Source organism: Microbacterium sp. NPDC056057 (assembly GCF_042266945.1).
Lineage (GTDB): Bacteria > Actinomycetota > Actinomycetes > Actinomycetales > Microbacteriaceae > Microbacterium > Microbacterium trichothecenolyticum_C.
Window position 1 is genome coordinate 173,015 of record NZ_JBHJWS010000001.1, and the last position, 55,313, is coordinate 228,327.

The following is a 55,313-nucleotide window of genomic DNA, read 5'->3' on the forward strand; positions in this document are numbered from 1 at the left end:
GGTGTTCAACGCGACCTTGATCATCGCGGGCGGGGTCACCGCGCTGCTCGCGATGTACCTCTTGACGAGCCTGCAGGCGTGGGCGCGTACCGAATCTCGAGTGACCCGCACGCGGGCCGTCATCGTCTACTTCGTGTTCCTTGCGCTGGCGGCGTGCTTTCTCGGCGCCGCGCTCGTGCCGGTCACATTCAGTCAGGTCGGCCACAACATCTTCGCCATCGGGATGGCCATCGTCTTCGGAGCCTTCCTGCTCGGCCTGCGATGGGTGCTGCCGTGCCTGCGCTGGCCGATGATCGCGCTCGCGTACGCGGTCGCGGCGGGCATCTTCTTCTCGGCGAGTCTCTTCTGGATCGGGTACTACACCCTCGCCACGCACGAGATGGTCTGCGCCGGCCTCGTCGTCGGCTGGCTGCTTCTCTTCACGCGCACGCTCGCCACGGCGGAACGCGCGGATTCGGCGGCGGCGGACACGGATGCTGCCGCCTGACGACTGCGGGCCTGGACAGGCCGGCGCCAGAACCGGCAGCCGGCTCGCGGGTGCAGAGGAAGACGCTCCCCCGCCGCCCGGCGACGTGCCACCTGTGCGGTCGACGCGCTCCCTCGCCGGCTGGCTCGTCGACGTCGAAGATCGCGCGGGCGCGGCGGGGTAGGCTCCGGGTGCCGGCTGAGGACGAGGAGTCACCGATGAAACGCCGTCTCTGCGTCGGTTCGGTGATTATCGCCGCAACACTGACCGTCGCGGGGTGTTCGACCGTGCCCGATCCACCTGCCGCGGTCGGGGAGAATTTCCCCGGCACCTGCATGCCGGCCGAGTTCTCGTGGCCGACCGACTTCCTCGACGCCCTGCCGGGCGAATCGCCCGCGGTCGGCGGGACCATCGTCGGCCTGCGCCTCGAGTACGTCGATTCGGCGTGGGTGTGGCGCCTTCGGAGCGTCGACACGAAGCAGGATGGGTTCGGCGAGCGAGTGGACGACCCGAGCTACGGCAAGGAGTCGATCGTCGACGTCAGGACGATGCAAGTGGTCGCGTCCCACGAAACGGAGCTCACAGAGGCGGAACAACGGATGCTGGGCACCAGCGCCTTCGCGGCGGCTCAGCTCTCCGGCGAGCAGTGGCCGAGCCCGCTCATCATCGAGATGGCCCGTGTCATGGAGGACGGCACCCCGACGTGGCGGATCACGACGTGCGACACCGCCACCAACGAGCACTCCGTGATGACGGTGGACTGACGGCAGACGTCGGCGCCGCCGACGTCATCCGCGCTCAGGATCGCTTTCGCGCAAGCGCGCCGGCATCTTCGGGATGGCGCAGCCGACCCGCGAGCAGCAGCGCCGCCGCAGGGACGAGCAGGCAGACAGCGATCGCGAGCCGAAGTCCCGCCCACTCGGCGATCGCTCCCACGAGCAACGGCGAGGCGAGGAGACCGACCCGCATCACCGTCGCGGCGGCGGCGAGGCCGGTCCCGGGGTCGAGTCCGGGCGCGCGTTCGGAGGCGTCCATCGCCAGCGGAATCATCGGTGCGATTCCGAGCCCGAGCAGGCCGAGGCCGACGGCGACGACCCAGGTCTCGGGAGCGAACACCGCGGTGACGAGTCCGACGAAGGCCGCCACCGCGCCGACTCGGACCGTGCCCACGGCGCCGATCCGGTCGACGAGCGCGTCGGACGCGAACCTGCCCAGCGTGAGCGCGCCCATCAGCGCGGCGAACGGGATCGCTGCCTCGGCGACGCCGGCACCGGTCTCCGCGACCACATAGACCCCGCCCCACGTGGATCCGAGGTCTTCGAGGAAAGCGCCGATGGCAGCGATGGCGCACGCGGCGATGAGCATCGCGCTGAGCCGACCACGCCGATGGGAGTGCGGCTGCTCCGATCGCGGGGCGGGCTCGGTGCGCAGCCGCACGAGCGGGAGCGCGCCGAGGCTTCCCGCGATGATGGCGGCACCCATGACCGGCAGGTGGACGTAGATCGGGATCGCGAGCTGAAGGGCGAGCGCGCCGAGCAGGGCACCCGCGATCGCCCCGGCGCTCCACGCCCCGTGGAGGCCGTTGATGATCGACCGGCCCATCAGTCGCTGGATGGCGAGCCCGTGTGCGTTGTTTCCGACATCGCCCGTCGCGTCCCCGAACCCGATCGCGAACAGCACCACTGCGAGGACGACCGGCGTGCCGGCGAAGCCCGCCCCCACCAGCAGGACGCCGAGGATCGCCGATGACGTCACGGCGACGGGGACCGCGCCGAGGCGATTCACCAACCTCCCCGCGAGGAGGCTCCCGACGACGGACCCCACGGGCCCGCACGCGACCATCAGCCCGAACGCCAACTCGCCGAGGCCGAATCGATCCTTCAGCTCCGGGTAGCGGGTCACGATCGTCGCGAACACCAACGCGTTCGCGATGAAGAGCATCGAGACCCCGCGCCGCGCGGCCGATACTCGCGCAAGGGTGATCGGCGCGGTCATCCCTGGATTCTAGGGCGCTCCGTGTCGGTGAATCGCCCGATCTGCGCATCCCGCTGCGACGGCCCGCGAGAAACTTCGCGAGCGATGTAGAGATCGCGCATTCGGTTCCGTCTCCTATCTGAAGCGGCCAGAATGGGCCGCACCGGAACGGGAGGCTGTCATGGCCAAGTATCTGATGCTCAAGCACTACCGGGGCGGACGCCCCTCGGTGAACTCGGTCCCGATGGATCAGCTCACGCCGGACGAGTGGGCCGCGCACGTCAAGTACATGCAGGACATGGAAGAGCGCCTCATCGCCTCGGGCGAGCTGGTCTCGTCCGAGGGCCTCGCCTTCGAGGGAGCCTGGGTCCGCTTCGACGGGGAGGGCCGCCCGCCCGTCGTCGACGGCCCGTTCCCCGAGACCAAGGACCTCATCGCCGGCTGGATGATGATCGACGTCGACTCGTACCAGCGCGCGCTCGACCTCGCCTCCGAGCTGTCGGCGGCGCCGTGGGCCGGCGGCACGCCTCTCGGCGAATGGCTCGAGCTTCGTGAGGTGATGAGCGCGCCGCCCGCCGACGTCGGATGACCGAGACGGTCCCCACGCCCCCTCCAGATGCCGCTGGCGCGTCATCCGGAGCCTCGGGGCGCGTGCGCCCCGCTGCGGCCCTGCGCCGCGCGATCCCCGAGGTCGTCGGCATCCTCGTCCGGCGCGGCGCGGACTTCGCGTCGGCCGAGGACGCCGTGCAGACGGCTCTGGTGCGCGCACTCGAGCGACCGAGCCAAGACGGAGTCCGCGACATCCGTGCATGGCTCGTCACGGTCGCGTGGCGGGCGTTCCTGGATCAGGTGCGCAGCGATACCGCGCGCACCGCGCGCGAGGAACGGCTCGCGCAGGAGCCCGAGCCCGGCCCCGTCGCGCATCACGACGACACGCTCGGGCTCTACTTCCTCTGCACCCATCCGGTCCTCACCCCGACGTCGGCGATCGCACTCACGCTTCGGGCCGTCGCGGGCCTGACGACCCGGCAGATCGCTGATGCCTTCCTCGTGCCGGAGGCGACGATGGCGCAGCGGATCAGCCGGGCGAAACAGCGGCTCGTCGGCATCCCGCTGGATCAGCCGGGTGATCTGTCCCGCGTGATGCGTGTGCTCTACCTGCTCTTCAACGAGGGCTACTCGGGCGAGATCGACATCGCCGCCGAGGCGATCCGCGTGACCCGGCAGCTCGTCGTGCTGACGGACGAGCCCGAGGTGGACGGTCTTCTCGCACTCATGCTGCTGCACCATGCGCGGCAGCCGGCGCGTGTGCGGGGCGGGCGGCTCATCCCGCTCGCCGAGCAGGATCGCACCCTCTGGGACGTGGATGCGATCACGGAGGGAGTCGCCATCCTGCAGTCGGCCCTCGCCTGCGACCGGCTGGGTCAGTACCAGGCGCAGGCCGCGATCGCGGCGCTGCACGCCGATGCGCCGACGGCCGACCAGACCGACTGGGTGCAGATCGTGGAGTGGTACGACGAGCTGCTGGCGTTCGGGGATTCGCCCGTCATCCGCCTGAACCGGGCGGTCGCGGTCGGCGAGGCGGACGGGCCGCAAGCGGGCCTCGCCGCCCTCCACCCCGTGGGCGAGGATGTGCCGCGGTACCACGCCGCGCTCGCATACCTCCACGAACGGGCCGGCGAGACGGATGCCTCCGTCGGCGAATACGCGGAGGCCGCGCGCCGCGCGACCAGCGCCCTCGAGCAGCAGCACCTGCTGCGCGAGGCGGAGCGCTTGCGTCAGGCTCGGCGGTAGGCCCCGACCATCGGGCAGTCGAACGGGTCGCGCGCGGCGAGGCCGACGCGGTTGAGGTACGCGATGACGATGCCGTACGAACGCCACAGCGTCGTCTCGGTGTACGGCACGCCGAGATGGCGGCACTGATCCATCACGATCTCGCGGGCGCGGGCCAGGTGCGGGCGAGGCATGTTCGGGAACAGGTGGTGCTCGATCTGGTAGTTGAGACCTCCCATGAGCATCGTCGCCCACCAGCCGCCGCTGATGTTGCGCGAGGTGCGCACCTGCTTGGTGAAGAAGTCGAGCTTCGCGTCCTTGGCGATGATCGCCATGCCCTTGTGGTTCGGCGCGAACGAGGCGCCCATGTAGACGCCGAAGACGGCCAGCTGCACGCCGAGGAACGCGAACGCCATCCCCAGCGGAAGGAAGAGGAACACCGGCGTCCAGATCACCGCGAAGCGCGCGATGATGAGCGTGAGCTCGATCCAGCGGTCCTTGGCGCCATCGCGCGAGAACAGGTGCCGGAACGCGTGCGCGTGCAGGTTGATGCCTTCGAGCGTGAGCAGCGGGAAGAACAGCCACCCCTGCTTGCGCGTCACCAGAGCGCGCCAGCGACCGGCGGACGCAGCATCCGTCTCGAGAAATGAGATCGTGTCGATCTCGATGTCGGGGTCTTTGCCCACCCGGTTGGGGTTCGCGTGGTGGCGGTTGTGCTTGTTGTTCCACCAGGAGATGCTGATGCCCACGATGCCGGCGGCGAGGAAGCGGGCGAGCCGGTCGTTCGCGGGGCCCGAGGCGAGGATCTGCTTGTGCGCCGCCTCGTGGGCGAGGAACGCGACCTGCGTGAACAGGATGCCGAGGGCGCCGGCCATCAGGAGCTGATACCAGGTGTCGCCGAGCAGGATGAAGCCCGTGATGACGCCGCCGAAGCCCAGGAGCAGGCCGACGCCGACGAGAGCGTAGAACCATTCGGCACGGCGGAGGAGACCGGTCTCGCGCACGACCTGCGACACCTCGGTGTAGGCACGGGCCATCGGTGGGAACTCGGCGGTGCCTGCGTACGTCTGACGGACTGGACCGAGCCGGGACTCGAGAGCGGTGGAGGAGATGATGCACCAGTTCCGATGGGGACCGTTTGGGCCGTTGAAGCCAGAGGCGGTTGCCCATCGCTGACCTCAGGCTACGCGGGTCCACATGAGCCGATGGGAATACCTTCTGATTCGTGGGCGATGCCCAGGTGAACAACAGCGCCCGCCCAGGCCGAAGCCGGGGCGGGCGCCTGTGAACGCGGGAGCGTCAGAGCGGACGGATGTTCGCAGCCTGCATGCCCTTGGGGCCAGGCTCGGCGTCGAACTCCACCTTCTGGTCTTCGCGGAGCTCCTTGAAACCGCTGCCTGCGATCGCGCTGAAGTGTGCGAAGAGATCGGCCGAGCCGTCATCGGGTGCGATGAAGCCGTAGCCCTTCTCGGAGTTGAACCATTTCACGGTGCCAGTGGCCATCGTGTCTTTCCTATTCTTCGGGCCGCCGGAGCGACCGGGGGTGCCGCGCCGACGAATGCGGTGCGGACGGATGTGGACCGGTGCCGGTGTCGACAACGGAGAGGGAACAGATGCTGCGACCGCCGCACGTGCGTGATCCCGAGTCACATGGAGTCCGAGGTCTTCACCTCGGGGTCCGTGTGCGCGGAATCCGCGCGGCGTCGTGTCGATGAAGCCAGCGTATTCGTCTGAGCGCGTCGCGACATAGACGTCGTCGTCGGCCTGTCGCCAGGCGAGCGCCTGGAGGTGGGAGTGCATGGTGAGGATTTTCGTTCGTTGGCGCGAAGCGTTGAAGCTTCGCGACGGCGGCGTGCAGAAGCCGCGGGAAGGATGAGACGTTCAGATCCGCGTCTCTACGATGAGGCAGAGAGGTGAACGCGAGGTTCCCCGAAGGGAACTCGCAACTATAGCACGCTCGGCTCCCTGCGCCCAAAGCGGGTAGCCGGAGGCGCGCGTCAGGGGTACGGTCGCGGTGTCGTCCGATTCCGGTGGAAAGAGGCGGTGCCGCGATCTCCAGGCCCCGAGCCGCAGTCGCCCTGCCCAGTCCGCGCAGGGTGCAAGGCACGTACTACACGCTGATGCTCGGCAACACCCTCGCCGCGTCGCTCATCTGGGGCGTCAACACACTGTTCCTGCTCGACGCCGGACTCTCCAACCTCGAGGCATTCGCGGCGAATGCCTTCTTCAGTGCCGGGATGCTCATCTTCGAGATCCCCACGGGCGTCGTGGCCGACACGGTCGGGCGTCGAGCCTCGTACCTGCTCGGAACGGTCACGCTGGCGGTGACGACGATCCTGTATTGGATGCTGTGGGTCTGGCAATCGCCATTCTGGGCGTGGGCGCTCGTGTCGGTGCTGCTCGGTCTCGGCTTCACGTTCTTCTCGGGAGCTGTGGATGCGTGGCTCGTCGACGCGTTGAAGGCGACCAGCTACACGGGCAGCCTCGAGACCGTGTTCGGTCGGGCGCAGATCGTGGGCGGCGTCGCGATGCTGTCGGGATCGGTGCTGGGCGGTGTCATCGCCCAGGTGACGAACCTCGGCGTTCCCTTCCTGCTCCGCGGCGCCATCCTGTTGGTGATGTTCGTCGTCGCCGCGCTGCTGATGCGTGACCTGGGCTTCACCCCGGATCGGAGCGAGAGCCCGTTGCGCGCGACCCGCACCGTCCTGCGCGCCTCGATCCGCTACGGCCTCGGTGATCCACCCGTGCGCTGGCTGATGCTCGCGAGCCCGTTCACCGCAGGCGTCGGCATCTATGTGTTCTACGCACTGCAGCCCTACCTCCTGGAATTGTGGGGCGATGAGGAGGCGTACACCGTCGCCGGGCTCGCGGCGGCGCTGGTGTCGGGCACCGCCATCCTGGGCGGCACCCTCGCCCCCTGGGTGCGCAGGCTCTTCCGCCGGCGCACCTCGACGATCCTGCTCGCGACGATCACCAGCGCGCTGGTGCTGGTCGGCATCGGACTCGTGCGCAACTTCTGGGTCGCCGTCGTGCTCGTCGCGCTCTGGGGCATCGCGTCGGCGATCGACGACCCCGTGCATCGCGCCTACCTCAACGACATGATCCCGTCCAAGCAGCGCGCCACCGTCCTCTCATTCGATTCGCTCATGGGCTCCGCCGGCGGCGTCGCCGTCCAGCCGGTGCTGGGACGGGTGGCGGACGTCGGCGGCTACGGCGCCTCGCTGGTCTGGAGCGGCGTGATCTCCGCGGTGGCCGTCCCCTTCATCCTGTTGAGCCGTGCGCAGAAGCCGACCGCCGACACGGCCCGCGAGGTCACACCTCAGACGCCCCAGTAGGCCAGGACGGCCTCGCAGAAGTCGTCGTTCGTGCCCGTCGAACCGAAGATCTGCTCCGAGTCGATCACCTCGTCGGTCGCGGTGTCGATGGTCAGGCGCACGCGGATCTGCCCGGAGTTCTTTGCGAGGAGCTTGCCGTCGCTGCCGATGGTCCGCTCGCCGCCGGTGAGGAGCTGGGTGACGGTGAGCGTCCCGTCGCCGTTGTCGACGACCTTGTGGTCCTTGCCGAGGGTGTTGGGCTGGATGTCGGTGACGGTCATCCCGTTGTAGGTGAACGTGCGCACGACGGTGAGCTTCTCGTGGAACCAGAACAGCCCGTCCTTGCCCCGATTCATGACGAAGCCGGACCCGGTCTGGTCGTAGGTGAACGTGGGCTGCAGCCCGACGCCGCAGAAGTCGTCTGCGACGCCGCTGTCCGAGAAGTCGAGACTGTAGCGCTCGAGGACGGCGGCATTCGCCGGGGCGGCCGCGGCGATGACGAGTCCTCCGGCGAGGAGCGCGGCGGCGAGGGGAGTGAGCTTCCTGAACATGGTGGTGCCCTTCGGGTGAGCGGACATGCGGACGGAAGGTGTCCGCGCACGGTCACGCGCAGTTTCCCGAGAGGACCGGCTGCGTTGACGCCCTCCTTGCGCCAGAGGGTACTCCGGCGGTCGACGCGCCGACAGGTCGCCCGGGTGTCAGAGCTCGCGTGGGCGGCCGGGGTCGCGTGTGGGAATCAGCAGCACGATGCCGAGCAGCAGACTGACGCCGAGGGCGATCATCTCGCCGACCGCGTCGAGCATCGGCATGTGGCTCAGGTGAAGCGCGTGGTAGGCGAAGTGCAGGACGCCGAAGATCGTCCACGCGATCCCGAGGATCCGAAAAGCGAGTTCGCTACGCCAGATGAGGCTCCCGATGCTGGCTCCCGCGAGGGCGAGATACATCGCTCCGACGTCGCGGACGAGGTGCTCGTTGAACGGGCCGTCGACGGAGACCCACGATCCAAGAACCCCCGGGAAGGAGTCGTAGAAGGACTGGGGAAAGAAGTACGCCCACACCCCGACGAAGCAGGCGAGGAGTGCGGACAGCGCGGCGGCCGCGGCGTGTAGTCGTCTCACACACACTCCGACGACGCAGCTCGCCGGATTGTGTCATCGCGTCGCGGATTCACCACTCACGCGAGTCACCCGAGTTGTCGTGGCCCAAGCGCAGGAAGCCTGGCACACCGGGGCGGTGGTGGGTCCTCCCGCCGTCGACGGGGGCCGTCTCGTGCCCGGCCAACTGGTGGATCCACGGCGGCTGCTGCTCCATCGTCACCGACCCCGCCCCGGTCGTGAAGTACGCGGCGATGGGAGGGCTCGCGACGAACGCAGCGGCCACGACGACGCCATCGCGGATGCGCACCAGCGCATCGCGTGCCAGCAGATCGCGCATGAGCGTGGCGAACGCGCCGGGATCGACGGATGCTGCCACCCTCGGCGCGCCCGGCACCTCCGCACTCAGCTGGCCGAGGATCTCCTCGCGTTCCACGGCGGAGAGCCGGAAATACGCGGCGGCGTACGCCTTGTCAGCGACACTCGCCGGCACGTTCCCGAGGACGTACGCGTATCGCGCGATCTGCTCGTCCGGGGTGATCTGCTGCTGAGCATGCCGCCTCGTCACGGTGCCTCCCACATGATGAGCGCCAGAGTACGCTCACCGGCGACCACCGTCGACGGGCGCGCGGTCATGGTCAGGCGCCACCGCCGGTGGGAGACTCCCGGTATGACCACGCCGTTGGTGGATCTGCTGGGCACACACATCAAGTGGGGCACCGTCCTCGGCGCCGTCGCCGTGCTCGCCGTCGGCGACGACCCACTCGAAGCCGTCGCGGTCGGTCGCGCCGCGGTCGGCGGAGCGGAGATGCGCTCGGACGCGATCATGCGGATACAGTCCATGACGAAGGCGATCACCAGCGTCTCGGCACTGCGTCTTGTCGCGTCCGGCCGCCTGGACCTCGACGACAGCGTCGAACCCTGGCTGCCTGAACTCGCCGAACGCCGCGTGCTGGTCTCGCCGGACGCGATGCTCTCCGACACGGTGCCCGCGTCGCGGCCGATCACCGTGCGCGATCTTCTGACCAACACGAGCGGATACGGGATGATCCCCGTGTCCTCGCCGCTGCAGCAGGCGATGGCCGAGAACGGCACCGAGGCGGGCGCCGATCCTGTCGCGATCGGCGCCGACGAGTGGCTGGCGCGGCTGGCCGAACTGCCGCTCGCCTTCCAACCGGGACAGGGATGGCGCTATCACCACTCGTTCGCCATCCTGGGCATCCTCATCTCCCGCGTCACCGGTCGCCCGACCGGCGACCATCTCCGCGACGACCTGACCGGTCCGCTCGGAATGGTGGACACGGCGTTCTGGGTTCCGCTCGACCAGGCTCATCGATTGCCCGCCGCATACCGGCACACCGATGACGGACTGACCGAGACCGAACCGGCCGGAGGCGGGTTCTATGCCGGCGCCCCGCCCTTCGACGTCAGTCACGCCGAACTGGTCTCGACCGCCGACGACTACCTGGCATTCCTGCGGATGCTCGTGCACGGCGGAATCGCGCAGACCGGCGACGCCCGGGGCGAGCGCATGCTGCCCGCCGACCTCGCCGCCGCCATGATCCGCGACCAGACCCCGCCCGCCGCCAAAGCCCCGGACAGCTTCTTCTCCCCCACCTTCTGGGACGAGATGGGATGGGGGTTCGGGGTCGGCATCGAGGCGACCGGCCCGCACGCCGGGCGGTTCACCTGGTCCGGCGGACAAGGAACCAACTTCTACGTCGACCCCGACGGCACGATCGGGATCCTTCTCACCCAGGTCGAACTCGGCGATCCCGTCATCGAGCTGATCAGAGAGTTCCAGACGTTGCACGGATGACCCGAGGGCCTGGCCCGCACTCAGCGGCGCGGGATGAGACGAAGGGTGGATGCCGCGGCCTCGGCGGTCACCATGCTCCGGGCTGCGAGATCGCCGTACTTGCTGCGGTACGCGGCATCGACGGTCGCAGCATCCGTGTCACCGATCGCTTCGACGGTCACGTCGACGGTGGTGTCGCCGACACGCACCCGCGCCGCCCCCGACCGCACGGCCCCGCCGTACCAGCCGGTCTCGCGCCGATGCCACGTGCGAACGAAGACCTCGGCCCCGGCGACCACGACCCAGATCGTCGTCCAGCCGCCGAAGCCGCCATCGCCGCGCGACGCCGAGACCTCGATCTCGATCGCGTCCGAAAGGACGCGCAACTCCTCGGACGACCACTCTGGCAACGGCTTCGAGGTCATGTGGGTCATTCTCAACCGCCGGCGCCGCGCTCGCCACCGGCGACGTGGAGCCCCGGGAGTGCTTGCGAAAGGCAGAGGGGTGCGCGTGCTGCGCGTCTCGATCGGCGGGTGCCGGCGGTGCGTAGACAGCCCGCTCCGCCGGGGCCACGATGGTGCCATGTTCCGGGGGTGGTTGGGAAGATCGTGGCTCATCGTCGCGGTCGCCTCGGCGCTCGTCCTGTCGGGATGCGCGCAAGACCCGACAGCTGAGAAGCGGGCGGCGAGCACGGAGGTCTTCGAAGCGGTGGTTCCCGACGATACGCCGGGGTGTTCCGCCGCTGTCTCCATCGACGGGGACGTCGTGTGGGCGGAGGCGCGGGGGGTGGCAAACCTCGAGACCGGCGAGCAGTTGAAGACCTCGACAGCCATCCACATCGCCTCGGTCGGGAAGCAGTTCACTGCCGTGGCCGTGCTCATGCTTGCCGAGCAGGGCCTGTTGTCGTTGGATGATTCGCCCGCGGATCACCTGGACGGGATGCCGGCGTGGGTCGAGGATCTGACTATCAACGACCTCATGCACCACACCACGGGGATCGCAGAATTCCTCAGGTTGCCGTCGAGCAACTTCGGGGCACCCCCTTTGAACAACGACGACATCCTCGAGTTCGTGCGCACGAGCCCGATCGCTCAATCGGGCACGCCCGGCGCCTTCTCCTACTCGAACACGAACTACACGCTGCTCGCAGACATCGTCACCGAGGTCACCGGGGTCGAGTTCGCGGACTGGATGCAGGCCGAGGTGTTCGGACCGCTGGACCTGGAGGCGAGGATCGGGCCGCCGATGCCTTCCGACCCGGTCGGCTATGAAGCCGTCGTGGACGACTTCATGATCGCTGAGCCGTTCGCGTGGGAGGTCGTCGGACCGGGATTCGTCACGATGACAGCTTCGGAACTCGCACGCTGGGGCGACCAGCTTCGGGCGCCGTCGCTCGTGAGCGCGGAGACGCTCGACGACGCTCTGGCTGATGGCGCACCCGTTGACGAGGGGTGGACCTATGGTCCCGGCCTGCTGGTCGCCGACGACGGCACCTTGGGCCACGACGGAGCCGGGGCCGGCGACGAAACGAGCTTCGCTGTAAGTCCCGACCGGCACACCACGATCGCCATCTCGTGCAATCACGACGGGCTGCACCTTCCGACCGTGATGAACGACCTCGCGGCGGTGTGGGTCGACTAGCCGCCGGACAAGCCTGTCCGGTGCGGCTCTACGATGGAGCGGCGGTCGACGATGACCGGCGAGGACGGAGCTTGCATGGACATCTCGGCAGTGAACCCGGCACTGCGCGCCGCGACGGAGAAGGCACCCGCGGTGAACATCGAGAACGGCGCGACGCGCTGGCTCGCCGCCACCGCGTCGTCCCTCATCCCCGGCAAGCGCGTCGAAGGGGTCGAACGCCGCACGCTCCGCCATGACGGCGTCAAGCTGCGGGTCTACACCCCTGCACAGCCTTCCGGAGCGGGCCTGCTGTGGATCCACGGCGGCGGGCTCGTGCTGGGATCGGCCGCGATGGACGACGTGCACTGTGGTGAGACCGCACGCGACACCGGCGCGACGATCGTCTCGGTCGACTACCGCCTCGCGCCGAAGCATCCGTTCCCCGCCGCGATCGACGACTGCTTCACCGGGTGGCAATGGCTGCGCGCCGACGCGGAGGCACTCGGCCTCGACGGCGAGCGCCTCGCGATCGGCGGGCAGAGTGCGGGTGGCGGGCTCGCCGCCAGCCTGGTCCAGCGCGCGATCGACGCGGGCGACCCGGTCACGGCGCAGTGGCTGTTCTGCCCGATGCTCGATGACCGCACCGCCGCGGACCGCGGCCATGACGCTACCGATCACTTCATCTGGAGCAACCGCTCGAACCGCGTCGGCTGGTCGTCGTATCTCGGTTCGGCCGTCGGTGCCGAGTCACTGCCGCCCTACGCGGCGCCGGCACGCCGCGAGGACCTGCGGGGCATGCCGCCGACGTGGATGTACACCTCCGACATCGAGCTGTTCCATGACGAAGACGTCGACTACGCGAACCGGCTCCGGGCGGCGGGCACGGACGTCACGCTCGAGGTGGTCGACGGTGCGCCGCACGGATTCGAGGCGTGGGCGCCCGGCCACCCGATGGCGCGCCGGCTCTTCGCCACTGCCCGCGACTGGCTCGGGGCGACCCTCGCGCCCTGAGCGAGCACGGGTGATCAGCGAGGCAAGGGGTCGGGTCCCGTTGCCGTGACCAGACGTTGCGGGATCCACCCCTCCACATGATTGATGCCGTCGAATGCGCCGCCCTGCAGCTCCACGACCGCACGCAGCGACCGGCGGTGGAACTTCACGTGGGTGAAGTCCTCGAAGAGGATGTAGTACGGCTCGTTCCACTCGTTCTGGAACTGCTGCCCCGTCAGCACTGCTCGATGCTGCCGAGAGAAGGCGTCGACGTCGTCGCCGATGACCACGCCGAAGTGCTCCATCCCCATCTTGTACACGCGCTGGTGCACCGGAGGGATGAGCTCGATCAGCGGAATCTCCTTCCCCCCACCGACTCTCAGCGGTTCGGCGAGCAGGATCAGCGAGATCGGCCGCCCGTTCCACACGTTCTCGAAACTGGCCACCGCATGGCGTTCGAGGAGTGTGCGCTGGTGGACGTAGAGCTCCCACTCCGGGACCCGCACCGCGAGGTGGCCCAGCTCATACGCCGAAATGTCGATGCCCCGCTCGCGCAGGCGGGCTCCCTGCCGGGCGACGAAGCCCGCGTAGTCGCCGATCACGTCGGCCACAGGATCGACCATCACCGTCTCCTTCCACCCGCCGGGCGGCTCGGATGCGGCGAAAGTAGCAGGCTGCAGCTCGCCGAGCCAGTTCCCATCGCCGATCGTCAACCATGTAACGCATGTTACATTTGCACGCGTGACGGATCTGCACCTTCGGCGAGGAGCGCTGGCGCCGCTGTATCTCGCCGGGTTCACGACCGCGTTCGGTGCCCATGGCGTGGCCAGCGTCCTGGGGGCCGAGTCCGAAGACATCGGCCTCTCCCTCCTCGGGCTCGGAGCGGTGCTGGCCCTGTACGACGTCGCCGAGGTGTTCCTCAAGCCGATCTTCGGCGCTCTGAGCGACAGGATCGGTGCGAAGCCGGTCATCGTCGGCGGCCTCCTGGGGTTCGTCGCGGCGTCGCTGCTCGCGCTCATCAGCCCGGCCCCGCTCGTCCTCGCCGTGGCCCGGCTGGGGCAGGGCGCCGCCGCAGCCGCCTTCTCCCCGGCGTCCTCGGCCGCCGTCGCGCGGCTGGCGGGGAAGGAGCGGCTCGGCAAATACTTCGGCCGGTACGGTGCGTGGAAGAGCCTCGGCTACGTGCTGGGGCCGCTCATCGGCGTCGCTCTGGTCTACGCGCTCGGCATCCAGGCGCTCTACATCGCGCTCGGCGCCCTGGCCGCCGGCGCCGCGGTCTGGGTATTGCTCGCCATGCCCGCGCTCCCCGTCATGCCGCGGCCCCGCTACACGATCCTCGATCTCGTCCGGCAGACCACCGAGCGCAGCTTCCTCGTGCCCACCCTCCTGCTTGCCACCAGCACGGCCGTTCTGGGTGTGGCGGTCGGATTCCTGCCGCTGCTCGCGACGCGGCTCGGTCTGCACCCCCTGACCGGAGCGGCCGCGGTGGCCGTACTGGCCCTCGTCTCGACCGTCGCCCAGCCCGTCATCGGACGACTGCGGGACACCGGACGCCTCACCACCCGCTTCGGCGCGACGGCCGGCCTCGCGATCGCGGCCGCGGCGACGGTGCCCCTCGCGCTCGCCCCCTCGATCGTGACGCTGTTCGCGGCCGCCGTCGCATACGGCCTGATGGTGGGAACCGTCACGCCGCTCGCCTTCGCCCACCTCGCCGCGGCCACGCCGGAGGAGCGGATGGGGCGGACGATGGGCAACGCGGAGCTCGGTCGCGAGCTCGGCGACGCCGGCGGTCCTCTCCTCGTCGGTGCCGTGGCCACCGCGTGGACGCTCCCGGCCGCACTGCTCGTCCTCGCCGGCGTCACGGTCGGCGCCGGCACGATCGGCTGGACGACCCTCGGCGCACGAGCGAAGGACGCCGACACGGCGTGACCGTGGTGGCGACTCGCCGCCGCGCGTTGCCCGGCGGCGTATCGGTTGGTCACCGGCGCCCGGGATAATGCGGTGCATGACGGTGCGGGTGTGCCGTCATGAAGGGAGCTGACGGTGATGGATGGCGTGCCGGTCGAAGGTCTGCGGGAGTACATCGAGCATCTGCGTCAGGAGGGCTACTCGGTGCGCGACGGGCACACCGCGGATCCGGATCTGATCGACCCGCACGGGAACCCGGTCTACACCTGGCAGGAGGGCTACCCGTACGGCGACCTGATGGACCGCGACGCGTACGAGTTCGAGAAGTACCGGCTGCAGATCGAGCTGCTCAAGTTCCAGTACTGGCTGGAAGACAACGGCCGGCGGGCGATCATCCTGTTCGAAGGACGGGATGCCGCGGGCAAGGGCGGCACCATCAAGCGATTCACCGAGCACCTGAACCCCCGCACCGCGCGGGTCGTCGCGCTCAGCAAGCCGACCGAGCGGGAGCTCGGGCAGTGGTACTTCCAGCGCTACATCGAACACCTGCCGACGGCGGGTGAGATCGTGATGTTCGACCGCTCCTGGTACAACCGGGCGGGGGTGGAACGTGTGATGGGCTTCTGCACCGACGAGGAGTACCAGCAGTTCATGACGCAGGCGCCTCAATTCGAACGGATGCTGGTGGACTCCGGCATCCACGTCACCAAGTTCTGGTTCTCGGTGTCGCGCACCGAGCAGCGCACCCGGTTCGCGATCCGCCAACTCGACCCGGTGAGGCGCTGGAAGCTGTCGCCGATGGACCTGGCATCGCTGGACCGCTGGGAGGACTACACCCGCGCGAAGGAGGAGATGTTCCGTCGCACCGACAAGAAGCACGGCCCCTGGATCATCGTGCGCTCCAACGACAAGAAGCGCGCCCGCCTGAACGCGATGCGCTTCTTCCTCCGCCAGTTCGACTACGACGGACGCGACGACAAGGTCATCGGCACGCCTGACCCGCGCCTGGTGATGCGCGGCATCCGCGAGACCGCCGACGAATAGGTCGAGGCCCGCGCGACGAACCCTGTTGACCGCCCTCGAAGGTGGGTCCAGGATGGGGACCGTTCGGCGCCGTGAGGGGAAATCGCGCCGACCTCCCCGGGGATCTCCTCGGTCGGATACGTCAGCTACAAGGGAGTAGAGATGTTCCGTAAGGCTGCTGTCGCCACTGTGTCGGCTCTCGTTCTGACCGGGCTGGTTGCTGTTCCGAGCTACGCGAGTCCACCGACGCCGAGCGGCGACGACCGACTCGCGGTGTATTCGGGCACCGTCGATGCCGATGGCCTCGCCGCCATCGTCGAGCTCGGCGTCGACCGCAGCGAGCTCGTCATGACGCCCAGTGCGGACGGATCCGGGCTCGTCGACGTGCAGGTCATCCTGAGCGGCGGCCAGGTCGATGGCCTCGCCGCCGGGGGCACCGATCTGCAGGTACAGGCCGACCCGTCGCGTCAGCGTCGGTCTCTCCAGCAGACCGACGGCGTGTTCCGGATGTACAGCGGCGACGGAGGCATCCTCGACGAGCTCATGGCGCAGGCTGCCGCGCACCCCAAGATCGCCGAGTTCCGTGTCATCGGCGAGACCGCTCAGGGCCAGGAGATCGGCGCCGTGCGCGTGACCAAGAACGTGGCGAAGACCCAGGATGGCAAGAAGCCGGCCACGGTGTACGTCGGCGCCCAGCACGCCCGCGAGTGGATCACGCCCGAGATGGTGCGCCGGCTGCTCGACCTCTACCTGAGCCAGTACGGCACCGACGACCGCATCACCGATCTGGTGGACGACACCGAGGTGTGGTTCGTCCCCGTGGCGAACCCGGATGGGTACGACTTCACGTTCCAGGACGGCCAGCGGCTGTGGCGCAAGAACCTCCGCGACAACGATGGCAACGGCGAGATCACAGTCGGCGACGGTGTCGATCTGAACCGCAACTCGGCGACGCGGTGGGGCTACGACAACGAGGGCTCCTCGCCGAACCCGGCGAGCGACACCTACCGCGGGCCGTCGCCGGCTTCCGAGCCCGAGACGCAGGCGCTCGACGGACTGTTCGCCGACATCACGCCGCAGTTCATGATCAACTACCACTCCGCCGCCGAACTCCTGTTGCACGGCATCGGCTGGCAGGTGGCGACGCCCTCGCCGGATGACGTGATCTACGAGGCCATGGTGGGCGACGACGAGAATCCCGCGGTTCCCGGCTACGACCCCGACATCTCGGCGGAGCTCTACACGACGAACGGCGACCTCGACTCGCACATGCAGGAGGCGCACGGGACGCTGGGCTTCACTCCGGAGATGTCGACGTGCGAGGCGGCCGTGAACTCCGTCCCCGACGACGAATGGACCGAGGACGACTGCCAGTTCCTGGGCTTCGACTTCCCCGACGACGAGGCTCTCATCCAGGCCGAGTTCGAGAAGAACATCCCCTTCGCGCTGGCCGTGGCCGAATCGGCGATCGACCCTGACGACCCCGTCTCCGTCGTGGGTCGCGACGCGGAGGACTTCCGTGTCGACTCGTTCACGGTGTCGTACGGCGACCCGCAGACCGTGGCGGTCTGGGCGAAGAAGGCGCTGAAGGCCAAGAAGATGACCTACACGATCAACGGCGGACGGCCCCAGAAGGTGGACGTCACCGAGTGGGCCGGCGGCGAGCGCTACGGTTCCGAGAACGTGGACTACTACGCCGAGTACCGCGGCGTGGTGACGGGTGCGAAGCCGGGCGACAGCGTCGAGGTGTGGTTCACCGGCACCGCAACGGGCAAGGACATCCCGAAGGGCCAGCAGGGGGCAGGCCCGCGCGAGAGCGAGCACTTCACGTACACGGTCGCGCAGGACACCGGAAACTCCGTGCTGATCGTCGCGAACGAGGACTACACCGGCGTGAACCCGACCTATCCGGCGGGCACGAGTGCGCCGAAGTACGTCGGCGAGTACGTCGACGCCCTCGTCGCCAACGGCGCCACTCCCGACGTGTGGGATGTCGACGCGCAGGGCGTTCCCCACGACCTCGGCGTGCTGGGTCACTACGACGCGGTGCTCTGGTACCTCGGCGACAACAGGCTGACCCAGGATCCCGAAGATGAGCTCACGCAGTACGGGTCTGCGCAGATTCCCGACCTCGCGGTCGCCGAACGCCAGCAGTACCTGACGATCGCCATGAGGGACTATCTCAACGAGGGCGGCAAGGTCGCCTACACCGGTGAGACCACGGCCTACTACGGCATCGGCGCGAGCATGTTCGGCGGCATCTACTACGGTCTGGACGGCCACCCCGATCAGGACTGCGTGGTCACTGTCGATCCGTTCGCGGACTGCCTGCTGCTGGCCGACGACTTCACCCAGTACTGGATGGGTGCGTACGATCGGGCTCCACTGGCAGCCGAGGGCGTGACGGGTACCGCTGAGCCGCTCGACGGTTTCCAGGCTCTCTTCGGCGGACCGGCCACGGTCGACAATCCGATCGACGAGGTCGGTGCTTTCACGCCGACCAGCGAACGGCTGCCGGTCGCCGACTTCCCGCAGTTCGAGAGCTGGGCGGCGGCGGACTACACCGACGTCACGGGCAGGCTCGTCGCCGTGGAGGGGGCCCTGGCGGCCGCAGCCGCCCACGTCGACGACGGCTACCAGCGATTGGGCCGTACCTTCGACCTGACCGGCGTGACCGCCGCCGACGCCCCGACCTTCGAGGCGCAGATCGCCTACGACCTCGAAGAGGGCTACGACAACGTGATCGTCGAGGTGCGCCCCGCGGGATCGGATGACTGGACCACTCTCCCCGACCTCAACGGCAACACCTCCACCGCCGTACCGACGGAGTGCGAGGCAGGCTTCTACATGGGCGAGCACGCGCAGCTCGAGCACTACCTCACGCTCGGCGACCCCTGCCTGCCCACGGGCACGACGGGCCAATGGAACTCCTTCACCGGCGCGTCCGGCGGCTGGATTCCCGTGGCGTTCGATCTCAGCGCGTACGCGGGCAAGAACATCGAGGTGGTCGTGAGCTACGTCACCGACCCGTCCACCGGCGGCGCGGGCCTCATCGTCGACGACACCAGGCTCGTCGTCGCGGGAGCGCCGACGCAGGCCGAGGGCTTCGAAGCGGGCTTCGGTGCCTGGTCGGTGCTCGGCGCGCCCGACGGGAGCCCCGCGAACGCGAGCGACTTCGAGATCGCGGACGGCCTCGGAGACGTCGTCTCGGTCACGGCGACGCCCGACACCCTGCTCTTCGGCTTCGGCCTCGAGCAGCTCGAGTCGGATGCCGCTCGTGCCGACGTCGTCGCGAGGATGCTGGCGCACTTCGCCGGATAGCCGTCGGGTGACGGATGCTGCGGCACGGGGTTCGCCCTTCGCCGCAGCATCCGTCACCAGACGCCGGAGGCCGCGCCGCCCCTGAGGGGACGGCGCGGCCTCTGGTGCGGAGCGGCGTCAGAGCGTCGCGGCGAACGGATCGAAGTCCGCGGGCACCGACGGCACGGAGTCGACGGTGGTGCCGATCTCGATGGCCTGGCCGGACTCGACGGACTGCTCTGCGGAGAGCATGACGTCGAGGACGTGGAGTCCGAGCTGGCCGCTGGCGACGTGCGGGCGGTCCTCGGCGATGGCGCGCACCATGTCGAGGAGACCGAGGCCGCGCCCGACGACGGCGCCCTGCTGCGGGACGTCGATCCACTCCTGCTCGAACTTCGCACCGTCGCGCAGCACGCCGAGCGGCTTCACGTAGGCGATGCGGCCCTCGAACTGGTTGGGGTCGGGCAGCACGATCGTGCCTTCGGTGCCGTGCACCTCGAAGACGCCGTGGCGCTCGAGTGCCGAGTCGAAGCTCAGCAGGCTCTGCGCCTGCTGGCCCGCCTCGAACACCGTCGTCAGCTGCACCGTCGTCGGCACCTCCACGGTGAAGATGGTGCCGGCGATGGGGCCGAGGTGGACCGTGCGCTCGTCGCGCGCACGCAGGCCTGCCGCGAACACACGGGCCACCGGTCCGAGGAGGCTCACCAGACCGCTGATGTAGTACGGCCCCATGTCCAGCAGCGGGCCGGCGCCCGTGCTGAAGAGGAACGCGGGATCCGGATGCCACAGGTCGGGGCCCTGCGTCTGGAACGCGGTCTGCGCGAACAGGGGCTCGCCGATCACACCCTCCGCGATCGCGCGCTTGGCCGTCTGGAAGCCCGGTCCGAGGATCGTGTCGGGTGCCGAGCCTACGCGCAGCCCGGCGGCGTCCGCGGCCGCCAGGATGCGGGAGACGTCGGCGAGGTCGAGTCCGACCGGCTTCTCGGTCCACACGTGCTTGCCGGCGTTGATCGCAGCCTCGGAGACCTCGACGTGCGCCGCCGGGATGGTGAGGTTCACCACGACCTGGACGTCCGGGTGGTCGAGCACCGCAGAGGCATCGCCGTGCACCGGCACGCCGTACTCTTCGGCCTTGTTCTGCGCGCGGTCGGGCAGCAGGTCGCCGACGGCGAGGACCTCGACGTCCGGGAACGACGTGAGGTTCTTGAGATAGGTGTCGCTGATGACGCCGGCGCCGATGATGCCGACTCCGACGCGGGTCATCGGACGAAGCCGCCGTCCCGCAGGAATGCGTACGACGCTGCGATGTCTGCGAAGACGTCGCCGGGAGCGTTGTCGTACTCGATGACCGCGTACTTCACCGACGGGGCGGCGTTCAGCGCGTCGGAGAGCGCGACGACGCCCTCGCCGGGGTGGGTCTGCTGCAGGCTCTTCGAGGTGAAGGCCGGCGCGTCGGGAGCGAACGGGTTGCTGGCGGGCACCAGTCCGTCCTTGATGTGGAGCGCGACGAGGCGGTCGCCGATCGCACGGGTCAGCGCCGTGACGTCCTGTCCGCCGACGGCGGCCCAATACAGGTCGAGCTCGATGGCGACGCGGTCGTCGGTCAGCTCGAGGAAGCGCTCGAACGCGGTCTGGCCGTCGAACGAGGCCAGGAACTCCTGCGCGTGGTTGTGGTAGCCGACCGTGAGACCGAACCCGGCGGCGATGTCGACGAGGTCGTTGAGGCGGCGAGCGGTGTCGGCGACGCCTTCCTCGGTCAGCCAGCGGTCGGTCGGCACCATCGGGTCGATGACCGTGGTCGCGCCGATCGTCGCGGCGGCCTCGAAGACGACCTCCGGAGCGGGCGTGGGGATCGAGCCGTCGGGAGTCCACAGCTCGTCCGACAGCAGCGGGGCGTGACCGGTCGGCGACGCGAGGCCGGCCGCGTCCAGTGCCGCGCGGATCTCCTGCGGGCGGCGGACGAAGTCGAAGGCCTCGACGTTCTTCAGACCGATCGCGGCAAGCTTGTCCAGCGAGCCGGACATGTCGGCGGAGAAGGCGGCGGCCAGGGTGTAGAGCTGCACCGAGCTCTCGGGTCGAGTCACTTCGGACCCCTTTCGTACATCTTCGTGCGGATCGGCTGAACCGTGCGAAGGCAGATTAGCACAAAACCTCCACGTGGAGGTTTTGACTTCGCTTGTCCACCCGACCGTCATTGCGGTAAGACATGCCCATGGCGACGACAGGTGAAGGGCGTCCGACCCGGGTCCCGATCGTCGGCCAGCTCCGGTCGTATCAACGGGTGTGGCTGCGCGGGGATCTGATCGCCGGAGTCACCGTCGCCGCGCTCATCGTTCCGAAGAACCTCGGCTACGCCGGGATCGCCGGGGTGCCGCTGCAGAACGGCCTCTATGCGGCTGCCGCCGGTGCGATCCTCTATGCGATCTTCGGCACGAGCCGGCAGATCTCGATGGGTCCCAGCTCCGGCCTTGCCGCGGTCGCGGCCAGTGCCGTCCTCGCAGCGGGCATCGTCGGCGAGCAGGACGTCGCCTCGTTCGTCGCCGGCATCACGCTGGCCTCCGGCATCCTGTTCCTCCTCCTTGCCGTCTTCAGGATGGGCTGGATCTCGCAGTTCCTCTCGCGAGCGGTGGTCACCGGCTTCCTCTTCGGCGCGGCGATCGATGTCGTGATCGGGGAACTGCCCAAGCTCACCGGAACCGAGACCACGGGCGCGAACCCGATCCAGGAACTGTGGTCGTGGTTCGGGACGCTGAACGAGGTGCACGGGACCACGGCGCTCGTCGGGGCGATCTCGCTCGTTGTCGTGTTCGGACTCCGGGTGATCGCACCACGGGTCCCCGGTGCCCTCGTGCTCGTTGTGGGCGGACTGCTGGCGTCGGCGCTGTTCGATCTCGGGGCCAAGGGCGTGGCGGTGGTCGGGGACGTGCCTCGGGGCCTGCCCGCGCTGCAGGTTCCCGACGGCCAGCTGCTGTGGGATCACGCGGGCACCGTCGCCCTCGCCGCGGTGGCGCTGGTCATGATCGGCTTCTCACAGACCGCCGGCGACGCGCGCACCTTCGCGGCCAAGCATCGCTATCAGATCGACATCAACCAGGAATCCATCGCCCAGTCCTTCGCCAACATCGGTTCCGGACTGTTCCAGGGGATGCCGGTTTCCACCAGCCTGTCGGCGAGCTCGCTGAACGACCGCTCCGGCGCCAAGACCGGACTGGCCTCGTTGACCTCCGGCGTCACCGTGCTGCTGACCCTCCTCGTCCTGGCGCCGCTCTTCTCCGACCTGCCCAAGGCCGTCCTCGGTGCGCTGATCATCGAGGCCGTCGTCAGCGGCATGATGGACCTCCCGGAGATGCGGCGGCTCTTCCGGGTGAAGAAGGTCGATTTCTGGATCGCGGTCACCGCCCTCCTCGGAACGGTGATCTTCGGCGTGCTCGCGGGCGTGATCATCGGGATCGGCCTCTCGCTGGTCTGGCTGATCGCCGTGGCCACCCACCCGGACATGCCGACCCTCGGTCGCGAGCGCGGCACACAGGTGTTCCGCGAGGTCGACGCGAACCCCGGCGACGAGATCCTGCCGGGCGTGGCCGTGGTCCGGTTCGACGGCGGCCTGTTCTTCGCCACCGCCGACGCGCTGGAGGACCACTTGCGCGACGTCATCCAGGCGAACCCGGAACTGACCGGGATCGTCCTCGATTGCGGCGGGATCAACTTCATCGACTCCCAGGGCGCCGCCTCGATGGCGGACATCGTGACCCTCACCCGCGACGCGGGCGTCCAACTCCGCCTGACGCGGCTGAAGCCGGGTCCTCGGGCCGTCCTCGAGCGGGAAGGCGTGATCGAGCTCATCGGAGCCGACCACATCCACGGCAACATCCACCGAGCCGTCGCGGCGGAGCAGAGGGATGCCGAGAACCGACGCGACGACGTCGGCTAGGACCCGAGTGCCGCCGTCATCGTCAGGGCGCGTCGTTGTTGATCGCCTCTGCGCGCGCCTGGTTGCCTGCAGCGCGAGCGAACCTCGCTGCGAGGCGCTCGAACGCGACATTCAGCTCGTCACCCTCGATCACTTCGAGGTCGGCGCCGATCTGCGACAGCCGCAGCGCGAGCGCGTCGGCGTCGTCCGAACCGAGCTCGACGCGGCAGGTGGACTCATCGATCGCCTCGACGTCGACCGGGATCCGCAGCGCTGCGGCGACCTGGGCGGCGGGAGCGTGGACCACGACCAGGGCGCGGTAGGTCCAGCTCGCCTGGACGATGCGTCTGACCACGTGCTGGACGAGGTCGTCCTCGGCGATCACGCGCGGGCGGAATCGCACACCCGTCGGCGGGTGCGGAACGATGCGATCGACTCGGAAGACTCTCCAGTCGTCGCGGTCGAGGTCCCACGCGAACAGGTACCAGACCGGTCCCCAGCTCACGAGCCGTTGAGGCTCGGTGCGGCGCGTCCCTGTGCTGCCGCCGTGCGTCGTGTAGCCGAAGCGCAGTCGTTCGTGCCCGCGGATGGCGGCGGCGACCGCGCTCAGAGCTGCGAGGTCGGGTCGCGGCTCCGTCCCCGGAACGATGCTCGTCGCCTCCCTCACCTCGTCGACGCGTCGACGCAGCCGTGAGGGCATCACCTGCTCGAGCTTCGCGAGCGCGGTGAGCGAGGTCTCTTCGACCCCGAGCCGCCAACTCGCGACCGCTCCCAGGCCGACCGCGACCGCGACCGCCTCGTCGTCGTCGAGCAGGAGTGGCGGCATGGCTGTGCCGGCGACCAGCCGATACCCGCCCGCCACGCCGGGGCGAGCGTCCACCGGGTAGCCGAGCGATCGCAGCTTGCCGATGTCGGAACGAACCGTGCGCGTGCTCACCTCGAGCCGAGCGGCGAGTTCTGCGCTGGTCCAGTCGCGTGTGAGCTGGAGCAGAGACAGCAGCTCGAGCAGGCGGGCCGACGTCTCCAGCATGTCTTCGATCATTCCGGATATTGCGGAAGCTATCCTGCCGCATTGCTTGGAATCGTCGAGGTCATGAACAACTCCACCGCACTTTCGCCGTTCCGCATCGACATTCCGCAGCCCGACCTCGACGACTTGCACGATCGGCTCGCGCGCACCCGTTGGCCCATCCCCGCACCGGATCGTGGCGACCGCGGCGACTTCAGCCGCGGCATCCCATCGGCGTATCTGAAGGAGCTCACCTACTACTGGCGTGAGGGATTCGACTGGCGTGCGCAGGAGGCGAAGCTCAACGAGCACGCTCAGTTCACGACCATCGTCGGCGGCCAGACGTTCCACGTCGTGCACGTCCGATCAGCGAACACGGCAGCCACCCCGCTGATGCTCAACCACGGCTGGCCCGGCTCGTTCGTCGAGTACCAGCGGCTCATTCCGCTGCTGACCGACGACTTCCATGTGGTGATCCCGTCGATGCCCGGGTTCGGCTTCTCCACCCCGCTGTCGGCGAGCGGCTGGGAGCTGGGACGGACGACGGATGCCTATGCCGAGGTCATGACGCGGCTCGGCTACGAGCGGTTCGCGGTGCACGGCACCGACATCGGTTCCGGCATCGCCGGCCGACTCGCGGCCCTGTACCCGGAGCGCGTCATCGGCATGCACCTCGGCGTCGACCGCGCAGTGCTCGGCCTGGTCGGCGTCAAGTTCCCCGCTCCGGAGGGGCTGTCCGACGACGAGATCGGTCAGCTCGAGGCGCTGCAGGCCGAGAGCGCGGCCGAGCGCGGCTACCTCGAGATGCACAACCACCGCCCCGACACGATCGGTCCGGCGCTCACGGATTCGCCCGTCGGCCTGCTCGCCTGGATCGGCGAGAAGTTCAAGTCCAGGACCAGCGGCGGCCACCAGGCGCCGGTGGTCGACCGCGATCAGCTCCTCACCAACATCAGCCTCTACTGGTTCACCCGCAGCGGGTCGTCGAGCGCGCAGTTCTACTACGAGGCCGAGCACTCCGACCTCGGGATCGTCATGGCCGGCGGGGTGCCGTCCGCGTGGGTCGCGTTCGACAGCCACCCGCTCATCCGTCGCACCATGGATCCCTGGAACGCCGTCGACCGCTGGACCGACCATGCCGAAGGCGGCCATTTCCCCGCGATGGAAGAGCCGCAGCTGCTGGCGGACGATATCCGGGGCTTCTTCCGCGCGATGGCGTGATTCGCGAGAGGGCCGGCGGGCGGCCGACGCATGCACGTGAAAGCCCTCGCCCGGCAGAGGGATGATGGACTCATGCCGGCCGCCCACCGTCCCGGACTTCGCATCAACGCGCGGGTCACCATCCCGGAGTCCGAGTTGTCCTGGCGGTTCTCGCGTTCCTCGGGCCCGGGCGGGCAAGGCGTGAACACCGCCGACTCCCGTGCGGAACTCGTCTGGGATGCGGCAGCATCAGCCGCCCTCTCCCCTGTTCAGCGAGAGCGCCTCCTCACACACCTGCACGGCCGCTTGGTGGGCGGCGTGCTGACGATCGCGGCGTCCGAGCACCGCGAGCAATTGCGCAACCGAGATGCCGCACGCGCGCGGCTGGCAGCAGTCGTCGCCGACACGCTGCGGCCACCCCCACCGGCGCGACGACCCACCACGCCCAGTCGAGGAGCCACGGAGCGACGCCTGAAGGCGAAGAAGCAGCGAACGGACGTCAAGCGGCTCCGTCGGCCACCCGATGACTGACCACCGAGGCGGTGCTTCTCCCGCGGGGGCCTCAGTCGCGCGACGTCGCGTTCACGCTGCCGGAACGTTCCTGTCCGCTCAGGCGTGCGATCGCGGCCATCATGCGCTCGGTGATCTCGCGACGAGCCTTGCCGTCCGGCACGCCCTCGAGGTCCGCGAGGTCGAGCGGCTCTCCGAAGCGCACCTCCAGGCGCGGCTTCCCCGGCAGCAGGTGGCGGAGCGGCTTGACGCTGTCGGTTCCGATCAGCCCGACGGGCACGACCGCGGCGCCTGTCTCGCGGGCCATCCACGCCGCGCCACCGTGACCCTCGTGCAGCTTCCCGTCGCGGGAGCGGGTTCCCTCGGGGAACACCGCGAACACGCTGCCGGCCCGGAGGATGCTGCTGCCCGCGTCGAGCGCGGCGCGCGCATCGCGACCGGTCGCGCGATACACCGGGACACCGCCGATCGAGGTGAAGAACCAGCGCTTGACGCGGCCGAGCACCCCAGAGCCCGTGAAGTACGACGATTTGATGAGGAACTGCACCGGGCGGGCCGCGGATGTCGGGATGATGACCGTGTCGAGCGACGCGAGGTGGTTGCTCGCCAGCAGCACCGGCCCATGCTCAGGCACGTTCCCTCGACCGACGATGCGCGGGCGGTACATCAGCCAGAACAACGGCCGCAAGACCACCCGCCCGAGGAAGTAGATGGCGCCGGGTCGCGGTGCAGGGCCGGGGTTCGGAGGTACAGGCGCTGTCACCTCGCCACCCTATCCGTCATCGTCGGGTGCGATCCGCATGCGGGAGAGGGTGACCGTCAGTGCCTCCCGCCGCGCCGAACCTGTGCTTAGCGTGGGGACATGACCGTTCCGAACTTCACCCTGAACAACGGTGTCGACATCCCCGCCCTCGGCCTCGGGGTCTTCCAGACTCCGCCCGCGGAGACAGTGGACGCGGTGACTGCCGCACTCCGCACGGGATACCGCCACATCGACACCGCCGCGGCCTACGGCAACGAGCGCGAGGTCGGTCGAGGCATCCGTGAGTCGGGCGTGGCGCGTGAGGACATCTTCATCGAGACGAAGGTGTGGATCAGCGACTACGGATACGACCAGACGCTGCACGCGTTCGAGAAGAGCGCCGGAAAACTCGGCGTCGACCGGATCGACCTGTTCATCCTGCACCAGGCGCTGCCGTCCGCGTTCGAGACGACCATCGCCGCATACAAGGCGCTCGAGACGCTGCTGGCGGACGGGAAGGTGCGCGCGATCGGCGTGAGCAACTTCATGCCGGAGCACCTCACCGCGCTGCTCGATCAGACCGATGTGGTGCCCGCGGTGAATCAGATCGAGGTGCACCCGTACTTCCAGCAGCAGCAGCTGCAGGCGCTCGACCAAGAGCACGGAATCCTCACGCAGGCGTGGTCACCGATCGGCGGGATCACGTCCTACCGCGACTCCGCCCGACGCAGCTTCGACGAGCCGGTGCTCCTGGCCATCGGTGCGAAGTACGGCAAGTCCGCCGCGCAGGTCATGCTCCGCTGGCACATCCAAAAGGGCATCCAAGTCATCCCCAAGTCGACCCGGCCCGAGCGCATCGCCGAGAACTTCGACGTGTTCGACTTCGACCTGACCGGCGACGAAGTCGCCCAGATCGACGCCCTCGACACCGGCCAGCGCGGCGGCCCCGAACCCGAAGCGATCACCCTCGAGACCTTCGGCCGGGTCATCCCCGAGGCGTAGAGACCGGGGTGCAGACTCATTGCCGAGCGGACGCCCGAAGACCGGCCGGTCACCCGAAGGACTGCGGTTACGTCAGCATGTCTCGGGTCGTGAACCGCCAGACCGCGAGTGCCCCCGCGACGACGATCCAGACCGCTTGCAGCAGCGCGTTGTCGAGGAACGAGTCCCACGAGATCGGCGAGCGCAGCAGGTCGCCGAAGTCGAGCCAACGGTCGGTGAAGAGGTAGGGGTGAACCGCCGACAGCTGCGGGATCTGACCGACGATCTGCGCCGCGACAGCGAGGATCGCGGTGGCCGCCATGGCACCGACCGGCACCGTCGTGAGGGTCGAGAGCAGCACGCCGATCGCCGCGAGCCCCAGCATCGACACCGACACGTATGCGACGACGGCAAGACACCGGACCAGTCCCTCGGCGAGGCTCACCTGCGTCCCGCTGAGCAGGGTCAGCGGGCCGGCGCCGAAGAGGATCGCGCCGACGATCACACCCACCGCGACCACCGCGAAGGTCGCAATCACGCAGAAGACCGCGGCGGCGACGTACTTGACCGCGAGGAGCGCGACGCGCCCCGAAGGTGCGACCAGCAGGTAGCGAAGGGTGCCGAGGCTCGCCTCGCCGGCGATCGTGTCGCCGGCGACGACGCTGATGGTGAGGGGAAGGAAGAGCGGGGTCGCGATCGTCAGCGCGGCGAGGCCGACGAAGACGCCGTTGTCGGTGATCTGATCGAGGAACGCCGGCCCGCGGCCTGCACGGGTGCCGCCCGCGATCCGCACCGCGACGCCGAGGAGGATGGGGACGAGGCACAGCGCTCCGAGCATCATCCACGTGCGGAGGCGGCGGAAGAGCGTCGCCAGCTCGCTTCCGAGAAGACCTGGAACCCCGCTCCCGCGCGCCACGCTGCGCGACCCAGACGCCGTCGGAGCGGCGTCGGTCGGCCGAGACTCGGCATCACGCGACGACATCGAAGCCCTGCCCCGTCAGCTCGACGAATCTGTCCTCGAGGCTCGTCCGCTCGACCGTGATGCCGCGCACACGCACGTCGGCACGCACGAGGGCCGCGACGAGGTCTTCCGGCTCGGGTCCCTGCTCGCCGAGCGTGCCGACGAGCGTGAAGGGCGCAGCATCCGTCGTCTGAATCCCCGCGTTCGCGAGCACTTCTCTCGCGCGCGCGACGTCGGGGGTCTGCAGCTGCAGGCGACCCGTGCCGTCGCCGCGGCGCAGCTCGTCGAGCGTGCCCGAGGCGACGAGCCGCCCCGCGCTCATGATCCCGGCGTGCGTGCACACCTGCTCGACCTCGGCGAGCAGGTGGCTCGAGACGAACACGGTCGCCCCCTCGCCGGCGAGCGAGCGGATGAGTCCGCGCACCTCGCGCGTCCCCTGCGGGTCGAGCCCGTTCGTCGGCTCGTCCAGCACGAGCAGCGCGCGGGGAGTGAGGAGGGCGTTGGCGATGCCGAGGCGCTGCTTCATCCCGAGCGAGTAGGCGTGCACCTTCTTGTCGGCCGCCGTGGTCAGTCCGACGCGCTCGAGCGCCTCGTCCACGCGTCGACGACGGGAAGTGGATGCCGTGTGCCGGGCCGCCGCGTCGAACCGGTGCAGATTCTGCCTGCCGGTGAGGAACGGGGCGAACGCCGGACCCTCGACGAGTGCGCCGACCTGCGGAAGCACGGTATGAAGTGCGTCGGGGACGGGCTGCCCCAGCACGTGCGCCTCACCCGCCGTCGGACGGACGAGGCCGAGGAGCATCCGGATCGTCGTCGTCTTACCCGATCCGTTCGGCCCGAGGAACCCGAACACCGAACCATGCGGCACGTCGAGCGCGACCGCATCCACGGCGGTCTGCGCGCCGAACCTCTTGGTCAGACCGGAGGTCTGGATCGCGAGATCGGCCACCGCGGGCTCAGTCGCCGGCCGCGACGTGTGCGAGGTGATCGGCGCTGACGGCACCCGCGAACACACGGCCGTCGTCCGCGAAGTACACCGTCACGAGCGCCGTCTCGAGCACGCGACCACCCGCGACCGGACGGGTCAGGCTCTCGAGCGTCGCCTGCTGCTGGCTCGTCGCACCCGAGGTGCTGGTGTCGGCCGGCGGCAACTCGACGACAGCGGTCCAGCCTTCGCCATGCACGACCGGCTGATGCGCGGCATCCGTTCCCGTATCGCCCTGGCCGGGCGTTGCCCCGTGGTCCGGGGCCGACAGCGTCTTGTTCTCGACGGTGTATCCCGACGCGGGAGTGTACGTGAGCGTCGCGGGGTCGGGCGCCGCGAAAGAGACGTCCGTGAACGCGATGTCGAACGCGGGCTGGTCGGCGCCGCGGGCGGTGATGGATGCTGCGAGCGCAGCGCCCGTCTCACCGTCGATCGCGAAGCGCACCTCGCCGACGAGGCTGGCGGCGTCGTCCGGCACGAGCACGAGCTCGTACACGTCACGGCCTGCCACGCGCCCGTCGGTGCCTACCGAGATCTCGGTCGAGTCGCCGAGCTTGGTGAGAGCGTCGTCGAGCATCTGCTGCGGAGTTTGTGCCGTCGCGTCAGGCTGCTGCTGCGGAGCGGTCATGTCGCCGCTCGCCGTGTAGTGCGTCGCAGTCTTGGTCTCGGAATCGACGAACCAGCCCTCCCCGGCGGCACGGTCGATGTACACGTCGCGTTCGGCAAGGCGATCGAGCACCTGCAGGCGCGACTTGTCGCCATCGAGATAGACCTTGGCCGTGTGCGAACCGGTGAGGAGGTCGATGGCGTCGGAGGCGTCGGCGCTCGAATCCGCTGTGCCCGACGGGCCCGTCAGGCCCGACAGGTCAGGCAGGCCGAGATCCGACGTCTGCTCGATGGTTCCGGTCATCGCGGTGACATCGCTCGCGGCGGCGAACTCGAGGAGCTGGGCGGGAGTCTTGTCGGGAAGATTCACCTGGGCATCCGCGGCTGCCGGGATGACCGCGGCCGCAGTGACGGCCGCGGCCAAGACGAATGCGCCGGCGATCGGGAGCCAACGAGCTGGTGACCGGCGCGGATGCCGCCTATCCATGGGGAAAGGGTACGCCTCGGCGCCGACCCGCGGGCCTATCCTCCTGAGTTCGATACCCCCGGCGATGCCGGCGGGTGCCGGATCCGACCCCCTACGTCGACAGGGGCGCGAACACTAGGGCTGGTCAAGCACCAGGTCTAGAGCGCCGACGATCTCTTCGTACCCGGCACGCCTCGCGAGTTCGCGGGGTGAAACGCCGTCTCCGTCGGGAAGACGGGGATTCGCCCCCGCATCCAGAAGCATGCGGACGATCTCCAGGTGACGCGCGCCACCGTCACCCAGGACGATGGCTTCGTGGAGGGCTGTCCAGCCGAGGTTGTTGACGTGATCGAGGTTAGAGCCGGCGTCGATGAGGAGGCGCACCGTGGACACGTGGCCGCGCTCGCTGGCGGGGATGAGCGCGATCCCGCCGAACCGGTTCGTGACGGTGAGATCGCCGCCGGCGTCGAGTGCGGCGCTCACGACGTCGTCCATGCCGTGCGCGCCCGCGTAGAGGAGCACGGAGTCCAGCCGACCATCGCGGGCGTTGACGTCGGCGCCCTGGGCGATCAGCTCCAAGGCACGTGCGCGGTCGCCGGACCGCAGCGATCCGAGGGCCTCCATGCCGAGCGCGCGTGCGTCGTGATCGTCCATGATGGCAATCCTTCCGGTCATCCCTCGGCCGCCGCGAGATCGCCGATCGGTCGATAGGGCGCGAGGTCCGCGGTGGAGCGCAACCCGATCCCCGGCAGACACGCGACGGCGATGGCGGCGACGCCCGAGACCGCCGTCGCGACGAGGAACACGGTCGAGGCGGCCTGTGAGTAGAGGCCCGGCGCCGCCGCGATGCTGACGGCGGCCTGACTCGGCACGTACGCGGCGACGATCGCCCCGAACACGGCGAGGCCGGCCGTCGACCCGAAGGTGCGGCAGAAGATGATGGCGCCGCTCACCGCGCCGACGTCACGAAGCCGGGTGGCGTTCTGCGCGACGAGGATGAGGTTGGTCACCGTCATGCCGAGCCCCGCCCCGACCGCGCAGGTCGCAGCGACGACCCACCACAACGGGGTCGTGGTCGTGAGCGGGATGAGTCCGGCGTTGCCGACGACCAGCAACCCGGTGCCGACGACGAGGTAACGTCGCAGCCGGCCGCTCCGCGTGCTCATCCGGCCGACGAGCACAGCGGCGATGAAGGTCGCGACGGCCATCGGCATGAGCAGCACGCCTGCAGTGAGCGCAGACGCGCCGCGCCCCAGCTGCAGGTACTGGGTCACGAAGATGGTCCCGCCGAACATCGAAACGCCCACGGCGCAGCTGGCGAGGGCCGCCAGCGCCGACGCTCGGCCGGCGAGCGCACGAAGCGGGATGATCGGCTCCTTCACACGCCACTCCCACACGGCGGCGACCGTCAGCACGCCCACCGACGAGGCGACGAGTGCGATCGAGGCGAACGACAGCGGGGCGAGCTGCTTGCCCACGAACGAGATCCACCCCAGAAGACCCGTGAGGCCGACGACGAGGAGCGCGGCGCCGATGTAGTCGACGGAGCCCTTCACCACGGCGAGCGCCTTCGGCATGACGATCTGGACGATGACGGCGGCCACCAGTGCGACCGGCACACCGAGGAGGAAGCACAGCCGCCAGCCGATGCCCGGGATGCCGACGAGCAGCGCCCCGACGACCGGTCCGCTGATCGTGGCAACGATCTGCGACAGCCCCATCACGCCGTTCACCTGCGCGCGGGCGCGAGGCACGACGAGCCGGGCCGCGAGCGTCTGGGTCAGCGCGATGTGGCCGCCGATCCCGACGCCCTGGATGACGCGCGCCGCGATCAGAAGATCCGCGGTGGGGGCGAGGCCGCACAGCAGCGCACCGGCCGTGTAGAAGCCGAGTGACCACTGCAGGACTGTCTTCGCGTCGAACACGTCGCCGAGCCGGCCCCAGAGCGGGGTGGTCACCGTGGACGCCAGGGCCGTGGTGACGAACATCCATGTGTAGTGGAGGGTGGTCCCGTCGATCTCGCGGGTGATGCCGGGCAGCGCCGTCGCGATGATGGTGCCGCTCATCATGCCCACGAACTGCACGAGCATGAGGACGCCGATCTGCACCCGCAGCCGCCGGGAGTCGCGGCGCGCCACGGTCATGGCCGGGGGCCGGGTCGCCTCTCGACGGCCCGGCCCCCGGGTTCTGAGGATCGCCACCTCAGATGACGGCCGTCAACGCCGCCGAGCCGACACCGGCGCGCTGGAGCGGGAAGCCGGGAACACCGGTCGTCTCCGTGCCCCACGAGCGCTGCACGTCCTCGACCATCGCCACGGTTCCGAAGAGGAACTCGATCGAGTACAGCGCGTGCCAGTATCGGCTCGGCTCGGCCTCGCCTGTCGCATCGGCGATCACGTACGTGTCGTAGCCGCGCGCGTGCGCTTCCCGCGCGGTCGTCTCGACGCAGATGTTGGTCGTCACGCCGCAGATCACCACGCTGCGGATGCCGAGTCCCACCAGGAGCGGTTCGAGCCGCGTTCCGTAGATCGCGCCGGGCCGCGACTTGTCGACGACGTACTCGGTGGCAAGCGGGGTCAGTTCGTCGATGATCTCGACGTCCTTGCTGTGCTCGCCCATGCGGCGGGCCGTCTCCGGCTTGGCGATGGCCCGCCCGCGCCGGGGCAGCGCATCCGCGTGGTCGTAGAGGTTCGTGGCGCGGGTGAAGATCACCGGCACGCCGGCCTCGCGCGCGGACTCGACCAGCGCGACGCATCCGGGGACCGCCATCGCGAACGGCTCCTGGGTGGGGGCGATGCCCAGCGAGTACTCCTCTTCGATGAAGCCGCGCTGCATGTCGATGACGATGAGCGCGACATCCTGCGCTGCCACGTCGACGGGTTCGCCGTCGGTTCCGTTCATCCAGCTGTCGAAGGTCTTCATGTGACGCTTCCTCTCCATGGGTGCGCCGCTCACGAGGCGGCCGTTTCGAGCCAGGCGAGGTTCGTGACGTTCTCGCCGCGTTTGAGCGGGTATCCCGGCACGCCCGTGACCGGCGCACCCCATGAGCGCTGCACGTCGGCGACCGTGCACACGGTGCCGAACAGGAACTCGATCGTGTAGAGCGCATGCCAGTGGCGGCTGAGCTCCGCCTCGCCGACGGCGTCCTCGACGACGTAGGTCTTGTAGCCCTTCTGACTCGCGTCGCGCGCCGTCGTCTCGACGCAGATGTTGGTGGTCACGCCGCAGATGACCACGCTGCGGATCCCCTTGGCCGTGAGGAACGGCTCGAGACGCGTGCCGTAGAAGGCGCTGGGGCGTGACTTGTCGAGGACGATGTCTCCGGGTTCGGGCGCCAGTTCGTCGATGATCTCGATGTCGACGGTTCCCTCGACGAGCCGCGGCGAGAGGACCGTCCCTTCGAGCCGGCCGGTGGGGCTGAGCTGATCCTCGTTGCCGGGCAGGTATGCGTACCGGGTGTAGATTACCGGCACTCCGGCCGAGCGGGCGGCCGCGATCAGGTTCGCCGTGCCGGGGATCGCCGCGGCGAACGGCTCCTGGGTCTCTGCGATGCCGAGGGAGTACTCCTCGCGCAGGAAGGCGTTCTGCATGTCGACGACGATGAGGGCGACATCGGATGCCGGGACCTCGACGGGCGACGAATACTCGCCGTCGAGCCATCCCTGGAAGGTCTTGCGGGCCATGATCTGTCCTTTCGGTGCGGGGGCGGCGGGTCGTCCGCCGCCCCCGGCGTCGGTCACTGGATGTCGGCGTCCTTCATGATGAAGAGGCCGTCGGGGCGGGGCTCCCACACCACCGCGGGGTTCACGCCGTACGCGGCGGTCGGCGTGTACAGCGGCGCGACGTAGCCGTTCGCCTGGTTGATCTCCCAGATCTGCGAGATGACAGCCAGGCGCGCAGCTTCCGCCACAGCCTTCTGGCCGACCACGAGCTGCTCGATCTCGGCGTCATCGAAGTAGTTGGTCGCCTCTGCCGAGAAGAGGAACCGCAGCGGCAGGCCGGCGTCGAGGATCGACGGCGAGAACTGCCCCAGGAACAGACCCGTCAGACCGTGCTCGCGGTTGATGATGTCGTAGCTGGCGTTGTCGGTCCCCTCGAGCTTGACGTTGACGCCGACCTCGCCCAGCTGGCCCGCGATCGCCTGCGCGAGCTCCGCACCGAGCGGGATCACGCCGTCGAGCGCGTACTGGAACGGGATCTCCTCGCCGGCGTATCCGGCCGCCTCGAGCGCCGCCTCCGCCGCGGCGGGGTCGTACTCGACGGGCTCGAGCGTGTCGGAGAATCCGACGACGGTTGGAGCGACGAGCTGGCTGTTCGGCTCGGCGCGCCCGTCGAGGATCGTGCCGACGATCGCGTCGCGGTCGATGGCCTGCAGGATCGCGGTCCGCAGTGCCGCATCGGCGAGCGGCCCGCTCTCGGTGTTGAAGCCGAGGTACACGACCTGATGGCTGGGGATCTCGCTCACCTCGGCGCTGCCCGTGGCCTCGACCGCGGGGATCTGCGCCGTCGGGATGGAGGCGATGTCGACGGTGCCCGACTGCACGCCGGTGACCCGGGCGTCGTCGGCGGGGACGGGCACGAACTCGACGGTGTCGAGCACGGGCGCACCGCCGAAGTAGTCGTCGAACTTCTCGACCACGACCGACTGTCCTCGCTGCCAGCTCACGAACTGGAAGGGTCCGGACCCGACGGGCTGCGCGTTGAAGCCGTCGGCGCCGAGCTCCTCGTAGGCCGCCTGCGGAACGATCGAGATGAGCGTCGTCTGGCGCGGCCACTCCGAGAACGGGGTGGAGAGGGTGAAGCGCACGTGCGTATCGTCGACGGCTTCGACGGAGGTCATGTCGGTGAGCCACAGCTTGCGGTTGCTGTCGGGTTCGGCGAGCACCTCCTCGAACGAGAACACCACGTCGCTCGCGGTCATCTCGGAACCGTCGTGGAAGGTGACGTCGTCACGGAGCGTGAAGTCCCAGACGGTGAAGTCCTCGTTGGACGTCCACTCGGACGCGGCGCGGGGGCCGACGCTCCCGTCGGTGTTGATCTCGGCGAGCTGGTCGAAGAGGTTGAACTCGAGGCTCAGCGCGCCGAAGGATCCGCCGACGACGGGGTTGAGGTTCTCCGGGTCCTGCGTGATGGCCACGGTGACCGTCTTCGGGGACTCGGCGCTGCTGCCGGGAGCGGGGGTTCCGGCACAGGCCGTGAGCAGCACGACGGCCGCGACGGAGGACAGGGCGCCGAGCGCCCACCTGGTGCTTCTGCGGGACATGTGAATCCTTTTCGGGTGGAGGCGTGTGATGCAGGGGGTGGTGCATCGAGCTCGTCAGCTCGGCCGACGTCGTGGGTCGGGGATCGGGATCGCGGACAGCAGGGTGCGCGTGTAGTCGTTCTCGGGGGCGAGGAAGATCTCCTCGGTGGGTCCTTGTTCGACGATCCGGCCCTGCCGCATGACAGCGACGCGGTGCGAGACGTGGCGGACGACCGACAGGTCGTGCGCGACGAACAGGTACGAGACACCGAGCTCGCGCTGGAGCTCCGCGAGGAGGTTGATGATCTGCGCCTGGATCGACACGTCCAGCGCCGAGACCGGCTCGTCGAGGATCACGAGGCGCGGACGCAGAGCGAGAGCACGCGCGATGCCGATGCGCTGGCGCTGACCGCCTGAGAAGGCGGCCGCCTTGCGCGACGCGTACTCCCAGGGCAGCCCGACCCAGTCGAAGAGCTCCTTGACGCGCTCCTCCGAGTACTGACGGTGCAGCCGCAGCGGCTCGGCGACGATGTTCTTCGCCGACATGCGGGGGTCGAGCGACGAGTACGGGTCCTGGAACACGACCTGCGCATTCGATCGGGCCTTCGCGCGCTCCCGGCTGCCGTACGCGTTGACGTCGGCGCCCATCACGCGGATGGTCCCGGAGGTGGGCTCGTGGAGACCGAGGATCGTGCGGACGAGCGTCGATTTGCCGCATCCCGATTCCCCGACCAGGCCCACGGTCTCGCCCGGCTCGACCGTCAGCGAGACGCCGGCGACGGCGCGGAACGTCTCGGTCGTGAAGCCCACGCGCTTGCGGAAGTGCTTGTGCACGTCGACGACCTCGAGGGCGAGCGGACGCTCCGCGGCAGGTTCGGGAGCGGCAGGTTCCAGGCGGCGAAGTCGTCGGCGTTCGAGAAGGGTGGTCATGACGCCTTCACCTCCGGGGCGAGCGCGGCGCGCGCGATGGTCGGCAGGGGGGCGCCGACAGGGAGCGCCCCGTCGATGAGCGGGAAGTGGCAAGCGAGCGAGCCGCCCGCCGTGTCGACCAGCGGGGGGCGCGTGCGGCACTCCTCGCGATCCCGTCCGATCTCGCAGCGCGGCTGGAACGGGCAACCCTCGCCGCGGCCGGCCGGAGTGGGCGGCTGGCCGGGGATCGCGTACGCCGCGGCTCCGGCCGTCTCCAGGCTGAGCACGCTGGCAAGCAGGCCGGCGGTGTAGGGATGCTGCGGCCCTTCGAAGACGCGATACACATCCTGCGTCTCGACGATGCGCCCGCTGTACATGACGGCGACGCGATCGGCGACCTGAGCGACCAGGCCCAGATCGTGGGTGATGAGGATCATGGCCGAGCCGGATGCGGCGCGGGACTCGGCGAGCACGCGCATGACCTGGGCCTGGATCGTGACGTCGAGCGCCGTCGTCGGCTCGTCCGCGATGAGCAGCGCCGGATCGTGCGCCATCGCGCCGGCGATCAGCGCGCGCTGCCGCATGCCGCCGGACCACTGGTGCGGATAGTCCCGTGCCTTCGCGGCCGGATCCGGGATTCCGACGCTCTCGAGCAGTTGGACGACCCGGCGCCGCGAGCCCGCCCGGCCGATGGAGCGATCGTGGAGGCGGACTCCCTCGGCGAGCTGCGATCCGACACGACGGACCGGGTTCAGAGTGGTCATCGGGTCCTGGAACACCATCGCCAGACGCCCGCCGCGCAGCTCGTTCAGTGCGCGCTCGTCGAGGTCGAGCAGGTCGGTGCCCTGGAAGCGGATCCGGCCGGAGGCGACCCAGGTGCCCGGTGGGAGCAGCCCCATGACCGCGAGCATCGTGATGGACTTCCCGGACCCGGACTCTCCGACCAGGCTCAGCACCTCTCCCGGGGCGACCGAGAAGCTGACGTCGTCGACCAGGGTGACGGGACCCTGCGCGGTGTCGGCCTCGACCACGAGGTTCTCCACCTCGAGCACGTACGGCTGGTTCGCGCTCATCGACGCACTCCCTTCCGGGCGGGGGCGACCGATTCGGTCGTGAAGCGCTGGCTGAGGAACTGCATGCCCGCCACGAGGACGAACAGCGCGATGCCGGGGAGGATGACGAGCCACGGATTGATCTGGAGGTACTTCTGGCCCTCCGTGATCATCGCCCCCCAGCTCGGCACGGGCGGCTGCACACCGAGACCGAGGTAGTCGAGCGAGGACTCGATCCCGACGATCACGGCGATGTCGAAGGAGGCGATGACGGCCATCTGCGGCAGCACCTGCGGGAGCACGTGCGTGAACACCGTGCGCCCGTGCGACCCGCCCTGTGTGAGCGGGGAGACCACGAAGTCGCGGTCTCGCAATCCCATGGCCAGGGCGCGCGCGACGCGGGCGTACCCGACCCAGTAGGTGAGCCCCAGGGTGATCACCATGAGCTGAGTGCTGGGGCCGAAGACCGCCGACAGCGCGATGAGGAGGATGACGACAGGCATCGCGAGCTGCACGTCCGACAGTGCGCCGATCCCCGAGTCGAGCAGGCCTCCGCGGTAGCCCGCGATGAGCCCGAGGGTGACCCCGATCACGAAGTTGATGGCGACCACGGTCGCTGCGATGCCGACCGACACCAGGCCGGCGAGAGCCAGTCGGCTGAGCACGTCGCGTCCCAGCGAGTCGGTGCCGAGCGGATGCTGAGCCGCAGCGAACGGCGGCATCATGGCGTCGACCAGGTCCTGGCCGAACGGGTCGTAGAGCGGCAGGAACGGGACGACCACGATGAGGAGGAGGATCGAGCTCAGGAGCCCGATGCCGATGTACATCGGAATGGTCCCGCTCGGACGGAGCGTGCGCGGACGCCTGCGCCGGCCGAGCGCGGGCAGCGCGAAGCGGGAGACGGCGACGGTCATGCGAGTCTCACTCTCGGGTCGATGGTTGCGGTGATGAGGTCGACGATCAGGTTCACCAGGACGAAGAACACGGCGACCACGGCGAGGCCGGCGAGCACGACGGGGAAGTCACGTCCGTTTACCGCCTGCAGCAGCACCTGCCCCATCCCGGGCCAGGCGAAGACGGCTTCGACGATGACGGTGCCGCCGAGCAGCCCGCCGAGGTTCAGGCCCGCGATCGTGAGGACGGGCACGAGCGCGTTGGGGGTCATCTGGGCGACGACGACGGACCGATGCGACTGGCCCTTCGCGTAGCTGGCCCGCACGTAGTCCATGCCCTGCTGCTCTCCGAGGGCGGAGCCGATGAGGCGCAGATACAGCGCGAACTGCGCCGTCGCCAGACACGCGACCGGCAGCACGAGGCTCTGCGGCCCCTGGTTGCCCAGCGACGGCAGCCATCCGAGGAGCACGGAGAACACGAAGGCGAGCAGCACCCCGAACAGGAAGTCCGGGATCGCCTGGCGCAGAGAGCCGAGCCACAGCAGCGACAGGCGAAGCCAGTTCCAGCGCGTGACGAAGATCAGCAGCGCCACGAGCATCGCGGCACCGAGCCCGATCGCGAACGACGCGATCGCGAGCTGGAACGTCGCGGGGATCCGGTCGATCAGCAGATCCATGGCGGGGACCTTCTGCCGGTAGGAGTCGCCCACCGTCCCCGTGAAAAGCCCCGCGAGGAAGTCCAGGTACTGCTGCCAGAGCGGCTTGTCGAAGCCCAGGGCGGCGTTGAAGGCGTCGATCTCCTGCTGGGTCGCCCCCTCGGGAAGGATCAGGGCGCCCGGCTTGCCCGAGAGCCGGCCGAGGAAGAACCCGATGGTCAGGACGGCGAAGACAGTCACGAGTGCCTGACCGATCTTGCGGGCGATGTAGATCGGCATCGCTTCTCCTCTCTCAGTGGGTCGGATCCCAGTGGATCAGAGCTCTCCATCGAGCCGGATGAAAATGTTGGACGTATTGCGTCGTGGCTCGATTCTTACCGAGACCATCGCCCTTGGTGGTTTCACGTTTGTAAACTCCGGCGCTCGCGGACGTTTCGGCATCCCCGCGAACGCGGCTGGGCGTCGTGGCTCCAAAACATTGGACATTTATCTTGCCGTCCCCGCTGGCGACGGCTATCGTTCAGAGAGCCGACCCGGGGGAAGGAGACCGCATGCCGCTCGACGCCGACATCGACGTCGCCCGGATCAGACCTGCCTACGATCAGGTCGCCGGGCAGCTGAAGCTGCTGATCCTCAACGGATCCCTCGCTCCCGGAGAGCGACTGCCTGTCGAGTCCTCGCTCGGCGCCGCGTTCGGCGTCTCCCGCAACACGGTGCGAGAAGCGTTGCGGATGCTGAGCTCCGCCGGCCTGGTCCGCACCGAGCGCGGTGTGAACGGCGGCACGTTCGTCGCCCAGGTCGCGCCGGAGGACGTGAGCGACTACCTCGAATCCCGCCTCGGACTGCTCGTCAGCAGCGACTCCATCTCCGCCGCGGATCTCGCCGAGGCCCGCATCATGCTGGAGGTCCCCTGCGCCCGGCAGGCGGCGCTCCGGCGCAGCGAGCAAGACCTGGCAGATCTCCAAGCCATCGTCGACGCCGAGCGCGACGATCACACCGGCTGGTCGCGCGGTGAGCACAGCCACGAGTTCCACCTGCGGCTGCTCAGCGCGACCGGCAACGCGGTGATGGAGCTCATGCTGGCGCCCGTCCTCGCGATCTCGCGGCCGAACATGCTGCAGCCGAAGCCGGGCACGTGGGATGCCGCGAACAGCGACCATGCCCGCATCCTCGACGCTGTGCGCCGTGGCGACGCCGACCTGGCGGCGGAAGTGACCCTTGAACACCTTCGCCGCGTCCGGGACATCACCGATCCCGCGTACGACGACTCCTCGAACTGACCTCTCCCGACACCGTCGTCGGTCATCGCCCGAATCGGGACTCCCCCAAGAAAGGACGCACCACCATGACCGACACCGCCATCGACATCGTCGAGATCACCCCCGAGACCGCCCGGGCGTGGATGGACATCGCGCTCGAAGAGGCCCGCGCAGGGAAGGAAGAAGGCGGCCAGCCCATCGGCTCGGTGCTCGTCGGCCCCGCCGGCGAGGTCCTCGGGCGCGGGCGCAACCGCTTCGCCCAGCTCGGAGACGTCTCCGCGCACGCAGAGACGCAGGCGTTCTCGGATGCCGCCTACCGCGAGTCGTACGCCGGCACCACGATGGTGACCACGGCTGAGCCGTGCTGGTATTGCTCTGGCCTGATCCGCCAGTTCGGCATCTCCCGCGTCATCATCGGCGCAGCGACCGGGACGGGCGGCGCCGCATCCCTGGAAGACCTCGGCCACGAGGTGCACCGCATCGATGACGCCGAGTCGATCGAATTCCTCGAGGGACTTCGCGTCGCCTGGAAGAAGTAGCCGCGGAGACACGCTCTCGCGTGCCTGCCGGAACCCCACGTCGCGGGGTTCCGGCAGAGCGCCTCCCTTGTTGATCTCGAGCAGGCACCAGTCCTTCGTCCGAACTGCTGCACCACTCAGATCGGCAGGCGGCGCACCGGATAGCGCAGGTGAAGCACCCGGTTGCCCTGCACAACGACGTCGGGGTCTTCCAACAGGTGCTGGGAGTCGATGGAGCCGAAGTAGCGCTTGCCGGACCCGAGCACGACGGGTGCGACGTCCATGCGCACCTCGTCGACGAAACCCGCGGCGAGCACCTGGCCGCCGACGTCACCGGCAGCGACCTCGACGGTGCGGCCATCGGCGAGCTCCTTCGCCTTCATCACCGCCGCCTCGATGCCGTCGACGAAGTGGAACGGCGCGCCGGGGTCCCAGCCCTCGGGTGTCGGTCGGTGCGTCACGACGACGACGTGGTCGATCCCGCTCGGAGGCTTTCCGTCCCAGCCGTCGGTGATGTCGAAGACGTGGCGGCCGGCGATCGTCACTCCGATCTCATCCCAGTAGGGCCGGATGTGGTCGTAGGACGCTTGCGACACGTTCAGTACGCCGCTGTCGTCCAACGGCACGTCACCGCTGACCAGCCATTCGAACAGGGGACCGGGATCGTCGTTCTCGGCCGCGATGAAGCCGTCCACCGAGACCGATGCATTCATGACCACTTTTCCCATGGCTTCCTCCTCCGTTCGGAGTCCCAGTCTCGTGCGGCCCTGCATCCGCTCGCTACGATCGGCGGGTGGGATTCGAAGGACTCGATCGCGACGCCGTCTCGTTCTACGCCGAGCTTCGCGCCGACAACACGAAGACGTGGTGGACGGCCAACAAAGCGCGCTACGACAGGGCCGTTCGCGGACCGTTCGAAGAGCTCGGCGCGGAGCTCGAACCCGAGTTCGGTGCGGTGAAGATCTTCCGCCCGTATCGCGACGTCCGCTTCAGCGCCGACAAGACGCCCTACAAGCTGCACATCGGCATGGTCTCGCAGGCGCGGGTGGCGCACTACCTGCAGCTGAGCGAGGACGGCCTGATGCTGGGCGGCGGCGTGTATGACGTGCCGCCCGCGGCGCTGGCCCGCTTCCGCGAAGCCGTCGACGATCCGCGCACCGCCGAGGACCTGGACGCGCTGCTCGCGGAACTGCGCGGCGCGGGCTTCGAGCTCCTCCGCGACGACGCCCTCAAGACCGCGCCTCGCGGCTACCGCGCCGACCACCCGCGTATCGAGCTGCTGCAGCTCAAGCGACTCGCGGTCGGCAGGCGCGAGCCTCCCGCCGACTGGATGTGGACGCCCGACGCGTACGACATCATCGCCGACGACTGGCGCACCGTCTCGAGCTGGTGCGCCTGGCTGACCGAGGCGCTCGGCCCCGAGCTGCTCGAGGCCGCACAGTCGTCGAGGCGGGGCGCCGGCGACCGGATGTGACGACCGGTTCGCGGCCGTCGCGCCGACGCGCGTGAGGGGCTAGCTGGGCAGGTCTTCGGCCACGCGCCCGGTCTCGCCGGGGGCGTTCGTCGCGGCCCAGCTCGCGAGGAGCTTGATCCGGTCCTCGTGAGGGGTGCCCGGCTCGGCGGTGTAGAGGTTCAGAGTCCGCGCCGCGCGGTTCGGGTTGGCGAGCTCGGCGGATTGATAGGTGAGCTCGAGATTGCCGACGACGGGGTGGCGGAGGCGCTTGAGTCCTTCGTGGCGGCTGCGCACGTCGTGAGAGGACCACAGCCGGGTGAAGTCGTGGCTGCGGGTGGAGAGCTCTCCGATGAGCTCGCGAAGCGCGCGGTCGTTGGGTTCGCGACCGGCTTCCGCCCGCAGCAGGGCGACCGTGGCGGAGGCTCCCCCTTCCCAGTCGACGAAGAAGTCGCGAGCGGCGGGGTCGAGGAAGTGGAAGCGGGCGAAGTTCGCCCGGTCGCCGACGGCGGTGGGGCTCTCGAACATCGGGGCGTGAAGCGCGCGGGCCAGCGCGTTGGTCGCGAGGACGTCGAGCCGGCCGTTGCGGAGGAACACGGCGGACAGCGTCACGGAGTCGATCAGCCAGCGGACCGGCCCGTCGAGAGCTCCATCCTTGGGACGAGGCTCGCGTCGCACCGTGGGCCGGGCGGCCTTCGCGAGATCGAAGAGGTACTCGCGTTCGTCGTCGTTGAGCTCGAGAGCGCGCGCCACGGCTCCGAGGACCTCTTCCGAGATGCCGGTGATGTGCCCCTTCTCCAGGCGGGTGTACCACTCCGTGCTCACCCCGGACAGGACCGCGACTTCCTCGCGACGCAGGCCCGGCACGCGTCGGCGGCTGCCGGCGGGCAGCCCGACCTGCTCGGGGGCGATGCGTCCGCGCCGGCTGACGAGGAAGTCCCGGATGTCATCGCGGTTGCTCGGGCTCTCCATTCCCCCACGGTAACCCCGGGCACGGCGGCGTAGGGGGTGGAGCCTGTACCCCCTATAAGCCCGACCTCCCGCGCATGCGAGCGCCGGGATGTGATGGATGCTGTCGCCGCGAGATCCGCGGACATCCGAAGGAGCCGCCACCGATGACCACCGACAGCATCCAGGCCGCCCGGCCGCGAGAGACCGCCCCGTCGACCGACCCGTCGCGGACGCGGCTGCCGCTCGTCGTTTACGTGCTCGCGGTGGGGACGTTCCTGATGCTGACGACGGAGTTCGTGGTTGCCGGCATCCTTCCCGAAGTCGCCACGGATCTGCAGATCTCACTCGCGCAGGCGGGAAGCCTCATCACGGTGTTCGCCGCCGGGATGATCATCGGGGCCCCGCTGATGGCGCTGCTCACGATGCGGATGTCGAAGCGACTCACCCTGATCACCGCGATGCTGATCTTCGTCGCGGGGCACGTCGCCGTCGCCCTCACCTCGGACTTCGCCATCCTGCTCGGCGCCCGCTTCGTCACCGCGGTGGCGACCGGTGCGTTCTGGGCGGTCTCGGCTGTGGTGGCCACCCGCGCGGCCGGTGCGAGCGCGGGCGCTCGCGCCCTCGGCGTCGTCACCGCCGGGGGCGCACTGGCGACGGTCCTCGGCGTCCCCATCGGCGCGTTCATCGCGCAGGCGGGCGGTTGGCGCACCACCTTCTGGGCGCTCGCCGTCGCCGCCGTCATCGCGACCGTTCTCGTCGCCCGTCTCGTACCCTCTGATGACCCGAACCAGCCTGTCGCGTCACTCCGGCGCGAACTGGGCGGGCTTCGATCAGGCCGCCTGTGGCTGGCGCTGCTGGCGTGCATCACCACGACCGGCGGCGTGCTGGCCGCATACTCCTACATCGCGCCGATCCTCACCGATCAGGGTGGCGTCGATGCGGGCTACGTCCCGCTCGTGCTCACCGGGTTCGGCATCGGCTCGTTCGTCGGCACGGTGCTGGGCGGCCGCTACGGCGACCGACACCCTGGGCTCGTCACCATCCTCACTCCCGCCGTGACCACTGCGATCCTGGCGGCCATCAGCGTCACGGCAGGCGCCCCGCTCGTGATGACCGGGCTGGTGGTTCTGCTGGGCCTCTTCGGACTGAGCGCGAACGGGGTGCTCATCCATCTCGTCGTCCGCTCTGCCGGGCGGGCCGCGACCCTCGGCTCCGCGCTCGCGGTCTCCGCCTTCAACGCCGGTACCGCCGTCGGCACTGCGATCGCGGGTGCCGCGCTGTCCAGCCCGCTCGGCACTCACGGGCCGGCGGCCATCGGAGCGGTCATCGTCGCGCTCACCCTCATCCCGACCATCGCGCTCGCGGTTCTGCGTCATCGCAGCCCGGCGCACTCCTGAACCTCAACCGCAAAGGAAACACGAATATGCGTGCCACGCTCATGTACGGTGCCGGCGACGTCCGCATCGAGAACGTCCCCGACTCCCGCATCAAGAACCCCACGGACGCGCTCGTCCGGATCACTGCATCCTGCATCTGCGGGTCCGACCTGCACCCCTATCACTCGATGGATGCTGCGGCCGCACCGGCCCGCATGGGTCATGAGTTCATCGGCGTCGTGGAAGAAGTCGGGTCCGACGTCGTGACGGTGAAGAAGGGCGACCTCGTCGTCTCGCCGTTCGCGATCTCCGACAATGTCTGCGAGATCTGCAAGGAGAACCTGCAGACCTCCTGCCTTCACCACGAGGCCGGATTCTGGGACGGCATCCCCGACGAAGGCGGCCAGGCCGAAGCGGTGCGTGTGCCTCTCGCGGACGGGACCCTCGTCAAGCTGCCTGTCGCCGCCGATTCGGCGCTGATCCCGTCGCTGCTCACACTGTCGGACGTGTTCGGCACCGGGTACCACGCCGCGGTCGCCGGCGGCGTGAGGGCCGGCTCGTCGGTCACCGTGATCGGCGACGGCGCGGTCGGACTGCTCGGAGTGATGTCGGCGAAGCGCCTCGGCGCCGAGCAGATCATCCTCATGGGCCGCCATCAGGTGCGCACCGAACTCGGCAGGGAGTTCGGCGCGACTGACGTGGTCTCCGCCCGGGGCGAGGAGGGCATCGCCCAGGTGCGCGACCTCACCGGCGGACACGGCACCCACGTCGTGCTCGAAGCCGTCGGGTACATGGCCGCGTACGAGCAGGCGCTCGGCGTGGTCCGTCGCGGAGGCGTGATCAGCCGCGTCGGCGTGCCCCAGTACGAGGACGCACCGATCGGCTTCGGCAGCCTGTTCCGCCACAACATCCGCCTCGCCGGCGGCCCCGCACCCGTGCGCGCGTACATCGACGAGCTGATGCCCGACATCCTCGACGGGACGATCAACCCCGGAAAGGTGTTCGACGCCACCACCGACCTCGAGGGTGTCCCGGCCGGATACCGCGACATGGACCAGCGCACCGCGCTCAAGGTCCTCATCGCCCCGTGACCGCCGCCGCAGACAGAGAGACGACCATGTCGATCAAGAACCCTCAGTACGGGTTCACCGGCCAGGGCTGGTCGTGGGGCGAGCGCCGAGCATTTGTAGGATCGGCGCGTGGCCGTTAGCTCCGAAGTTCTGCTGTGCTGCTTTCTCTGGGCCCGCGACGGCGAAGCCGTCGGCCTCTCCGACTACGAGGACCGCGTCCTCGCGCTTGTTCCACGCCACGGTGGCCAGGTCCTCCAGCGGGCCGTGAGCGACGGCGCCGACGGGAGACCGCACGAGGTCCAGCTCTACCGATTCCCCGACACCGGGGCGCTCGACGCCTATCTGGCTGACCCCGATCGTCAGGCGCTCACGGGCGACCGAGACAGGGTCGTTGCGCGTACCGAACTGTTTCCCGTGGCGCTTCGCTGACGACGCATCCGTCGACGGCTGAGGAGCACGTGGGAGTTCACGTCCGGTCTGTCGCTCGGGCTCAGCGATCTCCTGGTCGGGTGGCACGGAGCAGAACGAGGTGCTCGCGGTTCGCTTGCGCGCCAAGAATGGTGGGCAGCCGCGCGATCTCCTCGAATCCGAATGCTGCATGCATCTGCAGGGAGGCGATGTTGTCTTCGTCGGTGAAGTAGTGGACGGTGTCGGCACGCGCCCACACCCACTCGACGCGCACCCGGGTCAGAGCGAGGCCGATGCCCTCGCGGCGGTGGGAAGGATGTACGGCCACTCCACCGAGGTAGTACCCCTCCGGCGCACCGCCTTCGGGCGTCGATTGGTGATGAGTCTTTGCGGCCGCGACGATCTTGCCGTCGACGACTGCGACCACGGCGAGCCGATCATCCAGGTCGTCCAGAACTGCGGCGTCCCAGGCTCGCCTGCCGCAGGCTTCATGGACGGCGTTGATGTCCGCGAGGTCGTCGACTGACGCCGGGCGGATGATCACGTCGTCGAGCGTAGTCTGCGAATGGAGGTGTGTCCGGGGGAAAGCTGACGTACGAGATCAGCGTTCGCGAACCCGCGGAACCCGCCCAATCGCCTGCTTCCCGCGAGTTCGCAAACGCCTGACGCGGCCAGACTCCGACCTACTCCCATCCGTGCGGCGCCACTAGCCTGTGGGCATGCCGTTGCTCCGAGCCGTCGTCCGGCCGGGGCTCGTCGCGATCGCCGTGTTGGCCGCGACTGGGCGGGCGATGCGGCTCCTCGGCGGCGACGACCCGCGCGAGGACCAGGCTGTGCGCGCGCTCCAGTACGCGTTCGGCCACCGGCCAGACGACGGCGATGCCGACGTCACGACTGACCCCGCCGGCCCGACCGGGCCACGCGAGCCGATCGGCCGGGTCACCGCGCCGCTCTCGTGGTACTCCGGCGTGCCGCAGACCATCGCCAACGGGGCGATCTGGTGCGGCGTCACCTGGCTTTTAACGCGCGACCCGCGCTCAGCGGTCGCCCCCGCAGCGGCGCTCGCCTTCGAGACCGCGTGCTTCGTCGCGTCCGCGGCCCTCGTGCGACGACCCCGACCCGGGCGGGTGTGGCGCCCGGAGCAGCCGCACGCGACGTCGTCGTTCCCCTCCGGGCACACGGCGGCTGCCTTCGCGCTCCACGGCACGCTCGCCGACCTGCTCGATCGCCACGGCGCGCGTGGCGCGCGGCTTCTCGGCCCCCTCCTTCGGTACGGGATTCCCGGAGCGATCGCGTTCTCGCGGGTCTACCGCGGCCAGCACCACATCTCGGACACCGTCGCGGGCGCCATCCTGGGACGGTGGACCGCTGCTGTGGTGCGGCAGGAGCTGATCTCGTCGTAGGCGGGCGGTGGTCGGACGCCGGCTGACCGGCTGCGCTTCGGCAGATGCGCAGGTGCCGTCGAGCACCGACAGCTGGGGCGGCAGAGCCGGACCGGCTGGTTCTAGCCCACCACCTCCTGGCGGTGGGGCGAATCGCGGGTCTAGACTGCGGCTCGCGGGGGCTGAGGCGGTCGAGTCCGGCCGCTCGGCGACTGCAGGCGGCGCGGATCTGAGGGGTCGTGAGGCCGGTGATCAAGCAGGACAGCACGGGGTTGACGGGGCGTTTCGAGCGCTGGTTCGAGGTCGAGGTCGTCGATCCGATGGCCGACTTCCAGAATCCGCAGCAGGAGTGGCGGCGACTGTTCGCCGAGGTGCTGGGGACGTTCCTTCTGGTGGTCGTGGCGGCGGGCGGCGGCATGATGTCGCAGGCGTACCCGGGACAGATCAGCCGGGCAGCCGCGGTGGTGGCGCCCGGTCTGATGGTGATGGGGATCATTCTGGCCACGGGCAAGGTCTCGGGTGCGCATCTGAATCCCGCGGTGACCCTCGCGTTCTCGCTGCGCGGCGACTTCCCGTGGCGACGCGTGCCCGGGTACATCATCGCCCAGCTCGCCGGCGCCACCCTCGCCGCTCTGCTGCTTCAGGCCATCCTCGGCGTCTCGGCCACGTACGGCTCCAACTACCCCGCGGCGGAGGCGACCGCTGTCCAGGCCTATTGGATGGAAGCGCTGCTCACCTTCGGGCTCGTGAGCGTGATCCTGGGCACCGCCTCCGGGGCGCAGAACATCGGCGTCACCGGCGCCATCGCCGTCGGCGGATACATCGCGCTCGCGGGCCTGTGGGGCAGCCCCGTCTCGGGCACGTCGATGAACCCCGCCCGGACGTTCGGCCCAGACCTCGCGAGCCTCGACTTCAGCGCCTACTGGGTCTACGTCGCGGGTCCCCTCACGGGCGCGGTCGGCGCGGTGATCGTCGCCTTCGTCCTACGTGGCTACGGCGGTGGTCGCATCGGATCCGAGGCGGCACAGGGCGCCCTCGATACCGAAGTCGGTCGCCCCGACAAGATCTGAAGGCCACCATCGGACGTTCCCATGCCATCTCCCCGCCGGCGCCGACAGAACTCAGTGACCATCCCCCGGGGTCGGCGAGGCGCTGATCGATGAGTCTCTGATGCGGCCGAAGGAGGCCGCTGCCGGCGGCGTCCACAGCAGCACGATGACCGCGGCGGCCACGGCTGCGCTGGCTGCGGAAGTCCAGTCCCAGCGGTCGCTCCCGAGCAGCAACAGCGCGCTGAGCGCGCCCAGGAGTCCGAACCAGACGGTCACCAGCAGGCGGGAGAACCCGCTGCCCCGGCGAAGTCCGGCCGCAGCGCTCAGCACAAGCAATCCGAGCAGGATCAAGCCGGCTCCGGTGAGCGAGAAGACGGGAACTGTCGCAGCATCGGGCGCGTCGTAGCGAGCCAGCAACACGGCCGTTCCCAGCAGCACCGAAAGCAGGGCACCCCCGTAGGCCAGCACGGCGACCACCGTGGTCACGACCAGGGCCCCGCGGGAGCGGTGGGGCGCGGGAGCTGCTCGCACCTCTGACTCGGCCGGCGTGGTCGCTCGGGTCAGGCGGCGATGAGCGTATCGCACGACTTCGATCGCCAGGATCAGCACGATCGCGATTCCGGCGATCACGGGGGCGAGATCCTCGCCCGGGTCGACCAATTCGAAGAACGTCGTCGCCAGCGGAATCGTGAAGACGCCGATCAGAGCGATGAACATCGCTCCGATGATGAGCACCTTGTAGCGATTCAGCGGGCGCGACAAGACCGCCAGCACCCAGATGCCGACGACGGCCAGGATGATCGTCGCGCCGGTGCGCAGCTGCGGCTCACTGACCCCCAGCTCATTCGCGACGAGGGTGTACCAGGTCAGACCGAGCGCGATGACGATCCCGGACGGGATGGCGAAGATCAGCGACCGTCGCAGGAATCCTGGAATGTAGCGCTGCGCGTTCGGCATGAGCGCAAGGAAGAACGCCGGGATCCCGATGGTCAGGCCGTCAGTGATCGACAGCTGCCTCGGCAAGAACGGGAATTCCAGCACGAGCACGCCGAAGATGATCGCCAGCGCCGTGGCGTAGACGGTCTTGTTGAGGAACAGCATCGACACGCGTTCGATGTTGGCGATGGCCTGTCGTCCTTCGGCGACGACGTCCGGCAAGTGTGAGAACTGACCGTCGAGGAGCACCAATCGGGCCACTGCCTTTGTGGCGGCCGATCCTGAGTTCATGGCGATACCGATGTCCGCCGTCTTGATCGCCAGCGCGTCGTTCACTCCGTCGCCCGTCATCGCGACCGTGTGCCCGCGGCTCTGAAGTGCCACCACCATCCGCTTCTTCTGCTCGGGGGTGACCCGTCCGAACACGGTCTCGTGCTCGAGCACGTCGGCCAGGGCGGAGTCGTCGTCGGGGAGCTGCCGGGCATCGAACCCGTCGGGCACGTCGAGCCCCACCTCTCGGGCGATGGCAGCGACGGTGCGCGGGTTGTCGCCGGAGATGATGCGGATGTCGACGCCCTGCCGACGGAAGTACTCCAGGGTCTGCGCGGCATCCGGTCGCACGGTCTCGCGGAATGTCAGCACCATCACAGGCGCGAGGCCAGACGGCAACACTTCCGCCGCGACCTCCCGGTCAGTGAGCACCGCTGCGGACTGCGCCAGCACCAGCGTGCGCCGGCCCGACTCGGCGAGTCGGGTGACAGTTGTGCCGAGCTCGCCGGACGCCGAGGTCGCGGCATCCCCGAAGATCATCTCAGGGGCGCCCATCACCCAGGTGCCCGACTGATCATCGAGCGACACGGCACTCCACTTTCGCGCCGACGAGAACGGGATGTAGCGGGATGCCTCGAGTGAGGGATCCGCGTACACGTCCCGCATCGCCCGCGCCGTCGCATTGGCGTCGGGCGTGGCCGCGTACCATCCCAGGATGTGGTCGGCCGCAGAGAGTGCCGATGGGGAAGCGCCGCTCAGTGGGACCGCGCTGTCGAACGCGATGTCGCCGATGGTGAGCGTTCCGGTCTTGTCGAGGCAGACGACATCCACCCTCGCCAGACCTTCGACGGCCGGAAGCTCGTTGACGAGCACTTGCTTGCCGGCGAGCTTCGCCGCCCCGACGGCGAAGGCGATGCTCGTCATCAGGACGAGACCCAAGGGGATCATCGCGGTCAGCGCTGCGATGGTGTTGACCACCGCCTGCACCCACGAACCCGACGTGAACGCAGTCTGGTAGCCGCCGGCGACCATGATCTGCGCGTTGAAGACAAGCAGCCCGACGGGCCCGATGATCCAGCCCACCCACTTCAACACACGGTTGACCGATGACCGCAGTTCGCTCGAGACCAGTGAGAACCGCTTCGCTTCGCCCGCGAACCGGTTCGCGTAGGAGTCCGCACCGACCTTGTCGACCCGGGCGAAGCCTTCCCCGGCTACGACGATCGACCCCGACAGTGCCTCGTCGTCGGGGCGCTTGTCGACAGCATCCGACTCGCCCGTGAGCATCGACTCGTCGATCTGCAGCGCGCGCGCACCGAGAACGACGGCGTCTGCCGCAACCTGATCGCCGGCACGCAGCACGAGTACGTCATCGACGACGACCTCCGACGGTGGGATGTCCCGCTCGACGCCGTCGCGCAAGACTCGCGCCGACGATGCGTTGAGGAGCGCGAGCCGATCGAGCGCCGCTTTGGCGCGAAACTCCTGCACGCACCCGATGATCGAGTTCGCGAACGCCGCGAAGCCGAACAGCGCATCCTGCCAGCGCCCCACGAGGAATAGGACGAAGAAGCACGCGAACACGATCCCGTTGAAGAGGGTGAACACATTCGCTCGAACGATGTTCCACGCGCTGCGACTCGAATCAGGGCGATAGAGGTTCGTTCGGCCGGCTGCGACTCGCTGCGCAACCTCGGCCTCGGTCAGTCCGGTCGGCTGGGTGTCGAGCTCTACGGGCGGCACGGGTTCAGGGTATCGGCGTTCCACAGCGGCGGCCGAGCAGTCGCGTTCTTTGATGCCTTGGACGCCGAGAGGAAGTGGTCAGCGGCGGAACAGACTGTCAGACTGACTCGCGTGGCGATCATCGAGGTCCGCGGGCTGCGCAAGACCTATGGCTCGACGGTCGCGGTGGACGGGATCGACTTCGAGGTCGATGACGGCGAGATCTTCGGCATCCTGGGTCCGAACGGATCGGGCAAGACCACCACGGTGGAGTGCATCGCCGGTCTCCGCAAACCTGACGCCGGTGCCATCCGGGTGGCCGGGTTCGATCCGGTGAAGAACCGGGACGGCACAACGAAGCTTGTCGGCGTGCAGCTCCAGCAGGCCGGGTTGCCGGCCAAGCAGACCGTGCGCGAAGCGATCTCCCTCTACGCGTCGTTCTACGACGACCCCATCGACGGCGTCGCCCTCGCCGACCGGCTCGGTCTCGGCCCGAAGCTCGATACGCGCTACGGGAACCTGTCCGGGGGCCAGCAGCAGCGCCTCGCCATCGCGCTCGCACTGGTCGGCCGACCCCGGGTCGCGCTTCTCGACGAGCTCAGCACGGGCCTCGACCCGCGGTCCCGTCGCGAGGTGTGGGACATCGTCGACGAGGCCCGAGATGCCGGCACCACCATCGTCCTGGTCACGCATTTCATGGAGGAGGCCCGCCACCTGTGCGACAGGCTCGCGGTGATCGACCAGGGTCGCATCACAGCGCTCGACACCCCCGAGGGTGTGATCGGGGGGATCGGAGCCCCCACCGTGATGAGCTTCGCCACAACGGTGCCGGTGGATACTCCGCTGCTCGAAGCAGTCATGGGCGTCGCAGCCGTACGCAGGCGCGAAGACGGGAGGTTGGAGTTGAGCCTCACGGACGAGGCCGTCCTCCCGGTGCTGCAGGTGCTCGCCGATCGCGGCGTGCATCCTGATCGCCTCCGCATCGTGGACGCCACGCTCGACGACGCCTTCCTCGACCTCACCAGCCGCGAGGGGCAGGAGTGACATGGCCTCGTCAACGCTCGCACTGCTGAAGTCCGAGCTGAGACTGTTCTCGCGCGAGCCCGGCTACATCTTCTGGATCGTCGGTTTCCCGGCAGTTCTGATCGTCGCGCTCGGTTTCGTTCCGGTGCTTCGTGAGCCGTTGGGAGCGGGCGGGGTCAGCTTCCTCGCGCTGTATGTACCCGTCGCTGTGATCTTGGCGATGCTCATGGCGTCGTTGTCGGCGCTGCCGATCGTGCTCGCCTCCTATCGGGAGCAGCGGATCCTGCGTCGCCTCGCCACGACGCCGGTGAAACCACGTACCGCGCTTCAGTCGCAGTATCTGATCTACGGTGCCGCAGCGATCGTGGGCGGTGCCCTGCCGATCCTCCTCGGGTTCTTCGTCTATGGGGTTGAGCTGCCGCGGAATGCGATCGGCTTCATCCTCGTCTACCTGCTGGTGCTCGCGTCCTGCCTGGCTCTCGGCGGACTCGTCGGTGGCGTCGCCCGCACGGCGAAGGTCGCGACGGCGTTCGGGACGGCGCTGCTCTTCCCGATGATGTTCACCGCGGGCGTCTGGTTTCCGGTGCAGGCGATGCCCGGGCTGCTGGGTGACTTTGTGGCGCTGACCCCGCTCGGCGCGGGGGCGCTCGCCCTCGCTGCCACCACGGCAGGCGACTGGCCCAGTCTCAAGGACATCGTCGTCATGGCGGTGTGGACTGCGATACTCGGCACCGCCGCCGTCCGCTTCTTCCGCTGGGAGTAGCTCAGCCCTCGACGTGAGCCGTCATCAGTATCGACACGCGGATGCCGGGCAACTCCGGCCCCAGCCTCCCGACCGCCCGCGCCGGAGGTGTCTGACCCATCACCTGCGCGTACGCCTCATTCATGCCGGCGAAATCCGAGGGGTCCGCGAGCAGCACCGTGACCATCGTCACGTCGTCGAGGGACGATCCACCAGCCTCGAGCACGATCTCGCAGTTTCGAATCGCTTGGCGAGTCTGGTCCTGGATCGATTCCACCAGCTCGCCGGTTCTGGAGTCGATCCCGACCATGCCCGACACCTGAATGGTCGAGCCGGCCCGGATGCCCTGACTGAAGAGCGGGGAACTCGGGGCGTCATCCGTCGCGATGATCACTCTCGCCATGCCGCGAAGCATACGCTCGCTGCTGCCGTGTGTCCCACGGCGGCCTGAACGCTCGCCGCGCACTCTGCCATGCGACCGTTGACGTTGTCACCGTTCGTTCTGCCGGGGGATGACGACCTGCCGGTAGATGATCAGGATGCTGGCCGCGATCGGGATCGCGACTAGCGCGCCGAGGATTCCCAGCAGCGCCCCGCCGGCGAGTGCGGCGATGACGACGACAGCGCCCGGCACGGATACGGCACGGTTCATGATGCGCGGGGAGATCACGTAGGCCTCGATCTGCATGTAGACGAGGTAGTAGATCGCCGCGATGATCCCGGTCGTCGGTGAACCGAGACCGGGCAGGAAGCAGACGCCCACGATCAGCACGGAGCCGGTCAGGGTTCCTACGAGCGGGATGATCGAGAAGACGAACGCGATGACGGCCAGCACCGCGGGGAACGGCGCACCGATGATGGTGAGGAAGATCGCGCTGAGCACGCCGTTGATCACGCCGAGGCTCACCTGTCCCATGACGAAGTAGCCGACGGAGTCGGTGATCTGCTCGCTCAACTCCGTGAAGCGCGCCCGCTTCGACGCAGGAACCAGCTGGAACACCGCCCTCTTGAGGTTCGGCACGGCCGCGGTGAAGTAGATCGTCAGGATGACGACGATGAACGCCCCGGTGAGTCCGCCCAGGATGGTGGCCCCCACGGCGATGAGCCCCCCTCCGATGGACGCATAGTCCAGCGAACCCAGCCAGTCCTGCACGTACTTCGTGATCTCTTGCAGATCCACACCGGGAAACACGCTCGTGATCCACCCTTCGAGGCCATCTACGAGGGCACCGGACTGGACACCCTTCGTGATCGCCTTGACGAGCTGCCCGATCTGCTGGGAGATGATCGGCACGATCAGGAGCATCACCCCGGCCAGGAGGATGAGCACGGCCAGCAGCGTGACGAGAACAGCAACCCATCGGCGCAGTCCCCGCCCCTGCAGCCACGTGACGACGGGATCCAACCCCAACGAGAGGAACAGCGCGGTGCCCACGTACAGGAGGATCGTGGAAAGCGTCTGGATCCCCCCGATCACGAAGAGCCCCACTCCCACACCGAGCGTCGCGATCAGCGCCGTGCGAAAAGGCTGCTGGAGCTTCATGTCGTCCTCCTCAGTCCCTCGCCCGAGTCGACAGTATGTCGACGGCGTCGACCTCGCCCGGGATGGCAATCGCCTCCGATCAGGCGTATAAGGCGTGCACGACCACGAGACCGAGGTGAACGAACAGGATCGAGATCAGAGGCGCCACAGGACCATGCATGCGGGTCCAGCCGCAGTGGGCGGGACTACTCCCGTTGAGGCGAGCGCCGGGCTGCCTGGCGGGACGGTATGGGCG

Annotated in this window: 56 protein-coding genes (2 of these 56 running past the window's edge); 25 read left to right on the top strand and 31 right to left on the bottom strand. The window is 69.0% G+C overall.

Translation table 11 applies throughout. The features are described from left to right. Together ACFC1K_RS00680 and ACFC1K_RS00685 are read left to right on the top strand one after the other, a co-directional pair. A protein-coding gene (locus ACFC1K_RS00680; protein WP_375870011.1) for a hypothetical protein crosses the window boundary here: on the top strand, positions 1-487 show its 3' portion. 665 nt of this gene lie to the left of the window's left edge; 487 of the gene's 1,152 nt are visible here — the last part of the coding sequence; its start codon lies off the left edge, out of view; it ends in the stop codon at positions 485-487. A gap of 266 nt (positions 488-753) precedes the next feature. Continuing rightward, complete coding sequence (locus tag ACFC1K_RS00685) at positions 754-1,230, top strand: hypothetical protein (RefSeq protein ID WP_375870012.1); 477 nt, start codon at positions 754-756, stop codon at positions 1,228-1,230. A gap of 34 nt (positions 1,231-1,264) precedes the next feature. Here ACFC1K_RS00685 and ACFC1K_RS00690 read toward each other — a convergent pair whose 3' ends face one another. Beyond that, entirely contained in the window at positions 1,265-2,461 is a 1,197-nt protein-coding gene (locus ACFC1K_RS00690) for an MFS transporter (protein ID WP_375870013.1), read from the bottom strand. Between the two features lie 160 nt (positions 2,462-2,621). Here ACFC1K_RS00690 and ACFC1K_RS00695 point away from each other — a divergent pair, with 160 nt between their 5' ends. Both ACFC1K_RS00695 and ACFC1K_RS00700 read left to right on the top strand, forming a co-directional pair. Further along, positions 2,622-3,029 carry a YciI family protein gene (locus ACFC1K_RS00695; RefSeq protein WP_310287479.1) on the top strand — a complete coding sequence of 136 codons (408 nt, stop codon included), beginning with the start codon at positions 2,622-2,624 and terminating at the stop codon, positions 3,027-3,029. Positions 3,030-3,091: 62 nt separating this feature from the next. Next, on the top strand, positions 3,092-4,234 hold the full coding sequence (locus tag ACFC1K_RS00700) for an RNA polymerase sigma factor (RefSeq protein ID WP_375870014.1): 1,143 nt from the start codon (positions 3,092-3,094) through the stop codon (positions 4,232-4,234). Here ACFC1K_RS00700 and ACFC1K_RS00705 read toward each other — a convergent pair. Together ACFC1K_RS00705 and ACFC1K_RS00710 are read right to left on the bottom strand one after the other, a co-directional pair. Next, positions 4,219-5,325, bottom strand: a complete 1,107-nt coding sequence (locus tag ACFC1K_RS00705) for a fatty acid desaturase family protein (RefSeq protein ID WP_375871137.1) — start codon at positions 5,323-5,325, stop codon at positions 4,219-4,221. The genes ACFC1K_RS00700 and ACFC1K_RS00705 overlap by 16 nt on opposite strands. Before the next feature lie 187 nt (positions 5,326-5,512). Beyond that, positions 5,513-5,716 (bottom strand): cold-shock protein, encoded by a 204-nt coding sequence (locus ACFC1K_RS00710; protein ID WP_310287476.1) that lies wholly within the window; start codon positions 5,714-5,716, stop codon positions 5,513-5,515. 617 nt (positions 5,717-6,333) lie between these two features. Here ACFC1K_RS00710 and ACFC1K_RS00715 point away from each other — a divergent pair. Continuing rightward, a complete protein-coding gene (locus ACFC1K_RS00715) occupies positions 6,334-7,548 on the top strand; it encodes an MFS transporter (protein WP_375871138.1) in 1,215 nt (404 codons plus the stop codon). On the opposite strand, the gene ACFC1K_RS00720 is transcribed toward ACFC1K_RS00715, so the two are convergent. The 3 genes from ACFC1K_RS00720 to ACFC1K_RS00730 form a co-directional block, all read right to left on the bottom strand. Continuing rightward, complete coding sequence (locus ACFC1K_RS00720) at positions 7,533-8,078, bottom strand: hypothetical protein (protein ID WP_375870015.1); 546 nt, start codon at positions 8,076-8,078, stop codon at positions 7,533-7,535. The two genes, ACFC1K_RS00715 and ACFC1K_RS00720, sit on opposite strands and share 16 nt — an antisense overlap. Before the next feature lie 147 nt (positions 8,079-8,225). Next, positions 8,226-8,645, bottom strand: coding sequence for a hypothetical protein (locus tag ACFC1K_RS00725; protein ID WP_375870016.1), 420 nt, complete (start codon positions 8,643-8,645; stop codon positions 8,226-8,228). Positions 8,646-8,694: 49 nt separating this feature from the next. Next, positions 8,695-9,189, bottom strand: a complete 495-nt coding sequence (locus tag ACFC1K_RS00730; RefSeq protein WP_375870017.1) for a hypothetical protein — start codon at positions 9,187-9,189, stop codon at positions 8,695-8,697. Positions 9,190-9,291: 102 nt separating this feature from the next. Between ACFC1K_RS00730 and ACFC1K_RS00735 the strand changes: the two genes are divergently transcribed. Then, on the top strand, positions 9,292-10,440 hold the full coding sequence (locus ACFC1K_RS00735; protein ID WP_375870018.1) for a serine hydrolase domain-containing protein: 1,149 nt from the start codon (positions 9,292-9,294) through the stop codon (positions 10,438-10,440). 20 nt (positions 10,441-10,460) lie between these two features. Here ACFC1K_RS00735 and ACFC1K_RS00740 read toward each other — a convergent pair whose 3' ends face one another. After that, a complete protein-coding gene (locus ACFC1K_RS00740; protein WP_375870019.1) occupies positions 10,461-10,844 on the bottom strand; it encodes a DUF2255 family protein in 384 nt (127 codons plus the stop codon). A 157-nt stretch (positions 10,845-11,001) separates the two neighbouring features. Between ACFC1K_RS00740 and ACFC1K_RS00745 the strand changes: the two genes are divergently transcribed. Together ACFC1K_RS00745 and ACFC1K_RS00750 are read left to right on the top strand one after the other, a co-directional pair. Further along, positions 11,002-12,060: a serine hydrolase domain-containing protein gene (locus tag ACFC1K_RS00745; RefSeq protein ID WP_375870020.1), complete on the top strand. Its 1,059-nt coding sequence runs from the start codon at positions 11,002-11,004 to the stop codon at positions 12,058-12,060. Positions 12,061-12,135: 75 nt separating this feature from the next. Continuing rightward, the gene (locus ACFC1K_RS00750; RefSeq protein ID WP_375870021.1) at positions 12,136-13,050 is read left to right on the top strand and encodes an alpha/beta hydrolase; all 915 of its coding nucleotides are present in this window, start codon (positions 12,136-12,138) and stop codon (positions 13,048-13,050) included. 14 nt (positions 13,051-13,064) lie between these two features. On the opposite strand, the gene ACFC1K_RS00755 is transcribed toward ACFC1K_RS00750, so the two are convergent. Next, positions 13,065-13,652, bottom strand: coding sequence for a VOC family protein (locus ACFC1K_RS00755; RefSeq protein ID WP_375870022.1), 588 nt, complete (start codon positions 13,650-13,652; stop codon positions 13,065-13,067). 118 nt (positions 13,653-13,770) lie between these two features. On the opposite strand from ACFC1K_RS00755, the gene ACFC1K_RS00760 reads away from it, so the two are divergent. The 3 genes from ACFC1K_RS00760 to ACFC1K_RS00770 all read left to right on the top strand — a co-directional run bounded on the left by ACFC1K_RS00760 (position 13,771) and on the right by ACFC1K_RS00770 (position 19,278). Beyond that, on the top strand, positions 13,771-14,955 hold the full coding sequence (locus ACFC1K_RS00760; protein ID WP_375870023.1) for an MFS transporter: 1,185 nt from the start codon (positions 13,771-13,773) through the stop codon (positions 14,953-14,955). A gap of 117 nt (positions 14,956-15,072) precedes the next feature. Further along, complete coding sequence (gene ppk2, locus ACFC1K_RS00765) at positions 15,073-15,978, top strand: polyphosphate kinase 2 (protein ID WP_310244997.1); 906 nt, start codon at positions 15,073-15,075, stop codon at positions 15,976-15,978. A gap of 141 nt (positions 15,979-16,119) precedes the next feature. Next, complete coding sequence (locus tag ACFC1K_RS00770; protein ID WP_375870024.1) at positions 16,120-19,278, top strand: M14 family zinc carboxypeptidase; 3,159 nt, start codon at positions 16,120-16,122, stop codon at positions 19,276-19,278. A 117-nt stretch (positions 19,279-19,395) separates the two neighbouring features. Here the strand turns inward: ACFC1K_RS00770 and ACFC1K_RS00775 are convergent, their stop codons facing one another. Further along, positions 19,396-20,520, bottom strand: coding sequence for a Gfo/Idh/MocA family protein (locus tag ACFC1K_RS00775; RefSeq protein ID WP_375870025.1), 1,125 nt, complete (start codon positions 20,518-20,520; stop codon positions 19,396-19,398). Continuing rightward, the gene (locus ACFC1K_RS00780; RefSeq protein WP_310287454.1) at positions 20,517-21,341 is read right to left on the bottom strand and encodes a sugar phosphate isomerase/epimerase; all 825 of its coding nucleotides are present in this window, start codon (positions 21,339-21,341) and stop codon (positions 20,517-20,519) included. Before ACFC1K_RS00780 ends, ACFC1K_RS00775 begins: the two co-directional genes overlap by 4 nt. 128 nt (positions 21,342-21,469) lie before the next feature. Between ACFC1K_RS00780 and ACFC1K_RS00785 the strand changes: the two genes are divergently transcribed. Continuing rightward, a complete protein-coding gene (locus ACFC1K_RS00785; RefSeq protein WP_375870026.1) occupies positions 21,470-23,188 on the top strand; it encodes a SulP family inorganic anion transporter in 1,719 nt (572 codons plus the stop codon). A gap of 22 nt (positions 23,189-23,210) precedes the next feature. Here the strand turns inward: ACFC1K_RS00785 and ACFC1K_RS00790 are convergent, their stop codons facing one another. Continuing rightward, on the bottom strand, positions 23,211-24,197 hold the full coding sequence (locus ACFC1K_RS00790) for a helix-turn-helix transcriptional regulator (protein ID WP_375870027.1): 987 nt from the start codon (positions 24,195-24,197) through the stop codon (positions 23,211-23,213). 63 nt (positions 24,198-24,260) lie between these two features. On the opposite strand from ACFC1K_RS00790, the gene ACFC1K_RS00795 reads away from it, so the two are divergent. Further along, positions 24,261-25,397, top strand: a complete 1,137-nt coding sequence (locus tag ACFC1K_RS00795; protein WP_375870028.1) for an epoxide hydrolase family protein — start codon at positions 24,261-24,263, stop codon at positions 25,395-25,397. Between the two features lie 72 nt (positions 25,398-25,469). After that, positions 25,470-25,907 (top strand): alternative ribosome rescue aminoacyl-tRNA hydrolase ArfB, encoded by a 438-nt coding sequence (gene arfB / locus ACFC1K_RS00800; protein WP_375870029.1) that lies wholly within the window; start codon positions 25,470-25,472, stop codon positions 25,905-25,907. 31 nt (positions 25,908-25,938) lie between these two features. Here arfB and ACFC1K_RS00805 read toward each other — a convergent pair whose 3' ends face one another. After that, on the bottom strand, positions 25,939-26,649 hold the full coding sequence (locus ACFC1K_RS00805; RefSeq protein ID WP_375870030.1) for a lysophospholipid acyltransferase family protein: 711 nt from the start codon (positions 26,647-26,649) through the stop codon (positions 25,939-25,941). 99 nt (positions 26,650-26,748) lie between these two features. On the opposite strand from ACFC1K_RS00805, the gene ACFC1K_RS00810 reads away from it, so the two are divergent. Then, a complete protein-coding gene (locus tag ACFC1K_RS00810) occupies positions 26,749-27,630 on the top strand; it encodes an aldo/keto reductase (protein ID WP_375870031.1) in 882 nt (293 codons plus the stop codon). A gap of 67 nt (positions 27,631-27,697) precedes the next feature. Here ACFC1K_RS00810 and ACFC1K_RS00815 read toward each other — a convergent pair whose 3' ends face one another. From ACFC1K_RS00815 to ACFC1K_RS00870, 12 genes are all read right to left on the bottom strand, one after another. Beyond that, on the bottom strand, positions 27,698-28,525 hold the full coding sequence (locus ACFC1K_RS00815) for an ABC transporter permease (protein ID WP_375870032.1): 828 nt from the start codon (positions 28,523-28,525) through the stop codon (positions 27,698-27,700). A 52-nt stretch (positions 28,526-28,577) separates the two neighbouring features. Further along, positions 28,578-29,519 carry an ATP-binding cassette domain-containing protein gene (locus ACFC1K_RS00820; protein WP_375870033.1) on the bottom strand — a complete coding sequence of 314 codons (942 nt, stop codon included), beginning with the start codon at positions 29,517-29,519 and terminating at the stop codon, positions 28,578-28,580. A gap of 7 nt (positions 29,520-29,526) precedes the next feature. Then, positions 29,527-30,648 (bottom strand): outer membrane lipoprotein carrier protein LolA, encoded by a 1,122-nt coding sequence (locus tag ACFC1K_RS00825; protein ID WP_375870034.1) that lies wholly within the window; start codon positions 30,646-30,648, stop codon positions 29,527-29,529. A 114-nt stretch (positions 30,649-30,762) separates the two neighbouring features. Further along, on the bottom strand, positions 30,763-31,281 hold the full coding sequence (locus ACFC1K_RS00830; protein WP_375870035.1) for an ankyrin repeat domain-containing protein: 519 nt from the start codon (positions 31,279-31,281) through the stop codon (positions 30,763-30,765). Positions 31,282-31,298: 17 nt separating this feature from the next. Next, a complete protein-coding gene (locus ACFC1K_RS00835; RefSeq protein WP_375870036.1) occupies positions 31,299-32,771 on the bottom strand; it encodes an MFS transporter in 1,473 nt (490 codons plus the stop codon). 58 nt (positions 32,772-32,829) lie between these two features. Next, the gene (locus tag ACFC1K_RS00840; protein WP_310287430.1) at positions 32,830-33,549 is read right to left on the bottom strand and encodes an isochorismatase family cysteine hydrolase; all 720 of its coding nucleotides are present in this window, start codon (positions 33,547-33,549) and stop codon (positions 32,830-32,832) included. A 29-nt stretch (positions 33,550-33,578) separates the two neighbouring features. Continuing rightward, entirely contained in the window at positions 33,579-34,310 is a 732-nt protein-coding gene (locus ACFC1K_RS00845; protein WP_310287427.1) for an isochorismatase family cysteine hydrolase, read from the bottom strand. Between the two features lie 53 nt (positions 34,311-34,363). After that, entirely contained in the window at positions 34,364-35,890 is a 1,527-nt protein-coding gene (locus tag ACFC1K_RS00850; protein ID WP_375870037.1) for an ABC transporter substrate-binding protein, read from the bottom strand. A 54-nt stretch (positions 35,891-35,944) separates the two neighbouring features. Then, entirely contained in the window at positions 35,945-36,799 is an 855-nt protein-coding gene (locus ACFC1K_RS00855) for an ATP-binding cassette domain-containing protein (protein WP_375870038.1), read from the bottom strand. Continuing rightward, positions 36,796-37,851, bottom strand: coding sequence for an ABC transporter ATP-binding protein (locus ACFC1K_RS00860; RefSeq protein WP_375870039.1), 1,056 nt, complete (start codon positions 37,849-37,851; stop codon positions 36,796-36,798). Before ACFC1K_RS00860 ends, ACFC1K_RS00855 begins: the two co-directional genes overlap by 4 nt. Next, a complete protein-coding gene (locus ACFC1K_RS00865) occupies positions 37,848-38,744 on the bottom strand; it encodes an ABC transporter permease (RefSeq protein WP_310287417.1) in 897 nt (298 codons plus the stop codon). The genes ACFC1K_RS00860 and ACFC1K_RS00865 overlap by 4 nt, the downstream gene beginning before the upstream one ends. After that, entirely contained in the window at positions 38,741-39,658 is a 918-nt protein-coding gene (locus ACFC1K_RS00870) for an ABC transporter permease (RefSeq protein ID WP_310287415.1), read from the bottom strand. The genes ACFC1K_RS00865 and ACFC1K_RS00870 overlap by 4 nt, the downstream gene beginning before the upstream one ends. Positions 39,659-39,930: 272 nt before the next feature. On the opposite strand from ACFC1K_RS00870, the gene ACFC1K_RS00875 reads away from it, so the two are divergent. Together ACFC1K_RS00875 and ACFC1K_RS00880 are read left to right on the top strand one after the other, a co-directional pair. Then, a complete protein-coding gene (locus tag ACFC1K_RS00875; RefSeq protein ID WP_310287413.1) occupies positions 39,931-40,659 on the top strand; it encodes a FadR/GntR family transcriptional regulator in 729 nt (242 codons plus the stop codon). 65 nt (positions 40,660-40,724) lie between these two features. Continuing rightward, entirely contained in the window at positions 40,725-41,177 is a 453-nt protein-coding gene (locus ACFC1K_RS00880; RefSeq protein ID WP_375870040.1) for a nucleoside deaminase, read from the top strand. Between the two features lie 116 nt (positions 41,178-41,293). Here ACFC1K_RS00880 and ACFC1K_RS00885 read toward each other — a convergent pair whose 3' ends face one another. Next, entirely contained in the window at positions 41,294-41,884 is a 591-nt protein-coding gene (locus tag ACFC1K_RS00885) for a dihydrofolate reductase family protein (RefSeq protein ID WP_375870041.1), read from the bottom strand. Positions 41,885-41,949: 65 nt separating this feature from the next. Here ACFC1K_RS00885 and ACFC1K_RS00890 point away from each other — a divergent pair, with 65 nt between their 5' ends. Next, on the top strand, positions 41,950-42,630 hold the full coding sequence (locus ACFC1K_RS00890; protein ID WP_375870042.1) for a DUF2461 domain-containing protein: 681 nt from the start codon (positions 41,950-41,952) through the stop codon (positions 42,628-42,630). Between the two features lie 39 nt (positions 42,631-42,669). On the opposite strand, the gene ACFC1K_RS00895 is transcribed toward ACFC1K_RS00890, so the two are convergent. Further along, a complete protein-coding gene (locus ACFC1K_RS00895; protein ID WP_375870043.1) occupies positions 42,670-43,719 on the bottom strand; it encodes a helix-turn-helix domain-containing protein in 1,050 nt (349 codons plus the stop codon). 2 nt (positions 43,720-43,721) lie between these two features. On the opposite strand from ACFC1K_RS00895, the gene ACFC1K_RS00900 reads away from it, so the two are divergent. The 3 genes from ACFC1K_RS00900 (at position 43,722) to ACFC1K_RS00910 (ending at position 46,432) form a co-directional block, all read left to right on the top strand. Continuing rightward, positions 43,722-44,954 (top strand): MFS transporter, encoded by a 1,233-nt coding sequence (locus tag ACFC1K_RS00900; protein WP_375870044.1) that lies wholly within the window; start codon positions 43,722-43,724, stop codon positions 44,952-44,954. Between the two features lie 26 nt (positions 44,955-44,980). Continuing rightward, entirely contained in the window at positions 44,981-46,024 is a 1,044-nt protein-coding gene (locus tag ACFC1K_RS00905) for a zinc-binding dehydrogenase (RefSeq protein WP_375870045.1), read from the top strand. A gap of 108 nt (positions 46,025-46,132) precedes the next feature. Continuing rightward, positions 46,133-46,432: a hypothetical protein gene (locus ACFC1K_RS00910; RefSeq protein ID WP_375870046.1), complete on the top strand. Its 300-nt coding sequence runs from the start codon at positions 46,133-46,135 to the stop codon at positions 46,430-46,432. A 61-nt stretch (positions 46,433-46,493) separates the two neighbouring features. Here the strand turns inward: ACFC1K_RS00910 and ACFC1K_RS00915 are convergent, their stop codons facing one another. After that, complete coding sequence (locus tag ACFC1K_RS00915) at positions 46,494-46,955, bottom strand: GNAT family N-acetyltransferase (RefSeq protein ID WP_375870047.1); 462 nt, start codon at positions 46,953-46,955, stop codon at positions 46,494-46,496. 175 nt (positions 46,956-47,130) lie between these two features. Here ACFC1K_RS00915 and ACFC1K_RS00920 point away from each other — a divergent pair, with 175 nt between their 5' ends. Beyond that, on the top strand, positions 47,131-47,814 hold the full coding sequence (locus ACFC1K_RS00920) for a phosphatase PAP2 family protein (RefSeq protein WP_375870048.1): 684 nt from the start codon (positions 47,131-47,133) through the stop codon (positions 47,812-47,814). 227 nt (positions 47,815-48,041) lie between these two features. Then, positions 48,042-48,863, top strand: a complete 822-nt coding sequence (locus tag ACFC1K_RS00925) for an MIP/aquaporin family protein (protein ID WP_375870049.1) — start codon at positions 48,042-48,044, stop codon at positions 48,861-48,863. Positions 48,864-48,914: 51 nt separating this feature from the next. On the opposite strand, the gene ACFC1K_RS00930 is transcribed toward ACFC1K_RS00925, so the two are convergent. Beyond that, positions 48,915-51,815: an HAD-IC family P-type ATPase gene (locus tag ACFC1K_RS00930; protein ID WP_375870050.1), complete on the bottom strand. Its 2,901-nt coding sequence runs from the start codon at positions 51,813-51,815 to the stop codon at positions 48,915-48,917. 87 nt (positions 51,816-51,902) lie between these two features. Between ACFC1K_RS00930 and ACFC1K_RS00935 the strand changes: the two genes are divergently transcribed. Next, on the top strand, positions 51,903-52,814 hold the full coding sequence (locus ACFC1K_RS00935) for an ABC transporter ATP-binding protein (protein ID WP_375870051.1): 912 nt from the start codon (positions 51,903-51,905) through the stop codon (positions 52,812-52,814). A gap of 1 nt (position 52,815) precedes the next feature. Continuing rightward, positions 52,816-53,556: an ABC transporter permease gene (locus tag ACFC1K_RS00940; protein ID WP_375870052.1), complete on the top strand. Its 741-nt coding sequence runs from the start codon at positions 52,816-52,818 to the stop codon at positions 53,554-53,556. 1 nt (position 53,557) lies between these two features. On the opposite strand, the gene ACFC1K_RS00945 is transcribed toward ACFC1K_RS00940, so the two are convergent. The 3 genes from ACFC1K_RS00945 to ACFC1K_RS00955 all read right to left on the bottom strand — a co-directional run. Continuing rightward, positions 53,558-53,938: a RidA family protein gene (locus ACFC1K_RS00945; RefSeq protein ID WP_375870053.1), complete on the bottom strand. Its 381-nt coding sequence runs from the start codon at positions 53,936-53,938 to the stop codon at positions 53,558-53,560. Positions 53,939-54,025: 87 nt separating this feature from the next. After that, on the bottom strand, positions 54,026-55,078 hold the full coding sequence (locus ACFC1K_RS00950) for an AI-2E family transporter (RefSeq protein WP_310287387.1): 1,053 nt from the start codon (positions 55,076-55,078) through the stop codon (positions 54,026-54,028). Between the two features lie 185 nt (positions 55,079-55,263). After that, a protein-coding gene (locus ACFC1K_RS00955; protein WP_375870054.1) for a SemiSWEET family sugar transporter crosses the window boundary here: on the bottom strand, positions 55,264-55,313 show its 3' end. It continues 583 nt past the right edge of the window; only the last 50 of its 633 coding nucleotides appear in the window; its start codon lies off the right edge, out of view; the stop codon is at positions 55,264-55,266.

What these genes read in the sequence shown, in the direction of transcription:
- ACFC1K_RS00735 (WP_375870018.1), top strand. Translation starts at nt 9,292, where the DNA reads ATGACCACGCCGTTGGTGGATCTGCTGGGCACACACATCAAGTGGGGC.
- ACFC1K_RS00860 (WP_375870039.1), bottom strand. Translation starts at nt 37,851, where the DNA reads ATGAGCGCGAACCAGCCGTACGTGCTCGAGGTGGAGAACCTCGTGGTC.
- ACFC1K_RS00940 (WP_375870052.1), top strand. Translation starts at nt 52,816, where the DNA reads ATGGCCTCGTCAACGCTCGCACTGCTGAAGTCCGAGCTGAGACTGTTC.
- ACFC1K_RS00690 (WP_375870013.1), bottom strand. Translation starts at nt 2,461, where the DNA reads ATGACCGCGCCGATCACCCTTGCGCGAGTATCGGCCGCGCGGCGCGGG.
- ACFC1K_RS00905 (WP_375870045.1), top strand. Translation starts at nt 44,981, where the DNA reads ATGCGTGCCACGCTCATGTACGGTGCCGGCGACGTCCGCATCGAGAAC.
- ACFC1K_RS00785 (WP_375870026.1), top strand. Translation starts at nt 21,470, where the DNA reads ATGGCGACGACAGGTGAAGGGCGTCCGACCCGGGTCCCGATCGTCGGC.
- ACFC1K_RS00710 (WP_310287476.1), bottom strand. Translation starts at nt 5,716, where the DNA reads ATGGCCACTGGCACCGTGAAATGGTTCAACTCCGAGAAGGGCTACGGC.
- ACFC1K_RS00850 (WP_375870037.1), bottom strand. Translation starts at nt 35,890, where the DNA reads ATGTCCCGCAGAAGCACCAGGTGGGCGCTCGGCGCCCTGTCCTCCGTC.
- ACFC1K_RS00835 (WP_375870036.1), bottom strand. Translation starts at nt 32,771, where the DNA reads ATGACCGTGGCGCGCCGCGACTCCCGGCGGCTGCGGGTGCAGATCGGC.
- ACFC1K_RS00950 (WP_310287387.1), bottom strand. Translation starts at nt 55,078, where the DNA reads ATGAAGCTCCAGCAGCCTTTTCGCACGGCGCTGATCGCGACGCTCGGT.
- ACFC1K_RS00945 (WP_375870053.1), bottom strand. Translation starts at nt 53,938, where the DNA reads ATGGCGAGAGTGATCATCGCGACGGATGACGCCCCGAGTTCCCCGCTC.
- ACFC1K_RS00695 (WP_310287479.1), top strand. Translation starts at nt 2,622, where the DNA reads ATGGCCAAGTATCTGATGCTCAAGCACTACCGGGGCGGACGCCCCTCG.
- ACFC1K_RS00740 (WP_375870019.1), bottom strand. Translation starts at nt 10,844, where the DNA reads ATGACCTCGAAGCCGTTGCCAGAGTGGTCGTCCGAGGAGTTGCGCGTC.
- ACFC1K_RS00715 (WP_375871138.1), top strand. Translation starts at nt 6,334, where the DNA reads ATGCTCGGCAACACCCTCGCCGCGTCGCTCATCTGGGGCGTCAACACA.
- ACFC1K_RS00770 (WP_375870024.1), top strand. Translation starts at nt 16,120, where the DNA reads ATGTTCCGTAAGGCTGCTGTCGCCACTGTGTCGGCTCTCGTTCTGACC.
- ACFC1K_RS00885 (WP_375870041.1), bottom strand. Translation starts at nt 41,884, where the DNA reads ATGGGAAAAGTGGTCATGAATGCATCGGTCTCGGTGGACGGCTTCATC.
- ACFC1K_RS00750 (WP_375870021.1), top strand. Translation starts at nt 12,136, where the DNA reads ATGGACATCTCGGCAGTGAACCCGGCACTGCGCGCCGCGACGGAGAAG.
- ACFC1K_RS00790 (WP_375870027.1), bottom strand. Translation starts at nt 24,197, where the DNA reads ATGCTGGAGACGTCGGCCCGCCTGCTCGAGCTGCTGTCTCTGCTCCAG.
- ACFC1K_RS00865 (WP_310287417.1), bottom strand. Translation starts at nt 38,744, where the DNA reads ATGACCGTCGCCGTCTCCCGCTTCGCGCTGCCCGCGCTCGGCCGGCGC.
- ACFC1K_RS00795 (WP_375870028.1), top strand. Translation starts at nt 24,261, where the DNA reads ATGAACAACTCCACCGCACTTTCGCCGTTCCGCATCGACATTCCGCAG.
- ACFC1K_RS00900 (WP_375870044.1), top strand. Translation starts at nt 43,722, where the DNA reads ATGACCACCGACAGCATCCAGGCCGCCCGGCCGCGAGAGACCGCCCCG.
- ACFC1K_RS00825 (WP_375870034.1), bottom strand. Translation starts at nt 30,648, where the DNA reads ATGGATAGGCGGCATCCGCGCCGGTCACCAGCTCGTTGGCTCCCGATC.
- ACFC1K_RS00775 (WP_375870025.1), bottom strand. Translation starts at nt 20,520, where the DNA reads ATGACCCGCGTCGGAGTCGGCATCATCGGCGCCGGCGTCATCAGCGAC.
- ACFC1K_RS00880 (WP_375870040.1), top strand. Translation starts at nt 40,725, where the DNA reads ATGACCGACACCGCCATCGACATCGTCGAGATCACCCCCGAGACCGCC.
- ACFC1K_RS00875 (WP_310287413.1), top strand. Translation starts at nt 39,931, where the DNA reads ATGCCGCTCGACGCCGACATCGACGTCGCCCGGATCAGACCTGCCTAC.
- ACFC1K_RS00720 (WP_375870015.1), bottom strand. Translation starts at nt 8,078, where the DNA reads ATGTTCAGGAAGCTCACTCCCCTCGCCGCCGCGCTCCTCGCCGGAGGA.
- ACFC1K_RS00920 (WP_375870048.1), top strand. Translation starts at nt 47,131, where the DNA reads ATGCCGTTGCTCCGAGCCGTCGTCCGGCCGGGGCTCGTCGCGATCGCC.
- ACFC1K_RS00845 (WP_310287427.1), bottom strand. Translation starts at nt 34,310, where the DNA reads ATGGCCCGCAAGACCTTCCAGGGATGGCTCGACGGCGAGTATTCGTCG.
- ppk2 (WP_310244997.1), top strand. Translation starts at nt 15,073, where the DNA reads ATGGATGGCGTGCCGGTCGAAGGTCTGCGGGAGTACATCGAGCATCTG.
- ACFC1K_RS00755 (WP_375870022.1), bottom strand. Translation starts at nt 13,652, where the DNA reads ATGGTCGATCCTGTGGCCGACGTGATCGGCGACTACGCGGGCTTCGTC.
- ACFC1K_RS00840 (WP_310287430.1), bottom strand. Translation starts at nt 33,549, where the DNA reads ATGAAGACCTTCGACAGCTGGATGAACGGAACCGACGGCGAACCCGTC.
- ACFC1K_RS00745 (WP_375870020.1), top strand. Translation starts at nt 11,002, where the DNA reads ATGTTCCGGGGGTGGTTGGGAAGATCGTGGCTCATCGTCGCGGTCGCC.
- ACFC1K_RS00830 (WP_375870035.1), bottom strand. Translation starts at nt 31,281, where the DNA reads ATGGACGATCACGACGCACGCGCGCTCGGCATGGAGGCCCTCGGATCG.
- arfB (WP_375870029.1), top strand. Translation starts at nt 25,470, where the DNA reads ATGCCGGCCGCCCACCGTCCCGGACTTCGCATCAACGCGCGGGTCACC.
- ACFC1K_RS00810 (WP_375870031.1), top strand. Translation starts at nt 26,749, where the DNA reads ATGACCGTTCCGAACTTCACCCTGAACAACGGTGTCGACATCCCCGCC.
- ACFC1K_RS00870 (WP_310287415.1), bottom strand. Translation starts at nt 39,658, where the DNA reads ATGCCGATCTACATCGCCCGCAAGATCGGTCAGGCACTCGTGACTGTC.
- ACFC1K_RS00855 (WP_375870038.1), bottom strand. Translation starts at nt 36,799, where the DNA reads ATGACCACCCTTCTCGAACGCCGACGACTTCGCCGCCTGGAACCTGCC.